Raw genomic sequence first — 42,250 nt, 5'->3', positions numbered from 1 at the left:
TGTGGCGTTTCGTTTCATTGTCAAGGTCGCTCTTTATTCAGACCCCTAGATTCACCCGGTGATACGGGCGGTTCCCTCCGTCATTGCCGTGGGAACAACTTCAACAAACAACTTCGTGTCGCAAATTCGCAGTTAATGTGAGCTAAAACCCAATTTCATTTTCATTTTATCTGAGCTGAAAAATGAGATAAATGCGAGCCCACGAGATTTCAAACGCGAGCCGTTACAACTAGCGAGTGTGCTGGCAGCGGTAGAGAAAGAAAAGCCGGGTACAATAAAAGTCTACGAGGAGAAAAAGAAAGCATTCTGTGAACAATCACCAGATGCGTGTAAGCAAGCCAGTGATATGGTTAGTTTCGGTACTGACTTCATACCGGTTGCTGGGGACATTAAAAGTTTTGCTGAGGCGCAGAGTGCAATAGATTATTTTGCAGCGGCAGTAGGGATCATCCGGGGGCGGGTAAGGTCGCCGGTAAATCTATTAAAGCGGTAGAAAAAGCGCTGGCTAAAGGTGATGTAACAGAAGCTTCCAGGTTGATAAATTAAAGGTTAAGTGGGTTGATGAAAATACAAACATGAGTCAACGGGCTAAAGGTTACAATGATTCTGCTTCAGGTGCTCGTTCAAATATTGAAACTAAAAAAGGCAGGCTCCCAGTATTGATAGAATAGATGCTTATGGAAAAAACAAACCTTGTACAGTGCACGAATGCCATCCAGCGCCTGTCTTGCCGTCGGATTGTTGTTGGCCTGGTATTGTTCAAAGAACTTGCGACGGGCGTGGGCCCAGTACCCCGCTTCGGTGATGTCAGCCCGGGCATGCAGCGCGTTGCAACCGGCATAATAATCCGTCACCAATGTGCCGCCTGCACACTCTGTGCATCCCGGCTACTGCGGCCGGGATGCAGCTCATAATACACCCCCGCAGGCGAGGTATCGGGGCCAGTGACATACGTCCACAGATCTGCTAAATTTTAGGGCTGACAAGTTATAGAAGGATTACTTACCTATTAGTTCGTAAAGTCAATGAGAGGTGCATTAATTGCCTGAGGTTTTCTCTGTTCGTACCCCAGGCATGATTGTAGAAGAAGCTCTTTAAGTTAATAAAAATTTTTCAGGTATGTAACGATTAAAGTTATTGATTCGACAATATTCTTCTAATTGAAGACTGGAGTTAATACTTATTTTATGATATATCTTTGTCATATGATTTTCAATTTCACTAAAATCAAGATTTAATATTGTTCCAATCTGATGCCTTGTGTATTTCTGTAAGAAAAGAAAAATAATATCCCATTCACGTTCAGTAAAAAAATCTGTCGGTGGTTGGAGTAAAATGGATGAGGGAAATTTATTATGATATTGATACAGACAGGTTAATGAATAGTCTTTCGCCTTCCAACAATGATATATAACGCCTATACAATTTCCGTCCTCATGATAAAAAGGCATCTTTTCACAGAAATAAGATGATAGAATTTTGTCTTTACCAAATACATGCGTTTCAAGTGAACATACTCTTTGCTCTTTTTGCATAACTTTTTGATCATGATCAATATATTCCTTTGCAAATTCAGCGCCATTCCAAGGAAGCTCATGATCATAAAGTCCACTGTAATCAAATAATTCTGAGAAATTTTTGATAGAACTTAACGCTTTATTACCATAAATAAAACATGAAGAACTATCTTTTACTCCCCAAGGCTCATTACTTAATTCCATTGTGTTGATAATTTGAGATGATAATACGGCGAAGTTCTTCATATTTTAAAAAATCCTTTATAATTTAATAGCTAAGGAAGAATTTTGCTTACTGGATGCACAAATCTTTCTGGTACATAGAGATCATAATCATTCGTGCGGCAATATTCTTCTAATTGGTAACTAGAGTTAATGCCAATCCGTAAGATATGGGTTTCAACAATGACAAAAATTTATCGTTCCCGAATATATGTGTTTCAAGCGAACATACTCTTTCTTCGTTCTTCATCACACTTTGATCGTGAATAACGTATTCTTTTGCAAACTCAGCTCCGCCCCAGTGGAGTTCATCGTCATACCGCCCTTCGTAATCAAATGAGCTGTCAAAATTTTGAAAAGCTTTACACGCTTGATTACCAAAAATCCAGCACGAATTTTTATCCTTTATTCCCCAAGGTTCATTACTTTGCTGCATAGTATTAATAACTTGAGGGGAAATACTTAATTTGCTAGCATAGTTCATAATGAAATCCTATTGTAAAGTTAAGTTAGTAATTTCGGTTTATAACTCTTTACTGCCAATAGTGATAAAACGTTCTGGAATATAAAGATGATAGTTATTTTTCTTACAGAAATCAGATAATTCTGTATGTAGTGGTAAATTAAATTTCTGGTAAATTGACTGAATATGATCAACAACATCTTCTGTGCTCACCATTAATTCTTTACCGATACTCTCTTCATCTTGTGAGCGTAGGGTCAAAAAAAGCACTTCCCACTCGGTTTGCGTCAATATATTATTAGGCGGTATAAATTCCAAGGTTGATGGTGATGTTCTCTCATAATAGTAAGAAACAGAAAAATCTTGAGTTTTATACATATGAAAGAAGGTCCCAATGCAATCATTATTCTCATCAAAAAGGGGAAATTTATCACAAATATAGGTTTGTTTGACGTGACTTTCTCCAAACTGATATGTTTCAAGTGAAGTTACGCGTTGCATAGTTTGAATAGCTTTTTGCTCCTGACGGTGGAATTCTTCTGCATATTCAGCAATAGGTGAGGGCAGTTCACCTATAGAACGTCCTATAATATCGAAATCTTCAGGAAGGTTGATAAGTTGATAAAAAGCAGCGTTAGCATAAATAAGTTTTGACTGGCAATCTTTAGCACCCCACGGTTCATTGCTTCTTTTCCACATATTAATCAATTGTGGAGTGATATTTGGCATCTTTCTTTTATTTGTCATAAAAACATCCTTAATTTATCATAGAATTTTTAAATAACTATACAATAGAACATAATAATTTACTCGTCAAAAACCACAGTTATGTTATTTGACATGAAATGCATTTTATGTTCTTAATAATATTTTATTTAATTGACAGTATGTTATTGTGATAATTTCATTGTGAAATAATTATTTCAATTATCAATTGTTATTAACCTAAATACCGATTGATTAGGGGTCCGCTTGGAAAACGGAAAATATCCCACGCTAAGACTGTTTTTTATACAAATCGATATCAACAGTGCGTAATGGCCGGTATTTTCCTACCCCCAGTTTGACATTATTACGCCAGACATAATCTCCACTCAGATTGATATGCTCCCATCCTAGAGGCGAAAGATGTGATACCAGGTGCTCATTAATCGAAATTCCTTTTCGCTTCAGAGAATCAATCGCTCTTTCTATATATACCGTATTCCACAGTGCGATCGCTGATGTCAGTAACGTCAGCCCGCTGGCGCGATAACTTTGATTCTCCAGCCCACGATCCCTGATTTCACCTAGTCTGTGCATAAAAACGGCACGGGAAAGCGCATTACGGGCTTCGCCTTTATTCAAACCCGCCTGTACGCGTCGGCGCAGACTGGGGTCGCGAAACCAATCCAGCATAAACAATGTTCGCTCAATGCGACCAATCTCTCTCAGCGCTTTGGCCAGTCCGTTCTGCTTCGGATAGCTGGCTAACTTTTTCATCATCAGGGATGCTGTGACTGTCCCCTGTTTAATCGAGCTTGCCAGACGCAAGATTTCATTCCAGTGTGATTCTATATCTTTGATGTTCAGTCTGGTTGTGGATATCAGTGACTGAAGCCCTGGATATTGTTCTGCTTTTCCGGGAATAAACAGCCTCTTGTCATGGAGATCTCGGATCCTTGGTGCAAAAGCAAATCCCTGCAAATACATCAGCGCAAAAACATGTTCAGTGAAACCTGCCGTGTCAGTGTAATGTTCTCTAATTTCCAGGTCGCTTTCGTGATACAGCAGGCCATCAAGCACGTGAGTTGAGTCTCGTACTCGGCTGATTACTTTGGTGTAGAACGGACTGTATTGGTCTGATATATGGGTATAAATTTGCACTCCCGGCTCCTGACCATATTTAAGATTGACCTGCCCCGCATAACGTCCATGGCTGCCGACCCGAAAGTTCTGCCCGTCTGACGACGATGTTGTCCCATCGCCCCAGAAAGCGGCCAGAGGTCGCGTTTTCTGAATATTGACCAGCTCGGCCAGTGCAGATGAATAAGTTTCATCCCTGATGTACCATGCCTGGATACCTTCGAGTGATGATTTTGTTGCTCCAGGGCAGGACTCGGCCATTTTTGTCAGCCCCAGATTGATCCCATCAGCCAGAATGGTGGTCAGCAATAGCTTTTTATCTTTTGGTCTGACGTTATTATTTTTGAGATGCGTAAAGTGATGAGTAAAACCGGTCCAACTGTCTACTTCTTCCAGTATCTCTGTAATTTTCGGATGAGGAAGCATCCCGTAAACTAGATCGGCAAAAGGTGAGGCCTCGGAAGGAACACTGTTCTCTAATGGCGTGATTTTCACACCTTTATCGGATATTTCAACATCGGGCAACTCACCGGACAGTGCCATTGCATTCACTTTCTCTAAACGCGATGCCAGAAGAGTGAGCCGAGCCTGAAGGTATGATTGGCAGTCGGTCTGAACGGCCAATTGTAACTGATTATCGTGTCGGAATTTTTCAAACTCAGTTGCCGGAATGAGATAATCATCAAAATTTCTGTAGCGGCGAGATCCCTTTACCCAGATATCACCGGACCGCAATGCGCCTTTAAGCTCATTAAGGACGCAAAACTCATAGTATTTTCGGTCAATGCCCGATGGCGTCAGTACCAGTTTACGCCAGCTTTCAGGAATAAATCCAGTTGGTGCTGCTGCCGGAACTTTGCGAAGCTGTTTACGGTACATTTCCCTTATGGTATCCAAGGCATCACTGAGAGCCTGTGCAGCAGGCACCGCTATGAACTGTAATGCCAACAGCATACGCGGTGCATATTTTCGCAGCGTACTGTATTTTTCAGTGATCAGGTGAAGCGGGTCGAAATTATCCTTACGGGACAGAAACCGCGTTTCTTCCAGGCTATTAATGAATTCCTGCCAGGGAAGGGCATCTTCTATCGCCGCCCAGGGGTCTTCACCGGACTCTCTGGCCTGAAGCAGTGCCTGACCGACAGTAACATATTGCTTCAGCTTGTTTTGAATGAGTTTTCCAGTCAGCTGAAGCTTTTCGGCCTGAGTGCGTTTTGCCCGGCTGAACAGACTGCCAATAATGCGTTCGTGCAGCTCAATAATCTCGTCAGTCAATGTAGCCCGAGCTTCCTGAATAACACAAACCAGCGTGGCGTAACGTCTAGTATCGGCAAATTTTGTCAGGTCTCTGCTGCTCATTTTCCGGCCCTCACGTGCCAGTTTAAGCAGCCGGTTTTGGTGAACGGAAAGTGTAATACCTTCAGGTAATCCCAGCGCTGAGATAGCATTAAGCCGGTCTATATGTTGCAGGACGTTTTTACCGTTGATTTTACCCGGCGGCTGAAGCAGCCAGGCCAGACGGGAAGGTTGTTCCCCCTCAGATATAAGCAGGCTGTCCAATGCTAATTTATGTTTTTCTTCAAGCGATGCAGTGAGTGTGGAAAATACAGATCTGTCAGCGAGTGTGACAACCTCAGCAAGCGTTCGTTCTATCACCTCAACAGAGGGAAAAATAACATTATTGCTATGCAACCAGCTGAGCATTTCTTCGGCAAGCATAAATCCTTTATCTGTACGCATGGCATAGGAATGCAGATGTCGGATGCAATCTTTTTGTCGTGTTTGATTGAACGGAGATAATTTTAGGTAGCGATAAAGCTCGGTTAAGTGTTCCCAGCGGGTTTGTTCTCTCGATGCATATTCATGCCATAAATCAGACGAAACTTTAAGTTGGGAAGCTATTCTGGATACAACACCATTGTGAGGAGCATTGTTTTTGTCCGGCAGAAACCCGGGGCCACGTAGATAACAAAGTAATACAGCAAAGCCCAGGCGGTTTGCTGGCCGGCGGTGTTTATTAATGAGTGCAATATCATTTGCATTCAAAAAACACATTCTGGTCAGAATAATCTCATCATCCGGAATAACCAGTAAGCGATCCTGTTCTTCATTACTCAGTATCTGTCTCCGTGGCATAATGTTTAGCTCCCATATAGTTCCATGCGTTGTAGATTTACAGTGACCAAAATCGACCGGTTTCGTACACTGTCTAACAAATATGTACGAAAGTGAGTGAAATTAATTTCGGACATGCATTATAATGTGTACACTTATTTCGTACAGAAAATTTCATTATGTCACGAATTTTTGCCTATTGTCGGGTCTCTACTCTGGAGCAGACCACCGAAAATCAACGTCGGGAAATCGAAACCGCGGGTTTTAGCGTCAGATCCCAGCGAATAATCGAAGAACAAATCAGTGGCTCGGTAGCGGCCTGTGAACGTCCAGGTTTTAACCGGTTGCTTGACCGTCTGGAAAATGGTGATGTATTGATTGTCACAAAATTGGATCGTCTCGGTCGTAATGCGATGGATATCAGGAAAACAGTGGAGCAACTGGCCGAATTAGGCATTCGGGTGCATTGTTTGGCATTGGGTGGCGTTGATTTGACCAGTCCAGCAGGAAAAATGACGATGCAGGTGATTTCAGCGGTCGCTGAATTTGAACGTGATCTTTTACTCGAGCGCACTTATTCGGGGATAGCGAGAGCGAAGGATGCAGGAAAACGCTTTGGACGCCCACCGGTATTAAATGAAGAACAAAAACAGAGGGTACTCGAACGAATTCAGTCTGGTGTAAGCATAAGTGCAATTGCCAGGGAATTCAGAACCACACGGCAAACAATTCTGAGAGTTAAAGCAAAACAGCAAATACCTACTGTTTAAAAAATGGTCTTAGCGTGGGATATTTTCCGTTTTCCAAGCGGACCCCTATTATATTAAAAATGGTGAATCTTCCTCTTGGGTTGGAATAAATGGAGTCTTTTTTGTAAATAAATGTCATGTTTTTATGTTTTATTTAAATATTGTGTCATTTATCTTGTTGTATTGGTTTTTATATTTATTTGATATTTAAACTTTTGTGCAATTTGTTAAAAAAAAGACTTGATTTAGAGATGCTCCCATTCAGAGGATAAGATTATTCATTAATTGTCCGCGTTGTTAATGGCGCGATTCGCGCATGAATAGCCCGATTAATTATTTATATCCCGAACCTCTGACTGGAGAAATTGAAATTCACGGGCCTGTTAAGCCTGAAAGGGCAAAAATGGACTTCCCGGCAAAACAGGATCTTCCTTTACCAGGCCTGCCTAAACAACCCCTGTCGGCAGAGGAAGCTGCCCGCTTTGAACCGGTACGGTCAGCAGTGGCGCTGGAGCAGGCCATGAAAAACCAGATGGACTGGCTGACCGCCTGGCGTATCAACCGCTACGCTGCTCAGTGCGCCGTTTTTCCATGAAGCTCCCAACCGTGATGCGAACAAAGCCCACTACGAGCAGAGTCAGCAGGCGCAGGAAGCAAAGCAGCAGGCGGTGTTAAAGCAACGGAAAGCCCAGCGGACGGCTTTCGCTTTGAACGGTGGGCGGGGAGAGCCCCCGGTGTTAGTCCCGGGAATACCGGATTTTGACCCGGAAATCGCCCAGAAGCAGTTGCGGGAAGCGGCAGCGGAATTTAGCCGTGACTACCGGGGAGACCGGCGTGAGATACACAGTATGAAGCAATTTGTTGTCGATGACATTCTGGGCAACGCCCTTTATCTGTTGAGCAGTGATGATGAGGATAAGGAATATCAGCAAATGAAACGGGTGGGAGAGGCGTTGGTCAAACGGCTTTTCCGGTCTGTCCCGACGGGAAAAACGGGTCAGCCAGAATCCCCGGAGTCATTACTGGTGGCCCTGTATGACAATCAGGTGCATGATTCCCGTGCCTGGTTTATGTACTCGACGCTGGATACGCGTGAGCCGGAAGGCGGTTATTTCCGTTACCGGGTGATTTACTTCGGCAAGATGTGTAATAAATCCCTGTCGCTTTTAACGGTGGGCGGCAATGTGGTCGGGGCTGAGTCACCGGTTGGCAGTGACTTGTTTCTCTTCAAACGGAAAAAAGTCGGCAACATGGTGGCGGAGGCCATCGGCGAAGTTCACTCCACTCAGCTGGAAGTAAGTGCCCACGATTTATCCACCGGAGAATTGATCACCATGTTACCAGACGCGGAGCAGACGAAAGCGTTCACCCATAATGTGGGCGAGGTGATGAGTCAGCAGAGGCAGTTTATTGACGCGCGGCGATTGCAAATTGGCAAAGAGAAGCTCAAAGCGCGTTGGGCAGGGAGGACGCTGGAACCGTCTCCGCGAGGGGGACCTGAGAAATGAAGAATGCTGTCCGCCAATGGAATGGTGTTGATATGGTATGAGATTGAATAAGAAATACCTTATTTATTTTATTGGCTGTCGTGGTTATTTATGTCTTATGGCAGTGATATTTCCCTACCCTTTATTACCCTTTTCTAATCTAAGAAGGAAAAGAAAATGACAACTGAAATATTAAAAAATATGCAGACCCGTTGTGTTGGGTGTTATCTGATTGATATTCCCATGGCATTTGAAAACATCATCAATACTGGAATATTCATTGATAATGCAAGAGTAGAAACCAAGCGTTTGCATTTATCCACATTTGAACAGCGGATACAATTAAGAGAGCAGAAATTAAGGGCGACCAGAACTGCCGATCTGAAAGATCTGCCTTTTTTAAAAAAGGTTCATCATCTCCAGGGGAACTTATACGGTGTTATTTTTGACAGAAATAACAATGTCAGTGAACCCGGTTTTATTCGGGTATTAGAAGCTCATTTATATGATAATGGTGTTGCTTTTATCATAGAGATGAAATTTATAGAAATCTCAGATGACAAATACAATTATTCAAAAAAACTTTATATAAAATCTGGGATGACCGAAAGCCAATATAAAATGCTTTCTCAAACTTTGGACAAAATGCAAAGGCTTCTTCCCAGAATCAGTGGTAGAAAGGATAGAGAAATTCCGACAATGGCAGGAATCTGTATCCCTGATGGTTTTATTGCCAGTCATAATAATGATGATGAGAAAGTGAATATGACTTTTGTCTATCAGGGAAATGAGGATAACCATTTCACATTCGGTATTGAAATAATTAATGACCTTAAAGAAGGTTCTTTATTTGAACGTATTGGTGAAGCTGAAAGGGATTGGTTTGTTAATTGTGGTAGGGTAATAAGGAAGAGGGAAAGAGAAATAAACGGCATTCATGGAGAGGAGTTATTAGCCGTAGGTCTGCAACCTTTTGATAGTAATCCTCGGTATCGATTTGATTTTATTATCAATGACATGGTGGTGGATGAAGAAAAAACTTGTGTTGGTATTATGTTAATGAATTATCAGTTACCTTCAACGCCATATACTGAAGATGAGCTGATGATGTTGTGGGATGCAATAACGAAAACCTTTCGTAAAAGACCGAACGCTTTCGGATAGCGATATGTCTGGCATTATTTTTTTAGGTGGTGAGGCTAATGAGTGAGAAAAAACATTCTCGTTAATTTAACGAGCTATTTAGAAAGGTGATATCAGGCTACGGCTATTTTTTCTCTGATTATTTTATCTCCTTTCTTCTTATTTATTCTGAACCCGTAACGGTATTTTTTAATCACCGGACATTCGTTCAGTTTTACCAAATCTGGCGTAAATACTTCCCGGCGACGTTTTGCCTCCGGGGGAAGCGGTAGGGTATCTCAGTGCACGGTATCCGTCACGTACTCCCTTTTTCATCGGCAGGTAAAAACATTGCGGCCGGATATTACGCTATTTCTTATCAAATTAACTCAATGAATTATAAGGAATTTATTTTTATTATGAATAATATTGTGACTAAGGCTTTGCCGCTGCCTGACTGGTATCCGCAAGCTTTCTCTCATTTGGGGGCAGAAGAGTATGCCATTGTGTGCCAAATCTGGCAGCGCGAACCTGTGCTACGTAAACTGGCTGCTGAACTTGATAAATATCATCCACCGAAGGAGATGCGTTGCATTCCCAGTAGCTGTCATGAAGTCAGGTTTATGGGACTGATGGAATCTACACATCCAGAATACTATTGCCGACTCTGTCAGCATCACCACTCTTACTATGCTGGTACACCATTTCATCAACTTGATAATAATCAGCAGGCCCGTTTATACGCTGTTTTGGTAACGCTCTGGGGCTGCTGGCGTATTGAAGAGGCGATGTGGATAAGTGGTTGTTATTATAAGAAATCCTGGAGATGCTACTGCCAGAGGCTGAAGCCGGTTCTGATGCTGATTGGTAAACGCTCGGTGACACCGAATCCCCGTTATTTGCTGGGCTTCATGCCGGGCCAGCAAGGAATTCATTGCCCGGCATGCCGGTCATCACAGTTAAGCTACGTTGAAGAGATGCCTGCGGGTAATCCAATGGTCCACTGTGAAACGTGCCAGCACCAGTTTGTTATCTACCCGGAAGTTCCTAAGGGGATTGATCCGTTTGCCGAGAATACGCCGGATGATGAGGTACCGGTGCCTGATTGGTTCCAGCGATTATTTGCGCATACCACGCAAGCGCAATACCAGCATTTAAGATGTGTCTGGCAAAGAGAGCCGATACTGCGGGCGCTGGCTGATCGTCTGGATGAACAAAATCCGTCCTTGGGGGGAGTATATGAATGTCCCTGGTGTGGGAACCGGCGTTTGACAGCTTACGTTAGGGAGCATCAGCATGATGAATATTATTGCCGGGCCTGTGATAAGGCGTTTTCTGCCAGTGTCGGTTCGGTGTTTTATCGATTGCAGGAGAAATATTACTATCGTCTGTATTCCGTGTTGGTCATGCTGTGGACGCAGTGGCGGCCTGCGAAGGCTCTGGTAATTGGTAAACTCAGAAAGTTGGAAGTGTTTAACTACTATCGTAAACGGCTACAGCCGCTGTTTGATGAACTGGGTGATCAGCCTATTACACCGTATCCCCGATATATGTCAGGATTTAAGCCCGGAAGGCAGGGGGTTTGTTGCATTCATTGCCAATCTGCGAATTTGGATATCGCGGGGGTAGTCACCACCCCGGATAATCCAAATATCTGTTGTTTGGATTGTGGAAGTAAGTTTAGGTTGCATGTCTGGCGCTGGCAGTTTTTACCCGATGCACCGTAAAATGCTATTTGATCCCTTTTGTCAAAATGGGATCAATATATTGTTTCAGCGGTAGCCTTATTAATCAATTAAGGCTGCCGCTATCATTATCAGTAATTGAAAATTATGTGAATAGTTTGATAATAAGATTTTTAAGTCAATAAAAATTTTTCTGGTACATAATGATGAAAATTATTCGCCAGACAATATTCTTCCAATTGTTTACTGGAATTAATACCTATCTTGCTATATATTTTAGCCATATATGTTTCAACAGTATGATTAGTAATGTTCAATCTCTGTCCAATCTGTTTTCTGGTGTATTTTTGTAAAAAGAAGAAAATAATATCCCACTCAAGTTGAGTAAAAAGATCCGTTGGTGGTTGGAGTATAATGGATGATGGTAAATTTTTATGATATTGATGTAACTGGGACAATGAATATTCTTTGGCTTTCCATCCATGGAAAAGGATTCCGATACATTCGCTTTCATCATTATATAATGGGAGTTTTTCCTGAAAATAAGATGATAAAATTTTTTCTTTTCCGTATGCATGTGTTTCAAGTGAGCATATTCTTCCTTTTTTTGTCATTACATTTTTATCATGGGCAATGAATTCTTTTGCAAACTTAGCGCCATCCCAAGGAATTTCATCATCAAAAATCCCTTCATAATCAAATGAGTCGGAAAGGTTTTGGATGTTTTTAAACGCTTGATTACCATAAAGAAAGCATGAATTTTCATCTTTGATTCCCCACGGTTCGTTACTGATTTCCATTGTGTTAATAATCTGAGGTGATATCGTATAGCTTTTCATAGAAACTCCGTCATAATTTTAAATAAACATTCTGCTTTCTTCCTGTACAAATCTTTCTGGCATATAGAGATTATAATCATTAAGGCGACAATATTCTCCTAATTGATAACAGGAATTAATGCCAATCTTTTTATATATCCGTGCCATATGGATTTCAACAGTACGATAGGTGATATTTAATATTTGGTTCATCTGTTTACTGGTATATTTTTGTAAGGAGAGGAAAATAATATCCCATCCCGGTTGGGTAAACAAATCAGTCGGTGGTTGGAATATAATAGATGCAGGGAGTTTGCCATGGTATAGACGGGTTAATGAGAAATATTGAGCTTCCCATTCATGAAAAATAACTCCTATACACTCTTTTTTATCGTTATATATTGGATGTTTTTCACAAAAATGAGATACCAGAAATTTATCTTTTCTATACCAGTGTGTTTCAAGTGAACATACTCTTTGCCCTTTGGTCATGGCACTTTTATCATGATTTCTGAATTCTTTTGCAAACTCATAGCTATCCCAAGGAATTTCGTCATCAAAAAATCCTTCATAATCAAATGAATGTGGAAGATTTTGAATATACTTAAATGTCTGGTTGCCATAAATCCAGCATGAGTTTTGATCTTTTATTCCCCAAGATTCATTATTTTGCTGCATGGTATTGATCACTTGAGGTGAAATAACTAGCTTACTGGTTTTACTCATGATTCAGCCCTGTGATATCTAAATATTCAGGAAAATTGTGGTGTGATATTGCTGGGATTTTCTCTTATATTTGACATAGTAACTCCTGAGTCTTGATTTAAATTATCATCTGACATTTTTATTTGCCGATTACGCTTCAAATGAGCTGTTCTATAATAAAGGATAATAGCTTTATCGTCAAAAAACGTATATTTGTTAATTGATTTTTTACTATTTGATGATGCGATTTTCAATAGTAATTAATATAACTATATATATTGTTTTATATGAAAATTGTTTTAATTGTTTGTTAAAAAAATGGTCTGGGCCGTTGCTGTACTTGCTGTTGCATTTAATATTACTCATCTTCTTGCTGAGAAATATGTGTTATCAATAATAAATAATTGCAGATTATGTCAGAAATCACCAATATTCGCTTTGTTGTCAATTGATAAATTATTATTTTCCCTAATGCTTAATAGATATTTTACTAAACTTTTTTATTTACTCTGATTTGTAATTAAATAGTAAATATGGACAGTGTTCTGAAAAAACGAGAATTTTGAACACATTTTTAATGTGACCCAAAAGGTAAACGAAGCGAATCACCATGCTTTTCGCGGGAAGCCCCTTCCTTTCAGGTAGGGGAGGATGTCAAATCATTACACTTATCGCCAGTTTGGACGGGTATGCGACCAGCAGAGGCACGTGATCGTGTTCGCCCTCCATCCGAGCTGAAGGCATCCCGTCGTTGTTCTATCATTTGTCCGTAAGAGCCTGCGTCGGTACTTAATGCCCACAGAGGCCAGCGTAAATCCGTCATATCGACGGTTGCGGCCTGTGAAGTGGGAAGCATTACCCTTTAGGGCGGTGAGCAGTCACGATAATAAAAATCTTTCTGGTACATAATGATGAAAATTATTCGTCAGACAATATTCTTCCAATTGTTGACTGGAGTTAATACCTATCTTGCTATATATTCTGGTCATATATTCTTTAACAGTACAATAAGTAATATTTAATCTCTGTCCAATCTGTTTTCTGGTGTATTTCTGTAGAAAGAAAAAAATAATATCCCATTCACGTTGAGTAAAAAGATCCGTTGGTGGTTGAAATATAATAGATGCAGGTAGCTCATTATAATATTGATATAGATGGGTCAATGAATATTTTTTGGCTTCCCAACCGTGATACATAATTCCTATGCAGTTACCATCTTCATGATAAAAAGGCATTTTTTCACAAAAATAAGATGACAATATTTGCTCTTTTCCATATATATGTGTTTCAAGTGAGAATATTCTTCCTTTGTTTTCTATCACTTTTTTATCTTGATAAATGAATTCTTTTGCAAATTCAGCTCCAGCCCAAGGAAGTTCATGATCAAAACGCCCTCCGTAATCAAATGATTCCTTAACATTATGAATAAATTTTTTTGTTACAGAATTACCGTAAATAAAACATGAAGAACTATCTTTGATTCCCCATGGCTCATTGCTTAATTCCATTGTGTTAATAATTTGAGGTGATATTTCATAACTCTTCATAAAAACTCCGTGATGGTTTGAAATTTAAACAAATATTCTGCTTTCTGGCACATAGAGATCATAATCATTAGAACGGCAATATTCTTCCAGTTGATAACAGGAATTAACACCAATCTTTTTATATATCCGTGCCATATGGGTTTCAACTGTGCGGTAGGATATATTTAACATCTTGCCCATTTGTTTACTGGTATACTTGTGCAAGGAGAGAAATATATGATTTTTCTTCTTTCATTACTTTTTGAGTATGGTGAATATGTTCCTTTGCAAACTCAGCTCCATCACAAGGGAGTTCATCATCATAAAGCCTCTCAAAATCAAATGAGCCTGAGAAATTCTTGAGAGATTTTAATGCCTGATTTCCATAAATAAAGCATGAAGAACTATCTTTCACTCCCCTCGGCTCATTGCTTAATGCCATTGTGTTGATAATTTGAGGTGATATTGCATAGTTCTTCTTCATAAAAACGCCTTTATAATTTAAGATTTAAAGAAACATTCTGCTTTCTGGGTGCACAAATCTTTCTGGTACATAGAGATCATAATCATTGAGGCGACAATATTCTTCCAATTGATAACAGGAATTAACGCCAATTTTTCTGTATATCCGAGCTATATGGGTTTCAACTGTGCGATAGGAGATATCTAGCATCTTGCCCATTTGTTTACTGGTATACTTGTGTAAGGAGAGGAAAATAATATCCCATTCCCGTTGAGTAAATAAGTCAGTTGGTGGTTGGAATAGAATAGATGCCGGGAGTTTACCGTGATATAAACGGGTTAATGAGAAATCTTGGGCTTCCCATCCATGTAAAAGAACTCCGACACATTCTTTTTCATCATTATATAGTGGGTATTTTTCGATAAAATAGGATGACAGGAATGTATCTTTCCCATATATATGCGTCTCAAGTGAGCATATTCTTTTTTCTTTTTCCATTACGCTTTTATCGTGAATAATGTATTCTTGTGTAAACTCAGCCCCATCCCAGGGGAGCTCATCATCATATAATCCTTCATAATCAAATGAATTTGGAAGATTCTGAAGAATTTTCACCCCTGAATTACCAAAAATCCAGCATGAATTCCTATCTTTGATTCCCCAGGGTTCATTACTTTGCTGCATTGTATTAATCACTTGAAGTGAAATAGTGAGCTTATTGATTTTACTCATGACTAAATCCTATTGTACAGTTAATGATTAGTGGTTTAAATCTATAATTCCCTACTACCAATAGTGAAAAATCTTTCAGGAACATAAAGGTGATAGTTATTTTTCTTGCAGAAATCTTCTAATTCCATATGGAGTGGTAAATTAAATTTCTGATAAATCGACTGAATATGATTAATAACATCTTCTGTGCTGATCATTAATTCTTTACTGATGCTTTCTTCATCTTGTGAACGCAGGGTCAGAAAAAGAACTTCCCACTCGGTTTGCGTCAGTATGTTGTTAGGTGGTATAAATTGCAGGGTTGACGGAGATGTTTTTTCATAATAGTAAGAAACAGAAAAATCCTGGGTTTTGTACATATGCAAAATAATCCCGATGCAATCACCCTTTTCATCACAAAGGGGATATTTGTCACAAAGATAGGTTTGTTTAAGGTTATGCTCTCCAAGCAGATGGGTTTCTAGTGAAGTGACCCGTTGCATAGTTTGAATAGCTTTTTGATCCTGACGGTAGAATTCTTCTGCATATTCGGCGATAGGCGAGGGTAATTCACCGGCAGAAAGCCCGATAATATCAAAATCTTTAGGAAGGTTAAGTAGTTGATAAAAAGCAGAATTCGCATAAATAAATCTTGATTGCAGATCTTTGGCTCCCCAAGGTTCATTACTTCTGTCCCACATTTGAGTTAATTGTGGTGTGATATTACTGGGGTTTTTTCTTATGTTTGACATAACAGCTCCTAAATCTTTATTTAAATTATTATTTGAAAATTTTGTTTGCCGATTACGCTTCAAGTGGGCTGTTATATAATAGAAGATAATAACTTTCTCGTCAAAAATCGTATATTTATTAATTGATTTTTTACTATTTAATGATGTGATTTTAAATAAGTGGAAATATAACTTCATTTATTATTTTATACGAAAATTGTTTTATGGCTTGCCGAAGAAATGGTCCGAGGCTGTGGCTGTGCTCGCTGTTGCACCTGATATCTGGCGTCTTTTAGCGATAAAGCGTGTGTTATCAATGGTAAAAAAGTGCAGATTGTGTCCGAAGTCATCTGTAGCCTCTTTAAGTTGTTAATGGATAAATAATTATTTGTCCTAATGCTTGATAGCCATTTTACTAATCTGTTTTATTTACCATTATCTGTAATAAAGAGCAATTATTAACCGTGTTCTGAGGAAAATGATAGTTTTTGAACACATTTCTAATGTAACTCGAAGAGTGAGATAAGCAAATTACTCCTCTTGTATTAAGTGTATATTTGGGGGTTTATATGCTATCTGTTTTTACTGTTCATTTAAAAGCATGGTTTACAGCAATTATTTTTATTTAAATAAGTAGTAAATACTTAATAGTGAGCCTAATATTAAGTTTTGCAATATAGCTGCACTTTGTACACCAATTGGTTGTACTGACTCAGCATGAGTCATGCTACTCAATTAAAGGATTACTTTAAAAGGTTCATTGAAGTATTTAATACGATTCCAACTTGTGTAAGAATAACTAAACTCCTGTACCTAGATGTAACATTTCAAACAACAATCATCTCTCTTTCTATATCGGAGAATTTGCTGTGCTTTGCGGGGTTTAACGTTTTAGCACAGCTATTTTTTTAGTATTCCGCACCCAGTGCGGGCCCAGGGGAAAAGCTGTAACAACATAAAAACATTGGTCTGATAAATAGGAAGCGGATATGAGCGCGGATATGAGCATAGTACCTTGTATAACCAAACTGAGGAAGGAAACAGGAATGATCGAAAGACACGACTGGCATAAAGCTGATATTATTGCGGCGCTGAAAAAACGAGGAACATCGTTGGCGGCAGTTTCAAGAGAAGCAGGGCTTGCATCATCTACTTTATCGAATGTTTTACATCGCCCATGGCCCAAGGGTGAGCGGATTATTGCCACCATTTTGAATTGTGAGCCATCTGAAATATGGCCAAGCAGATATTCTAAGTAAATTATTATTTGTAAAAATTTACTTGGACTTCTCATAACAAAGTTAATGAGAAGGGAATTCAATGTCTGAGGTACGAGCAGAATTTTTCACGAATGAAAGTTCTCTTTGTACATCAGGCATGATTTTGATAGGCAGGTTTTTTGCATATATTGAATAAAGTGCGGTGGTATTTTGCAAGGATGAAAATTTATTTATCTTTAAACAAAGAATACAGTCGGATTAAGTGTGATCTGGTAACATGCTGCACTTATCCGACTCTTCGCCATTATTGGGTACTGATATAATATTGTGTCTTTATTTTACGGTGTTAACTGAGTTAAACCGGAGATCACCTTTTCAAGATACTGACGAGGGCAACCCAAGTTTATCCGAATTATCCGTCAGCGGCTGCGTTACAGGGATAACAAAAATTAGTCTATTTTTTGTATAAAAATATAACATCTTGTTTTTGTTATTATCTTATTTAATCAACCCCCAATTTAGTTGTTTGGTTGATTATCAACACTAAGTATGTAGTAATAAATTTATGAAGTTACATAAAGCTGATGTTCGGTTATTGCCATTGCAAGACTGTATTCAATATCTGCCGTCTGAATTTGGCGCAATGTTTCCTGTTTAGGCCGGTAAGGTAACAGATATTCCTGACACTGTGGAAAAGTAAGACATTGCGGTATCGGGCAAAGCGTTGTGGTTTTTTCATTAATTATGATGACACTATCAATAATATCCGGCCAATACCGCTGCATCTTTATTCCCCCGACGATTGCAGTCGGAGCCAACGGAAATAATAGTGATATATTTGTATAATTATCATAAACGTATGCATTTTCCCACTGATGTGTATCTTCAAGTTGATATTCATTAAGTTTTCGGCTTTGTGCATGAGTTAATAAATTCAATAACCAGGGGTGTACACCAGGTTGCTGTCTGGCAAGTGTCTGCATCAATAAGATCAATATATCCAGTGGGAGATAAAGGGTTCTGCCGGCAAGAGAAAACCCCGATAACTGTTCCTGAAAGGCCTGCAAAATAATATATGAGAGAGCCAGATTATCGGCATATTGCGCTAATTGTATGCCCTGCCCAAGAATAGGGGGATAATACTGTTTATCTGATAATAAAGGCGGTTGGCTGGCAATAATATAATGTTTTTTCTTTTTATTACGACTGAATATGGATTGTTTTATTAATACTCCTTCCTCATTGAGATACCACCAAGAATAAGGTCGCCAGCCAAGATCACTAAAATTTATGTGAGTCAGCACAACCCGGAGATGAAAAACTTCATGGTCTTCCTTTTGTTTGTCAGTAACGAATTTGCTGACACCCGCGCGTGGAAAAAAGATATTAGGACTGGCATGGGGTAAAGTGACAAATATTTTCTTTGCACAAAGAAAACGTTGCAATGTTATCTCATTCCAACCTAATAAAGACCATATTTTGTGTGATAATGTATCCGGCAGGGTTGGAAAAAGCAGAGATTTTTGATTATTTATCTGTGAAATAACTAACCGACGATAAATTATATTATTCATGTTTTTTTATTCCTTTATCAAGTAAATCTCTCTGAGATAAATACCATTGCAAAGAAAATAATAATAAGATACCAACCACCAGGTAATAAGTGGTTTTCAGGGAAAAGAGTGATAATAATGCCCCAGCACCTAATGAAAATGTTATCTTAGACAATGAAGCAATGGATGTTCTTAGCATAATAAATTTGCCGACATCCTGTTTTTCAGGTACCTGATTACATTTCACTTGAATACATATAATGTGACAGGTAATAAACAGTGTTGCACAAAATAACAATGCAGCTACCAGATATTTATTCTCTGTTCCAGCCATTAATACAATTATGATTGCACTGATTAACAGCGCATGATTAAGAATAAATTTTTCTCCGACTATTTTTCGCGACAGAAGTAACCCAGAGATAAACCCCGCTATCATACAACTAATATTGAGTGATGCGTAAAAATTCGCCCCTGATTCAGTAAGAGTATCAGCTAGTGGTGGTAAAGAGGTATTAATAAATTGAAATGCACCACTGGAAGGAATGGAAAATAATAATATTTTTCTTAATTCCTGTCGGTTAAATACATGAACGAGATACGTTTTATCCAGTAGTTGTTTCTGTTTTTTATCGGTATGAACTATTGTTGGTATCACTGATAGAGTAAAAGAAGTAAAAAAGCCGGTCACTATTGTACTGACGGCATAAAAAAAACCAGCAATAAATAAGCCTGAATTACCGGCATCCAATGTGAGAAATACCCCTCCCAATGCCGCCCCCGATGTTTGCGAAATCTGAATATTTGATGCCGAAATTTGCAACATTTTACTGCCATCCTCCGATGTAAAATTATCCCGGACAATACGGTTTATCGACGTTTTATTGAACATCTTCACTAGAGATAAAATACTTTGTACAGTTATAACTGCCAGCATGAGTAGTGTAGGTTGTGTTGCTGAAAATAAAAAAAACAGCGGCAGGCAGAATGCTGACAGAGTGAGGATGCCATTACTGACAGTGAGTTGCCGGGCAGGGTTTTTAGTATCAGCAAATGAAAGAAGAAAAAAACCCATAATTGCGGACGGAAGGTACCCTGCTATTATCGTGAAACTGACAGCTAACGGACTGTGTGTGATTTGGAAAACCAACCAGAGAATAATCACACTTTGCATCCCTTCAGCTAAGGCAGAAAAAGCCGTATAGGTTTGGAACCCTATAAATTTTTTCCGCAATAACTGTTGATTCTTCATTGTACTTCTCGCTTAACATGCGTTGATGGGGAAGATTCTGACAATTGATTAATCAAATTATGAAATTCAGCCAGACTTTGACATGAGGCGAATGCCAAATAGCGAAAGTCGTGAGCACCAGTACGTGTCATTTTATGGCGTGTTTTTTCTAATTCCGATACAGCAACAACATTTGGTAAATGTAATAAATCTGATGCGCTGTGCCCCTCTGGATAAACACCAATAACCCCAGAATAACCGTGATAATCCTGTGATGGTATATTATTAATTGGGCGCAGTAACCAACTCAACAACCAATTGTGAATAATCATCATCACGGGTTACATACCGGCAATAAGCATGAGGGACAAGGTGTGTCAGCTTCTGTTTCTGTAAATATTTATCCCGAAAATATAAAGTATTACGATAATCTTTAGGGCCAGGTAATTGCAACATATCGCATAATACCGCCGCCGTAAATACACCGTCTTCGTTGCCTGTAACAATACCTATAACTGTATGTAAGGAAACGTTTAATACACACCGCAGAACTTCTTGTGCATCTTCCAGATTTTTAACTCTATAGTACTTCGTGCCATTAAGGGCAGGTTTAACTCTTTCCACTATATGAATAATCTGATATCCCTGACGGGCTAAAGCTGTCGCAATACCTTCACGATATCCTAATACAATACTGCCTCTTGGTAAATGATATTGAGTAATTTGCTGGCAATTCCCCGGCACCTGAATGCCGGTAATACAGATAAATAACTGAACGTTAAATTATTGTCTTCTTGCTCAACTAATACAGCCGCAACAACCTGATTATCATATTTAGCCATTCTCCAATAAATTAGCTTCTCCATAATACTGACAGGCGTTTCATTTAGTGCTGTCGGCATAAAATCAGTCACAAATGGCAGATAAACGTCTTGCAAGAGTGCCAATATTCCCTTGATATCTTCCTCAGTCGGTATAGAGAAGCTGATCGTTATTTCTGACATTATTCGTTTCCAGAATTAACCTGCTTAACAACCATAAACAGTTGGCTTTCATATAAAATTGCCAATTTCCCCTCAAATTGATATTTATCCACCAGCATTTTTAATCTTCCGATAAATAACTCACCGTGGGCAGCTAAAGCGCGTTGCACTTGAGTCGATGAACGACTCATCCCGATAAATGCTTCGTCGGGAATAGTCATACTCCAGTGGGTATTGAGTGTAATATGGAGGGCATTTTCATGCAGGAATGCAGTATTCAATTCCTGCGCATAATCAAAATCCCGATAGTGACGGCGATAGTTAGGGCTTAATTCTTCCAGCAGATTTTCATACTCATTAAGAAATTCACTATGCCGGTAATCTCGGTTATTTTGCAGGACCGCTATGATGCCATTATCTGCCAGACTGTTTCTGACCAGATTTAATACTGTTGCCCGAGCCATCCATTGAAAAGATTGTGCTGCCATGATCAGGTCAGGATTACCCACATTGGCGAGATGCTGTTCAGCACTGCCATGTAACCAACTGACCCATGGCAGTTTCTGTTTACCGGTGTCGATCATATCCTGCGAAATATCAATGGCAGTGTAGTGGTGTTGTTGACCAAGCAGATTTGCCAGCCCTTCGAGAGCAATGCCGGTTCCAGCACCAATATCGACAACAGACAGTGCCCTGTCTTTAGGTAGCCAGTGGCAAATTTCACGGAAAAGTGCCTGCGGGTAACGAGGGCGGTAGCGATCATAACTTTTAGCCAAACCATCAAATTTTTCTTTATGCTGTGTCATATGATCCTCTGCTCCTTCTCTTTGGGTGATGGGTTTTCGGGCAATTGATTAAAAATGTAATTGAGTCGTCCACCTGCGCGGACAACCGCCAACATTTGTTCGGATGGTGGATAAAAATCCGCTAATGACGTTTCAGCGATAAAACGGCCTTCGTTAATTAAGCATTCAACAGTTAATCCTTCACGAAAACCTTCAATGTCAGCTTCAATCGCTAACAAGCCAAGATTCCATGCGTTGCGGAAAAAAATCCGCCCGAAAGCGGGAGCAACAACCATAGGTATACCTACTGCTAATAAAGTATTCACCGCCTGTTCCCTTGAACTGCCAATACCAAAAATACCATTACAGACAATGATATCTCCCGTAATCATCCTGACACGTTGATTTTTGATGGGATCCCTTTTTGCAAAATCGTTTTTTTGATCAATCATGCCATTCAAGCTCCGTAATCAGCGGCACCCTGCCATGTAATGCCACATTTGCTGCAACTAAAGGCGATGAGAGATAAATTTCCGCTTCAGCATTGCCCATACGCCCTTGAAAATTCCGGTTCATCGTTGAAAGAACTCGTTCCCCTTTAGCGGGAATGGTACCTTGTGTGCCAACACAAGCCCTACACCCGGGAGAAGTCACCAGAGCACCCGCAGAAACAATTTTTTCAAGCAACTTGTTGGTAAGGGCCAATAAGAATTAAATGGCCTCTGGCGATAATGATTTTTTCGTATAACTGTTTAATTGTTAAAGACTCTGATCTGGCCATCTTTTCAATAATTGCCCGACGGCTTTGATTTCCATTAGAAACAGGAAGCTCTGGCAGAGGTTGATTAATATCGTAGCCTGATAAATCAATACCACCGAGCAAATCAGATAACATGCTGAGACCAAATTCAGGGTGAATAAGCGCCTGCAAGTCGTTAAATTTCTTTTTGGCACTCTCTTCATCAGCACCAATAAAAAAGCACAGCCCCGGCATAATTAAAATATTGTTATAGTGCCTTTTATATTGACTGAGCCGGGATTTTAAATCGCTATAAAATGCTTTTGCTAAATTCATATCAGGCTGTGCAGTGAAAACTAATTCAGCCGTTCTGGCTGCCAATTCTTTTCCCGGTTCTGAAGAACCAGCCTGTACAATAATGGGGTGCCCCTGAGGAGGATGGGAAATATTTAATGGCCCTTTTACGGAGAAATATTGCCCCTGAAAATTTAATTCATGGCATTTTGATGGATCATAAAAAATACCACTCTGCTTATCACGGGGCAGAGCATCATCATCCCAGCTATCCCATAATCCAGTCACAATGTCCCAGGATTCAGCCGCCTGGAGGTATCGTTCATCATGCTCAGGATGTTGAGCAAAACCGAAGTTTTTCGCTGCATGAGATTTAGACGAGGTCACCAGATTCCAGCCAGCGCGTCCACGGCTAATATGATCCAACGAAGCAAATTCACGGGCAATATTAAATGGATGTTTATAGGTGGTGGATGCGGTAGCAACCAGACCGATATGTTCAGTCACCATTGCCAATGCTGATAAAAGAGTCATAGGTTCGAATACGACTACTCGGCTACCATAACCCCGTTGATCATCCTGAAAAACTGAAGGTGTATCAGAAAGAAAAATTAAATCGAGTAAACCTTTTTCTGCTATACGAGCCATATTCAGATAATGCCCGATATCTTGTGCCGCTTGCGGATTAACATCAGGGTGACGCCATGCAGCCGGGTGATGCCCAGTACCATAAGTAAGATAAGCACCAAGCACGAGTTGTTTCTGGTTACTTTCCATTATATTTTCCTTTATAATACTTGTCGTCTTTTAATTTTCCTATTTTCTGGCAGCAGTCACTGTTTTTATAAACACACGGTTATCTATGCTCCCGGGAATGCGCTCTTTTGCCACCACGATGCAACTCGAAATCCATAGGTTATATATGTGAGAATATATTTTCTTGATAGAAAAATATTAAAACTCAGGCATCAAGATGCATAAGGAATAAGATTGATGACTTTTTTTATACTTATGCAATCTTTCTCTACTTCTGCAGAACGCCCATACTTTAATATTTCGTGAGATACATGTTCCATTGCTTTATAAGCCGTTCTGAGCATATGGTTGGCATAAATAATAATATTAAAACCTGCTTCGCTCAGATCATTATGATAAGTTGCTGAATAAGTCGTTGGTACGCATATCAGTGGTAATCATCACAAAATAAAACAGGGGTTCAGATAATATTAACCCGGCGGCGATCTACATCGTCACAAACCCAGAGTTTATGCGGTTTTCAGCGGTAAGAGGGGTTAACCCTCTGTTATAGCATGTGGCCTAATTCATCAATAGCGCATCAGGCGAAATCAGCGCCGGACAAACGCAAATCAACGTTCACGATACGCTGAACAATATTGGATTGATTGACGGCGGCCTGATTTTAATCAGCATGACCGTATCGATAGCAGGGCGGCCATTATTGTGGCAATACAACGGGGCAACGAGTTCGCGGGTGAATTCAAAATCCAGGGCGGCATCAACTTGACGAACCAGATGATTTTTGAGCACCAGTTCATCAAGTGAGAGGGTTTCCAGTGAGAAAGTCTGGAGAGGGGGGACTTAACATGGCGGCAAGCTCTGTCTGGTGAACGGAATTTAATTAAAGTAAAGTGCTGGGTAAAAAACCAGCACTTTGTCAATAATCTGTTTAGTCTATGGTGTTAACTGAGTTAAACCGGAGATCACCTTTTCAAGATACTGACGAGGGCAACCCAAGTTTATCCGAATAAACCCTTTTCCCCTATCGCCAAAATTCCGTCCCATTGAAACGGCTATTTTCGCTTTCTGTAGCAAGGCCAGCTGGAGAGCATCATCATCCAGACCTAAAGTGCGACAATCCAACCAAGCCAGGTATGTGCCTTCTGCTTTGGTCATTCGGCACCAAGGGACAGTATGCGCTATAGCTTGCTCCAACCAGCGACGGTTCTCAGCCAGGTGCTTTTGTAGCTCATCAAACCATAGACTTCCATGTTGATATGCTGCTGTGGCCGCAGTCATCGATAGCGAGTTAAATACATCTAATCCGTGGGCGTTTAATCGATCGTTAAAGGCACGTCGAAAACCGGGATCTGGAATGAGAAAGTTCGATATACGAAGTGATGAGAGTCCAAATGTTTTACTTGCTGAGGTAGCGGCAATGATGTTGCTATGCCATTCGTTCCCCAGATGCAGTACTGAGGTGAATGTTTTCCCAGGTAAAATCAAATCAGCCCAAATTTCATCAGAAATTACCGTTGCACCGTACTTTTTACAGAGCGTCAATAACCGGGTCAACTCGTCGCGATCCCAGCATCGGCCAGTAGGATTGTGTGGGTTACATAACAGGAGCAAAGGCGGTCTGTGTTGCTCCAATATCTGCTCTAAATGATCATAGTCAATTTTATAACCGTCCAGACTTTCAAGGAGTGGATTTTCAATAACCACTCTGTCGTTCATGGTGATGATTTTAGCGAATGAGCCATAATAGGGACCTTGTACCACGACGCCTTCACCCGGTTTACTGAGCATCTGGATCAGCAAAGCCAGCCCGGGTATGACACCTTCTATTGAAGTGAACCAATCCCGGCATAAGGTTAACTGATGACGTTTTGAAAACCAGTCTATTGCTGCCTGGTAATAGTTATCGTCGCGTTCGCTATAACCGAAAATACCATGGTTGACTCGGGTGTGTAGTGCTTGCTGGATTTTTTCCGAACATTGGAAATCGAAATCAGAAATCCACATTGGCAGAAGATCAGTTTGGTTCAATTGCAGGTAACGATCCAAAAAGTCCCATTTAACAGAGCCCGTATTGTGGCGATCGATGATTTGATTGAAATCATGCGGTTTCATGTTGGCTTTCCTTATTCTTCAGGGAATGTTCCGGTGCGACTCTTGCAATACCGAAACCAGTAAAGCCATAAATGAGTGCAAAAAAGACGGCGGCGTAGCACTGGATAGCCCAGGGCAGCAGCTCAAGCGTACTGACACCCAGAGTCGTCGCCATGTAAATGCCTGCGGCAGTCCATGGGATGAGTGGCTCAATGACGGTACAGGCATCTTCTATTGTCCGTGACAGATTTTTATTATCCAGGCCCATGCGGCGATAGGCACCTTTAAAGAGTTCTGCCGGGATGAGGAGAGCCAGTTTTCCATCACAGGTGGCACCGGTCACAAGGATGGTTGTGGCTACGGTTGCCGCGATAAGTTGCCCGGTTGTGTGAACAGCTTGCAGAAGCCGGTTAATGATGAGGGTCAGGGCACCTGTGAGCGCCAAAGCACCGGCAAACGAGAAGGCACAAAATACCAGCAGGATGGTGCTCATCATTGAGAACATGCCACCGCGATTGAGCAGACGTGGGACGTCGCTAACGACTCCAGTGATGTTGTGCCCCTGCTCAGAGAACATTGAGAGATTGAAGCCATCTATCAACGCATTAAGGCCCTGTTTAAGTGTAAATCCCTGAAGACCTATGCCGATCGCAATAGCCAATGCACATGCAGCCAACATAACGGGTATCACCGGACGTTTTGTTATTGCACCCCACAAAACCAGTATCGGTGGCAAAATCAGTAATAAATTGAAGTGATACAGGCTTTCAAGAGATTGAATGATGTCTGTGACTTTTTCAGGTGTTGCGATGTTACCTACTGAGCTTGTATGACCAGCGATAAGATAAACAGTCGCCGCTAAAATAAAGCTTGGGATAGTGGTATACATCAGGTGTTGGATATGGCTGTAAAGGTCGGTGTCGGCGACGATGGCGGCGAAATTAGTTGAATCAGATAAAGGTGAAATTTTATCGCCGAAATATGCACCTGAAACAACCGCACCTGCGGCGGCAGCCAAAGGTACATCAAGACCTGCCGCGACCCCCATTAGGGCAATACCCACGGTTCCGGCTGCACCCCACGATGTACCGGTGCAGACTGAGATAATGCTCGTGATAAAGAAGGCAGCAATGAGTATATATTGCGGGCTAATCAGTTTTAATCCCCAGTAAACCATATAAGGTATGGTTCCGCTGATCATCCAGGTTCCGATTAGTCCCCCTACGCAAATCAGTATCATGATCACCGGCATTGCTTTGGCTAGCTTTGCCACAATGGAATCAATAATGTCATTCCAGCGGTAGCCTTGCCAATACGCAAAGGCAGCCGCTATTCCTGCTGATACGAGTAATAAGGGCTCAATGCGCAGTCCCAGTTGACCATAGCCAATAACCAGAAGTAGGAGCATTGCTACGATCGGTAGCATAGCTAGTCCCAGATTAAGCTTTTTTTTGTCATCCATTTAAAATCCCTGTTTCGGATATGTTATTGAGAAAGAATAATAAATTTTTTTCGAATGGAATGTGAGAGGTGTGACTTGTCCATGTAATCGGTTTCATGAAGTGTGAAAATGCGATCTGTGTATCGTTTTTTACGCTTGTTTTGTATGTGATGCTTTTCTTCATCCTATGGAAAAAACAGAATCTCTGATTACGAGTTCGGCTGAGAACATATTCATTTGTGGGGCCGGTTCTTCCTGGGCATTGAGCTGTAATGCCAGGTTAGCAGCCCGCCGTGCCATCCTTTCTATTGGGTAGTGTACAGTCGTTAAAGAGGGATAGAGATATCGTGCCGGGACAATATCATCAAACCCAACGATCGACAGTTGTTCCGGTAAGTTGATTTTTCGTTGATGAAGGGCTCGCATCATGCCGGCAGCCATAACATCGTTGAATGTCACTGCGGCAGTAAAGTTGATGCCGCTGTCCAAGAGCTTTTCTGCTGCCTGTTCTCCGCCTTTTTCGTCAAATGGAGCGCTGATAACCCAATTGCCAGGTACGGTGATACCCGCATGAGTCATTGCAGAATAATATCCCTCCAGGCGGAGTTTTCTATCATCAATAGGCAGGTCTGTCGTTATACAGGCGATTTTTCGATGACCATTTTGGATAAGGTAGTGGGTAGCAGCCTGTGAAGCGCTAACATTATCTAACCAGATGCATCGGTTGGCGATTGCAGGAAAATATCGATTAACAATCACTAATGCTGGCGTATGCGCTGCATAACGTAATATATCTGTATCACTCATTCGAGTGGTATGTGCCACTATCGCTTCGCACCCTTGATTGATTAAAAAATCTAAGGCGGATTTTTCGAGTTCAGCTTGATGCCCACCACTACACACCATCAGTTTTACCCCTTTTTTCCGGGCAATTTCTTCAACTCCGCGTGCTAAACGGGAAAAAAAAGGATCAGCTAAGTTACCGGTGAGTAAACCCAACATATCCCCACATCTTTTTGCCAGGGCAAGTGCAGCAGAATTTCGGTGGTAGTTGAATTCACGCATTGCTTTCTCTACACGTTCACGGGTACCTGGTTCGACGTAAGCTGTGTTATTGATGACCCGGCTTACGGTAGCCACGGATACTCCCGCTTGATGTGCTACGTCTTTCATTGTAGCCATATTCCTTTCCTCAGCAGTTTATGTAATCAATGACAAATGTGAAACGGGGATCATAGCCTAATTTATTCAGATTATCATGAAAGGATTTATATACCTTATTGTGACCGAATAATATGAATCGGACTTATTTGAATAATCTTGCATGAATGGTTTAGTTATAATGGGCATGTATTGAAGGCTACCCGTTCTCCCTGTCACTTAATCAGGGAGAGCCGATTAAATGACAGGGTGTATAGGAGCGCAGGTATCATCTTTTATAGCAAAAAATGGCCTGTAGCTTGAAGGTATTTGGGGGGGACATAGAGATCATAATTATTTTCTTTGCAAAATAACCTCAATTCAGTCATTGATCCAATTGATAATTTATCATAGATGATTTTAAAATATTTTTCTAAGCTACGGCATGAAATCTTCATTTCATTGGCGATAAATCTATTGCTGACACCACGGCAGAATAAAAAAATTATTATCCATTCTTTCGCTGTCAATATATTATTAGGGGGTCTGAGTCTAACAGAGGTAGATGAGTCATTTTTAATGTAATTGTATAGCGAAAAATGGCTTATGTCTTTAGTGTGACCAATTATCCCTATGCATTGATTATTTTCATCCATTAACGGATATTTGTCACAAGAATAGGATTTAAGTTTTTGACCATTGTCTGGCAGATAAGCCCCAATAGATGATACTTTCTGCATAGACTGTAAAACCTTACGGTCATGTTCTTCAAAAAGGTGAGCAAAGTTATTAAACAGTGTAGGTAATTCTTTATCAGTATATCCTGTAACATTAAAGTTTTCTGGTAATTTGTTTACTTTAATAAATACTGGATTTGCATACATAAAACGGAATTCTTTATCTTTTACAAACCATGATTCATGACTTTTATCCCACATATTTGTTAACTGAGGGGTAATTTGGCTCATATGTGACCTTAAAAAATATAAATAAAAAAATATTCTAGTAATGAACAAAGACAGTGATTCGTTCTATGGTGAGCTACCTAATAATCAGAAGTAATCGCATTGCTACGATTGTCACTATATTTTAGTGCCAGATTAGTTATACCATTTTATTTAAACTCCAGTTTTGTATAAGTTATTACAATAAGATAATGAATTTGTTTCGAATGGAATGTGAGATGTGTTATCGGTTTCATGTAATCGGTTTCATGAAGTGTGAAAATGTGATCCACGCATCAATTTTTGATCTTGTTTTATCTACGATGCTCTTTTTTATCTGGACCAGCATAGAGTCTGACAGCCATAACCGGATGGAGACATAGTATAAGTTAGTTAATCCAATGCCGTTATCAGAATAACCCATTCTAGTTAGTTATTTTGTATTTATTGGTCGTATTTATTTAGATAAGACTATTAGATGTATTTTGTTGTTTTCTTACGGCAGATGTTTTATTCCAGATAAGTAAGTTAAATTCCCCTGTATTCTTGATGTAAAAATGTTAGTAATTTGTTCTTATTGATTTGATTTGTGGAAAAATTATTTAATAATTTAAATTAAAGCAGTTAGTTACGTTTGGTTTTTGTTATGGTTTATTTTTATTGTCTTATTTGCATTTTGAACATCAATGTGGGGATATAGGGCAATATATGGGGGGTAAACAGACTTTCTTGTGTGTAAATATTGATTTTGAGTTTTTGCTCTATATTATTTTATTCCACTTATTCATTTAATCGTATTTATAGATATATAAGCTCATTATGCCTCTGAGCTTAATATTTTTGTTTTCTTGTATACTTTGTTGTCTTTGTGAATAAATTTCTTTTTATGGACGAAATATGTTTAAAAAATTTGAATAAACCATCTCTGATATCAGTTATAACGAGGTTTTTTTCTCTTTTATTTCATTGTTTAGAAAAATAATAGCCCGAAAAATGACTGAAAACAGCAATCAGCCTGGATTAGAACAGATTATATAAAAGAATATCTGATTGATTGCTGTCATTGTTTTTTCCGTGGAAAGGTCAGAGAGGTTGTATCGTTCACGGGACATTAGATTCTTAAAACAACTGCTATATCCGCCAGATGCAGTGGTTTTCTATTTAACCTCAACTAAATTAAGGGATTGTTTATGGGGAAATCATCAAACCGCAGTACAGAATATTTCTTTACCGGGAAATATCAAGATGATGATGATGGTAATAATATTGTCGCTATTGGGGTAGGGGGAGTTATTTATGCTAAAGGAGGAAATGATCATATTACTGTTGGTTCGCTAGGGGCAACAATCTATGCCAGTTCTGGCGATAAGGCTGTGGATGGTGGTGCCGGATATTTAAAAATAGTGAGTATGGACGGTGATCTGGATGTACATGGTGCCGCAGGTTACGCAAGTATTGATAAAAACGGCAATGGCAATATTTCATTTGCTGGCGCGGCGGGTGGTGTTTCTATGGATCACCGAGGAAGCCGCGGTAATTTAAATTTCTCCGGGGCCGCTGCTTATAACAACCTGAGTCGTAAAGGACAGTCCGGTGATGTGACGTTTAAAGGGGTCGGCGGTTATAACGAGTTATGGCACGAAACTAATCAGGGTAATGTAAGCTTTAGTGGCGCAGGAGCGGGTAATAAAATTGATCGTACCTGGTATGGCGGTTATGAGAAAAGCCACGGTGATGTGACATTCGCTGGCGGGGGTGCCGCAAATAGCATCAGCTCACGGGTTGAAAGCGGTAATATTGATTTCACAGGTGCAGGGATTGATAACCACATTATTCGTAAAGGGAGAGAAGGTGATATTATCTTGCATGGAGCAGGAGCATCAAACCGCATTGAACGCTTGCGAGGAAGTAAAGATGAATATAAACAGACTCGCGGTAATATCGAATTTGAAGGTGCAGGTGGTTATAACAAAATTTATTCTGATATAGCTCATGGTAATATCAGTTTCTCCGGTGCCGGTGGTTACAATGAAATATCAAGAATAGGTGAAGATAGCGATTCGCATAATAAAGCTCTGGAATACACTAAAGCTAGAGAAATTGTATTAACAACGGCGAAGATGGGAGTCAAGAAACCCCAGCAAGTGACAGGCATTAAATCAACTACTGAGCTTAATACTTATCTCTTTGCATTTGCTGATGAAAAGTATACTAAGATCAGTAAAGTTCAGCTGAGAAATGATCCTGAAACCGATAAACTTAGTTATTACGCCACTTCATGGCGTAAAAATGGTAATCAACTCAAAGATCTTGCTACGAAAAACATCTCTTCAGAGAATGGATTTGATTATATAAGCAATGATAATGATTATCGTCTTTTCAATTTAATCTTTGAACATTATCAACCCGTTACTATTCAACATACTGTTGAAGAAGATTTGCAGGAAAATCGATGGGTGACTTATGCCAGCGGAACCACCGCTAAAGCAGAAGATATCACGCTGATTGATGCAAAAATGCATGGGCGTGCAATCCATTCTGATGGTTTGGTATTGGATGTTTCAGCGGTGAAATCGAATCGTCGATCAAATGCTTATGTCTATGCCAAATATGTCGAGTCATATACCAAAGTGGTCATGGTAGAGTTGAAAAATGATCCTAAAACCGGAGAGCTGAAATATTATGCCAGTGCGTGGTACAAAACAGGCGACCATACCCGTGATTTGGCCAATGAAGATTTTTCACTCGCAAATGGTTATAGCTCGATGGCGGTGGGGGGATATTCACTAACTGACCTTAAATATAAAGTCGATACTGTAAGCCGTGTCTCTGAGCATTTAGAATATATTGAAGAAAGTAGTCATCAGGTATTGGTGAAATCATCTTCGGATATCGGTGATAGCACCGGTGATGTTAAGTTTAACGGTATGGGTGGCGGGAACGTTATTAAATCCAGTGTGATATATGGCAATGTTAATTTTAAAGGCGCAGGGGCTGCGAACGTTATTTTGCATAGTTCGAAATTCGGTAATACGAACTTTGATGGCGCTGGTGTTGCCAACGTCATTGTGAAAAATGGTGAACAGGGTGATTTGGTTTTTCGTGGCGCAGGTCTGGCAAATGTCCTTGTTCACCAAAGTCAGAATGGAAACATGGATGTTAACGCCGGTGGTGCTGCAAACGTTCTGGTTCGTGTCGGTGATGGGCGGTATCTGGCACATCTTCTGGCGATTGGCAATATTTCTATCCACAAAGGTAACGGTGAAAGTCAGGTTACCATGCTGGGGGGATATAACACCCATACTCAAATAGGTAATGTAAGTAATGGCAGCGCGAATTGGGTAGGTGCTGGCGGTTTTAATGTCATGACCCAAGAAGGTAAAGGGGATATCTCCTCAGTACTTTTGGGCGGCGCTAATGTGTTGACCAAGCTTGGCGGAGGTAATTTGGTTTCCGGTATGCTTGGGGGGGCTAACATTATCACGCATATCAGTAGTGATAGTACAATCTCAAACACCACAGCAATTGCGTTGGGTGGTGCCAATATCCTCACCAAAAAGGGAAAAGGTGATGTCATTGCGGTGATGGGCGGTGGTGCGAATGTTCTTACTCACATTGGTAACGGTAGTACGCAGGGTGTGATGTTGGGTGGTGCCAATATCCTGACCAAAGTAGGCAATGGTGACACTACTGGCATTATGCTTGGGATTGGTAATGTGCTGACTCATGTCGGTGGCGGTCAGACACTGGGTGTCATGGGGGCAGCAGGTAACATCTTTACTAAAGTTGGGGATGGAACTGCAATTGCGGCCATGATTGGTGTTGGCAATATCTTTACTCATGTTGGCAAGGGTGATGCATGGGGATTGATGGGTGGTCTGGGTAATGTCTTTACCAAAGTAGGGGATGGCAAGGCGCTGGCACTGATGGTAGCCGCCGGCAATGTGTTTACCCATATTGGGAATGGGATGAGTGTTGCCCTGATGCTGGCTAAAGGCAATGTCGCCACCAAAGTGGGTAATGGCATGACATTGGCAGCCATGATAGGTGAGGCCAATGTGATGACCCATGTTGGTGATGGTCAAACATTTGCCGCGATGATCGGGCAAGCCAATATCCTGACGAAAGTGGGTAATGATTTGACTGTCGGCTTAATGGTGGGTAATGCCAATATCTATACTCACGATGGTGGTGGGACAAGTATTGGTTTGTTTGCCGGTGAGTTGAATGTGATGACCAGAGTAGGTGATGGTACAACGCTGGCGGCAATGTTTGGTCAGGCTAATATCATGACGCATTCTGGCGACGGTTTAACTGGGGTGCTGGCACTGGGTGAGGCGAATATCGTCACTAAAGTGGGTGATGGTTTTATGGGGGTTGTGGCAGCAGCTGAGGCTAATGTAGTCACTCATATGGGGACATCAACGACGGCGGCCGTGCTATTAGGTAAAGGTAATATTCTGACGAAAGTGGGTAAAGGTACGACGGTCGGCCTGCTTATTTCTGATGTGGGTAACGTCATGACACACGTTGGTGATGGTACAACTGTTGGTTTCGCTACAGGTAAAGCCAATATCATTACCAAAGTGGGGAATGGCACCGGTATTAACGCTGTCTGGGGGGAGGCTAATATCCTGACTCATGTTGGTAATGGCGACCGTTACAATTTCGCGAAAGGTAAAGCCAATATCATTACCAAAGTGGGAGGAATGCGAGAAGTCACGGTAGTCCAGGGAGATGCCAACATTATCACCCATGTGGGTAACGGTGATGATTACACGGGAGCCTGGGGCAAAGCTAATATCATTACTAAGGTAGGCGACGGGAATAATGTGGTACTTGCCAAAGCTGATGCCAATGTTGTGACTCAAGTCGGTAACGGTGACAGCTTTAATGCCTTGTGGAGTAAAGGCAATATTGTCACCAAAGTGGGTGATGGTATGCAGGTTACCGCAGCAAAGGGTAAAGCCAATATCACCACCACTGTGGGGAATGGTTTAAGCGTGACTGCGACGCATGGCGAACTTAATGTGAATACCAAAGTGGGTGACGGCGTTTCAGTCAACGCGGCATGGGGTGAATATAACGTCAATACCAAAGTCGGCAATGGTCTCAATGTTGCGATCATGAAAGGCAAAGGCAATGCCAATATTCATATTGGTGATGGTTTGGGGATTAATGCCTCTTATGCACGCAATAATGTGGCGATTAAAATTGGTAATGGTGATTTTTACAGCCTGGCTGTTGCGTCAAGTAATACTGAAAGCAACAAATTAGCTTCTTTCTTTGACAATATCAAACAGACGGTATTGGGTGTGGGAGGCAGTCAGGCGATTAATTATTTGGTGCAGGGTGATGAAGCTAACACGTCTGGAACACATAAAGGCAGAGGCGCGATCAATTTAACCGAAGTTTCTGCCATTGATGGCTTCCAGATGGATAAAATTAATGAAATAAGTTCGGATTTGAAGAGCAACTTAAGTGGCACAATAACCCCGGTGGAGACGCCTGATACCGAGGTTATCCAAAATGCTTTGCAGATAGATCAGGATAAGGCATCACCACAAGCTGATGCGGTTATCAGGCATGCGAAGCAGGATAAAGCCGCGCAAAATGCGTTAAGCGATAAAGAAAAAGCTGAGATGAATCGTCAGCTCCTGGAACAAGAGAAAGATAAACAGCTTAAAACAATTTCAAAATCACAGCTCCAACTAGAATCAACCAATCAAGATGCGCTGAATAAGAATGGGCAAGTACAGCGTGATGCAATAAGTGAAGAATCCAGGATAGTCACAAAAGAATTATTCTCCATGACTCAAGGTATGGATGCACTTAATAACTATGGAAATTATGATGGCAAATCAGGTGATGAGTGGCGTAATCGGTTTGCTGTTGGATATCTGGATAACACCCAGAACAAATTAAATGATGCCAAACTTACGGCACAGAAAAAATTAACTGATGCACAGCAACACCTTATTGATAAACGAGAAGTAGTAAAAACAGCAATTGAAAAATCAGAGGCAGGTTTAGAGAAAAGTTTCGATAATATAGATAATGCAGACAAAGATATTGCAGACGCTATGCAAAAAGCAGAGTTGAGAAAAGAAGAGGCGTTATTGCAGAAACAACGGGCCGAAAAAGCTGAAAGTGACGCCAATACCGCGTATGAAAAAGCGAAACAGCGTGGTGAAAGTGATAGTGCAGCGGCGAAAAATAAAGCGGCACAGGCGCAGAATAATGCAAAAGGCGCGAAACAGGCTGATGATGCTAAACCGGATCGTACCGGTGCGACTGGCAGTGGTTTATCTGGAAAAGCTTATACATCAATTGAGGTGGCGAAATCGAAGAGTCATATCAATCCTGCATCGAAAACTGAATCTGACGGTTGGATCAGTGAAGATCTTGCACTAACAAAAGAAGATTTGGCCGCCTTGAATAACGCGCAACAGGCAGTCAATCGGCTACAGCTCAACAAGGGCATCCGTTCAGGAAATACGGGGGCTTCGATTATTTCAATGTTTGCCGAGAAATCATCTGATAGCATTGTGGAGTCAACCTCAAATGAACCTAAAGAATTAACCAGAAAAGCACCGACGATTTCAGGTATTGATCTGCAAGGATTAGGGGGAGATAACCATAAATCTCGTTCTTCTGTACTTAAAGAATTAGAGCTTGTCTTACTGGATAAGAGAAACAAACGGTTTATTGATTCTACCAAAAGACATCTTGGTTCGATAAATACCGATCTGCCTAGTAAGACACTGGTGGCCGTACGTGAGGCTTTTAACAGTACCGTCGAATGGCCCGATGAACAGCATGTATTGCAGCTTGAGAAGGCGCTAGCTCATTGGCAACAGCATGATCCCAAAGAATTTGCTCAGCGCAGTAAGCTGGTGAAAAGCTTGCGTTTTGAGATGGGGGAGCTGGTTGCTCATATTCAGGCCCGGAGAGCTGAGTCAGCCGGGATTTTGGGTATCACTATACCACCTGAGCAGGTTACGCAGTTTGAACAGCAAGTATCGTTTGATGGGATTGGCCGTGTGGTAGGTCTGAAAAGTGATATCCCACAAGACGAGATTGATCGCATTACTCATTTGCAAATTAAGCCATTAACCCTGATTAACTCTGTAGCAGAACGGGATGCACCTAAGACCGAAAGTGAGAGCCTTATCGTTTTCGTCAGCCGGTTAGAACAGGCGGCTATCCCAGAAAGTAGGCCCCTGATTGAACGCGCCAGAGAACTTTGGCTTACCGGGCAAGTAACAAATGAAAAAACTAAAGAATTATTTAAGGATGCGGTTACCCAGTTGCAAACGCACCCTGAGTTGCACGCGCTGACTCAACAGCTGTTGGCTGATGTCAACAAAGAGAAGGCCACCGGACAATATATTGATAACCTATTTGGCCGTCATTTTGATTCTGAACTGGCTTATGAACTGGTGAAAACGGCATCACCGGAGGCGAAAGATACCGCTAAACAAACAGGTCACTTTTTGGTACAGGACTTTGAGAAGTGGATAAGTGGTTTTTATCCCGAAGGTGCTGAACGTGACCAGAAAATTGCCAGCAAGATGCAATCTTTTGCCAAGTCTATTGATAAGGATTTTCGCCCTTGGTTCAGTAGGGTGCCTGAGGTAACGACATTCCTGGACGATCCGACTTTTGCCAATTTCAAGACCATGATGACTAAGGTTGATGATGGTTTTTCTGTGATTAAGGTGCCGTTTCTGGCGGTAAAAATGGCGATTACACCGGGAATGGGGATGGATAGTGCTGACTGGAAGAGAAAAGGGGATATTTTCTATCAGAATGTGATCACTAAAGCCCGTTCAACCAGTACTGAGCTGACTACCGGGACTGATGTTACGCACAAAGTCGTTACCACGGAAAAGCAGACCAATGATTATGGCACGGCGTTACCTTACCAGCCGGCGAATAACAAACATGACGACTTTTTGTATGGCAGGAAGGTTGCAGCAGGTCGGATCTTGACCCCAGGGCGGGAAACTGCATTTGAGCGTAATGCGTTAGCGCAAGGTCAATCTGTGGTGACAGGTGCGTCTGGCTCGACCAATATCATGGTTCACCTCAATAACTATATTGCCAGCAACCGACCTACCTTCCCAACTGGGCAGAGCTATCTCAATACATTGGCGTTTTTGGTATTTGATGGTGGTCATTCTGTTAACGAAAGTCTGGCGGTTTACAAGGCATTACAGGCAACGGGTGATGAGCGTCAGCAGGTACTGAACAGCTATACCGCTAATTATAAGGATCTGGCAGATATTGCTGGGGAATCGGGTAAGGTATGGATAAATCAGGCGCTGGATAGTGCTTTTAAAGAAACACTGGAGTTTTCTCAAAAGTATGCGGTGGTAAAACCGCAAAACCGCCCTGCGCTGGAAGATTTAGACGGATTATCTGGCAAAAATAAAGGGGTAGAGCCGACTATTATTGACGATAGTCATCTGAATAAGAAAGTTGATGGCTGGCAAATGGTAGAGGTGACGCCACAGATTGATGGTCGCGAAACGCGTTTTGAGGGTCAGATCATTCTTCAGATGGAAGATGACCCGATAGCTGCCAGAGCAGCAGCTAATCTGGCGGGTAAACACCCGGATTCCAGTGTGGTTATTCAACTCGACTCTAACGGTAAATATCGTGTTGTTTATGGCGATCTGTCTAAATTATCAAACAAATTACGCTGGCAGGTTGTTGGTCATGGCCGTGATACGTCAGAGCAGAATAACATTCGTCTGAGTGGTTACAGTGCCGATGAATTGGCGACGAAATTAACGCAGTTTTATCAGAATGCTAAACTGGGCGAAAAGGCCATCAGCAAACCCGATCATATCAGTCTGGTGGGCTGTTCACTGATTAGTGATGATAAGCGGGATGGTTTTGCCCGCCGTTTTATTACAGCGTTGGACAAGCAAGGGATTCGTAGTGATGTTTCGGCTCGCCGTAGCGAAGTGGCGGTTGATACAACAGGCCGTAAATTTACCCGTGACGAAAATAACCAATGGGTTAACAATTTGCCTGATAACAAAATCGTATTGAGCTGGAATGCAGAGAATAAACTGAGCACTCATACAGAACAGGTTCGTCGTGGTATTGCTGAAAGCGATATCAACTTCTCTAAAGTAGGTTACACAGAGGCTGATTCAGTTACCAAAGGGGCGATTGCCGATAACACTGAGGTTTTTATTAAGCCACAGAAGCGTGAAAAGGTTAACACCAGCGATAACTCGCATCGTCAGCTCAGTTACTCCGGTAATATCCAGGTGAATGTTGGTGATGGAGAGTTTACCGCACTGAATTGGGGAACATCGAACGTCGGTATTAAAGTGGGAACCGGTGGTTTTAAATCACTGGCTTTCGGTGACAACAATGTGATGGTTCACATTGGTCATGGTGATAGCAAACATAGCGTGAATATCGGCGACTATCAGGCGCTTGAAGGGGTGCAGATGTTTATCGGTAATCGTAACGTCAGCTTCAACCAGGGGCGCAGTAATGACCTGATTGTGATGATGGATAAATCCATCCCAACGCCACCACTGGTTAATCCATTTGATGGTGCTGCACGTATTTCTGGCGTACTGCAAAACATTGCCCATTCCGGTGAACAGCAAGACTGGTTAGCGGTACAAGATCAGCAATGGACATTGGTTGGTGCGGAGAAATTTGTTCAGGATATGTCTGGCTTGGACCAAACCAGTAGTGTGGATTACAAGACACTGGTTGATCTGGATTCTCAGCATGAACGCAGTAGCCGTGGCCTGAAAAGTGATACTGAAGCCGCGTTGAATAAGAAATTCAACCAGTGGTTAAGCCGTAATAGCAATAATGCTGATATGGGCAAAATGAGCCGTGCAGATAAATTCCGTCAAGCCAATGAGAAACTGGCCTTTAACTTTGCGGTCGGTGGTCAGGGTGCGGATATACAGGTGACAACCGGTAACTGGAACTTGATGTTCGGTGACAATATCCACTCTATTCTGGATACCAACCTGGGTTCCCTGTTTGGTTTGATGACCCAGCAGTATTCAGCAACGGGTATGGCGAAAACAACTTTTACCTACAACCCGCAGGATTTACCACGTCAGCTTAAAAACAAGCTGCTTGGTCGATTGGCGGAAGTGGGGGCAGATACCACCTTAGCAGATATCTTTGGTGTGGATTACACCGCGGATGGCCGGATTGTTTCCCGCACAGGCGAGCCTGTGGATGGCGTGGCTATTCTGAAAGAGATGTTGGAAGTAATAAGGGAATTTAGTGGTGATCAATTGGAAGCTTTCACCAACCCAGAGAAATTGCTGGATAGTTTGGAAGCTGGCATCAATATGGGAAAAGATGGAGTCAGGACATTTGCAGAAGATCATGGTTTGAAAGAGAAAGCGCCTGATGAAAATCAGGAACGAGGAGCTGTGATTAGCATCAACGAAAATAGTGTTCAAGCTAATGGCAAAGTAGAAAGTGCATTTGGTTTTAATTCGCTGAATTTACCTAACCTGTTTGCGACGATGTTCAGCAAACATAAACAAGAAGAGATGAAATCGTTAGTCACCAATTTGAAAAAGAACCTGACAGCTGATTTGCTCAATATGCAAGAGAAAACCTTTGATTTCCTGCGTAACAGTGGTCATCTGCAAGGAGATGGCGATATTCATATGTCGTTGGGTAATTATAACTTCAACTGGGGCGGTGATGGTAAAGATCTCGGTGCCTATCTGGGCGATAACAACAACTTTTGGGGTGGTCGTGGTGATGATGTTTATTACTCATTAGGGACATCCAACATCTTTGCCGGTGGTGAAGGGAATGACATGGGCGTCCTGATGGGACGTGAAAACTGGATGTTTGGCGGTAAGGGTGATGATACCGCAGTAGTGGCCGGACGCATTAACCAGGTCTTTATGGGTGAAGGTAATGATCAAGCGTTTGTCTTTGGTGAAGGTGGCCTTATTGATGCGGGTAACGGGCAGGATTATGTTGTCACTTCCGGTAACTACAACCGGGTAGATACCGGATCAGGTCAGGACTATGCTGTGACCATTGGCAATAACAACCGGGTTGATTTAGGCGAAGGCAATGACTTTGCCAGAGTATTTGGTAATGACAACCGGATCGACGGTTATTCCGGCAATGATACGATTAAACTGATGGGCTACCATGCGGTGATTAACGGTGGAGAAGGTGATGATCACCTGATAGCGGCGGCTATTTCGAAGTTCAGTCAGTTTGACGGCGGTGAGGGGCAGGATCTGCTGGTACTGGGCGGTTATCAAAACAGCTTCCAAGGTGGAGCGGGTGTAGACAGTTTTGTGGTTAGCACTGAGGTGATTGATAACCGGGTTAACGATATCAGCGCAGAGGATATGATCCTATTCAACGGCGTTGACTGGAAAAACCTGTGGTTCCAGCGCAGCGGATACGATTTGGTGCTGTCGGTGAATCGTCCTGCTCAGGATAAAACCGCGCAGAGTATATTTGAATCAGTAGGGGCAGTCACCTTTCATGATTATTTTAATGGTCATCGCGCAAAATTAGTGGCTCAAATGGGTAATAAGGATGCATCAGGAGAGCGTGAATTTACTGCACTGTCAGATAATGCAGTTGATTCTTTGATTCAGGCTATGAGCAGTTTTGCCCCGACAGCGGGGGATAATGGTTTCATTGAGAATCTGGATAGTAAGGCGAACGTCGCTATTGCAATGGCGTGGACAGATACCACCATCGGCAAGGGGAAGTTTGCCTGATTAACGCTTTATAATAAAAGTAAAAAGTAAGAAAAAAGTTGTAAATAAGAATAAAAATGGCTCACAGAACAGGTGGGCCATTTTTTGACGTGGTTGTTGTTATTTCCGCTGTTCAGTCCGCTCAGTTTTTTGCTTAATATTCCTTCAATATAAAAGAAAGTATGCTACTATTCGCCGATGAAGAGAAAAAAACACCAACGCCACATGACGCTGTTTTTAAACAGTTTTTAAGTCATATTGATACTGCCAGAAAGTTTATATCGTTATCGTCATTTAGTGGAGAATGCGTTCGCCAGATTTAAACATTTTCGTGCAATAGCCACAAGATACGATAAGCTTGAACGGAATTACACCAGTATGTTGGCTCTGGCATTTATCATTGTCTGGTTGCCAATGTGGGCTGAATGAATGATGACCTTAAAACATCAACAGACCCTATACATTCAATGAGTGTAATTGTGGTGTTTGTCACAAATGTTGATTGAGTATTTTTTTGCAATCTGATGTAAATCTGAAAAATACGTTTCCTCATAAATTGAGTTGTTGATGGCATCTTATTAACAAATGCTTTTTAATTTAAGAAATAATCTGTTTTCTCCTGTAATTAGTGGTTGAAAACCATATTGTTCATAGAAATTTTGTGCTTCTTCAAGGGCATCGACTATAATCGCATAAATCGCAATGTCTGTTATGGCTAGCGTGCGTTTAATTGCATCAGCTAGTAACATCCTACCTATTCCATACCGTTGCGCTTCTTGGCTAACAGCCAGTTTGCCCAGTAGCGCAGCTGGTACAGGTCTGTGAGGTAATTTTTTAGTAAGATGTAATGGTAGATCACTTAGATCGATTGATAAGGATGAAAGCGTGTAATAACCTACAATTTTATTTGGTTCTATTGCATTTGTTGCTACAAATACTTGGCTGATCCTACGCTTTACATCTTGCTTGGCTTGTTTTTGAATATATTCATTTAATGAGTCAATTCCACAATAAAAATTTGCTCTGTCATGGTTTTTGCCTAGGGGCTGTTGACGTTTTGAGAGGAATTACGGAACAGCATGATGATGGGGTATAATTGCTTTCGCCAAAAAACGACTCTACCTCACCATCATGCCAAGAACTATGTTAACAGATGAAGTATGGAAT

General features: G+C 41.3%; 32 protein-coding genes and 6 pseudogenes. 10 read left to right on the top strand and 28 right to left on the bottom strand.

From position 1 onward, the window contains the following. The first annotated feature begins 238 nt into the window (after window positions 1-238). Entirely contained in the window at window positions 239-493 is a 255-nt protein-coding gene (locus tag C5470_RS22975; RefSeq protein ID WP_242688134.1) for a DUF4765 family protein, read from the top strand. A 196-nt stretch (window positions 494-689) separates the two neighbouring features. Here C5470_RS22975 and C5470_RS18655 read toward each other — a convergent pair. From C5470_RS18655 to C5470_RS18635, 5 genes and pseudogenes are all read right to left on the bottom strand, one after another. Continuing rightward, window positions 690-967 (bottom strand): annotated as a pseudogene (locus tag C5470_RS18655) (IS66 family transposase); the annotation flags it as partial. Between the two features lie 127 nt (window positions 968-1,094). Beyond that, the gene (locus tag C5470_RS18650) at window positions 1,095-1,763 is read right to left on the bottom strand and encodes a PAS domain-containing protein (RefSeq protein WP_166291194.1); all 669 of its coding nucleotides are present in this window, start codon (window positions 1,761-1,763) and stop codon (window positions 1,095-1,097) included. A 29-nt stretch (window positions 1,764-1,792) separates the two neighbouring features. Beyond that, window positions 1,793-2,223 (bottom strand): annotated as a pseudogene (locus C5470_RS18645) (hypothetical protein). A 39-nt stretch (window positions 2,224-2,262) separates the two neighbouring features. Next, a complete protein-coding gene (locus tag C5470_RS18640; protein ID WP_166291192.1) occupies window positions 2,263-2,949 on the bottom strand; it encodes a PAS domain-containing protein in 687 nt (228 codons plus the stop codon). Between the two features lie 249 nt (window positions 2,950-3,198). After that, a complete protein-coding gene (locus tag C5470_RS18635) occupies window positions 3,199-6,183 on the bottom strand; it encodes a Tn3 family transposase (RefSeq protein WP_166291190.1) in 2,985 nt (994 codons plus the stop codon). Window positions 6,184-6,341: 158 nt separating this feature from the next. Between C5470_RS18635 and C5470_RS18630 the strand changes: the two genes are divergently transcribed. The 5 genes from C5470_RS18630 (at window position 6,342) to C5470_RS18615 (ending at window position 11,247) form a co-directional block, all read left to right on the top strand. Then, window positions 6,342-6,932, top strand: a complete 591-nt coding sequence (locus C5470_RS18630; protein ID WP_166291188.1) for a recombinase family protein — start codon at window positions 6,342-6,344, stop codon at window positions 6,930-6,932. Between the two features lie 295 nt (window positions 6,933-7,227). Then, the gene (locus C5470_RS22970) at window positions 7,228-7,506 is read left to right on the top strand and encodes a hypothetical protein (protein WP_242688132.1); all 279 of its coding nucleotides are present in this window, start codon (window positions 7,228-7,230) and stop codon (window positions 7,504-7,506) included. Next, complete coding sequence (locus C5470_RS18625; protein ID WP_422631088.1) at window positions 7,481-8,419, top strand: T6SS phospholipase effector Tle1-like catalytic domain-containing protein; 939 nt, start codon at window positions 7,481-7,483, stop codon at window positions 8,417-8,419. Before C5470_RS22970 ends, C5470_RS18625 begins: the two co-directional genes overlap by 26 nt. A 156-nt stretch (window positions 8,420-8,575) precedes the next feature. Then, window positions 8,576-9,562, top strand: a complete 987-nt coding sequence (locus C5470_RS18620) for a T6SS immunity protein Tli4 family protein (RefSeq protein ID WP_166291186.1) — start codon at window positions 8,576-8,578, stop codon at window positions 9,560-9,562. Window positions 9,563-9,939: 377 nt separating this feature from the next. After that, window positions 9,940-11,247 (top strand): hypothetical protein, encoded by a 1,308-nt coding sequence (locus C5470_RS18615; protein ID WP_166291184.1) that lies wholly within the window; start codon window positions 9,940-9,942, stop codon window positions 11,245-11,247. Window positions 11,248-11,378: 131 nt separating this feature from the next. Here the strand turns inward: C5470_RS18615 and C5470_RS18610 are convergent, their stop codons facing one another. The 8 genes and pseudogenes from C5470_RS18610 to C5470_RS18585 form a co-directional block, all read right to left on the bottom strand. Then, window positions 11,379-12,044, bottom strand: coding sequence for a helix-turn-helix transcriptional regulator (locus C5470_RS18610; RefSeq protein ID WP_166291182.1), 666 nt, complete (start codon window positions 12,042-12,044; stop codon window positions 11,379-11,381). 18 nt (window positions 12,045-12,062) lie between these two features. Then, window positions 12,063-12,749 (bottom strand): helix-turn-helix transcriptional regulator, encoded by a 687-nt coding sequence (locus C5470_RS18605; RefSeq protein WP_166291180.1) that lies wholly within the window; start codon window positions 12,747-12,749, stop codon window positions 12,063-12,065. A gap of 636 nt (window positions 12,750-13,385) precedes the next feature. Then, window positions 13,386-13,519: pseudogene (locus C5470_RS23815) on the bottom strand (transposase); the annotation flags it as partial. Between the two features lie 87 nt (window positions 13,520-13,606). Further along, on the bottom strand, window positions 13,607-14,275 hold the full coding sequence (locus C5470_RS18600) for a PAS and helix-turn-helix domain-containing protein (RefSeq protein ID WP_166291178.1): 669 nt from the start codon (window positions 14,273-14,275) through the stop codon (window positions 13,607-13,609). A gap of 24 nt (window positions 14,276-14,299) precedes the next feature. Beyond that, window positions 14,300-14,446 carry a helix-turn-helix transcriptional regulator gene (locus C5470_RS23810; RefSeq protein WP_422631087.1) on the bottom strand — a complete coding sequence of 49 codons (147 nt, stop codon included), beginning with the start codon at window positions 14,444-14,446 and terminating at the stop codon, window positions 14,300-14,302. 13 nt (window positions 14,447-14,459) lie between these two features. Then, window positions 14,460-14,738 carry a hypothetical protein gene (locus tag C5470_RS23805; RefSeq protein ID WP_422631085.1) on the bottom strand — a complete coding sequence of 93 codons (279 nt, stop codon included), beginning with the start codon at window positions 14,736-14,738 and terminating at the stop codon, window positions 14,460-14,462. 24 nt (window positions 14,739-14,762) lie between these two features. Further along, window positions 14,763-15,449, bottom strand: coding sequence for a helix-turn-helix transcriptional regulator (locus C5470_RS18590; RefSeq protein WP_166291176.1), 687 nt, complete (start codon window positions 15,447-15,449; stop codon window positions 14,763-14,765). Between the two features lie 41 nt (window positions 15,450-15,490). Continuing rightward, window positions 15,491-16,180, bottom strand: coding sequence for a PAS domain-containing protein (locus C5470_RS18585; protein ID WP_166291198.1), 690 nt, complete (start codon window positions 16,178-16,180; stop codon window positions 15,491-15,493). A 968-nt stretch (window positions 16,181-17,148) separates the two neighbouring features. On the opposite strand from C5470_RS18585, the gene C5470_RS18580 reads away from it, so the two are divergent. Beyond that, a complete protein-coding gene (locus C5470_RS18580; RefSeq protein ID WP_278249203.1) occupies window positions 17,149-17,418 on the top strand; it encodes a helix-turn-helix domain-containing protein in 270 nt (89 codons plus the stop codon). 524 nt (window positions 17,419-17,942) lie between these two features. On the opposite strand, the gene C5470_RS18575 is transcribed toward C5470_RS18580, so the two are convergent. The 14 genes and pseudogenes from C5470_RS18575 to C5470_RS18510 all read right to left on the bottom strand — a co-directional run bounded on the left by C5470_RS18575 (window position 17,943) and on the right by C5470_RS18510 (window position 29,363). After that, entirely contained in the window at window positions 17,943-18,953 is a 1,011-nt protein-coding gene (locus tag C5470_RS18575; protein WP_166291174.1) for a hypothetical protein, read from the bottom strand. Next, entirely contained in the window at window positions 18,946-20,184 is a 1,239-nt protein-coding gene (locus C5470_RS18570) for an MFS transporter (RefSeq protein ID WP_166291172.1), read from the bottom strand. Before C5470_RS18570 ends, C5470_RS18575 begins: the two co-directional genes overlap by 8 nt. Continuing rightward, window positions 20,181-20,498 carry a hypothetical protein gene (locus tag C5470_RS18565; RefSeq protein WP_166291170.1) on the bottom strand — a complete coding sequence of 106 codons (318 nt, stop codon included), beginning with the start codon at window positions 20,496-20,498 and terminating at the stop codon, window positions 20,181-20,183. The genes C5470_RS18570 and C5470_RS18565 overlap by 4 nt, the downstream gene beginning before the upstream one ends. Further along, complete coding sequence (locus C5470_RS18560; protein ID WP_207627043.1) at window positions 20,449-20,907, bottom strand: ATP-grasp domain-containing protein; 459 nt, start codon at window positions 20,905-20,907, stop codon at window positions 20,449-20,451. The genes C5470_RS18565 and C5470_RS18560 overlap by 50 nt, the downstream gene beginning before the upstream one ends. After that, a complete protein-coding gene (locus tag C5470_RS18555) occupies window positions 20,847-21,167 on the bottom strand; it encodes a GNAT family N-acetyltransferase (protein ID WP_166291168.1) in 321 nt (106 codons plus the stop codon). Before C5470_RS18555 ends, C5470_RS18560 begins: the two co-directional genes overlap by 61 nt. Further along, window positions 21,167-21,952 carry a class I SAM-dependent methyltransferase gene (locus tag C5470_RS18550; protein WP_166291166.1) on the bottom strand — a complete coding sequence of 262 codons (786 nt, stop codon included), beginning with the start codon at window positions 21,950-21,952 and terminating at the stop codon, window positions 21,167-21,169. Before C5470_RS18550 ends, C5470_RS18555 begins: the two co-directional genes overlap by 1 nt. Further along, window positions 21,949-22,383 carry a 3-isopropylmalate dehydratase small subunit gene (locus C5470_RS18545; protein WP_166291164.1) on the bottom strand — a complete coding sequence of 145 codons (435 nt, stop codon included), beginning with the start codon at window positions 22,381-22,383 and terminating at the stop codon, window positions 21,949-21,951. Before C5470_RS18545 ends, C5470_RS18550 begins: the two co-directional genes overlap by 4 nt. Then, window positions 22,376-22,585, bottom strand: coding sequence for an aconitase family protein (locus C5470_RS18540; RefSeq protein ID WP_339916966.1), 210 nt, complete (start codon window positions 22,583-22,585; stop codon window positions 22,376-22,378). The genes C5470_RS18545 and C5470_RS18540 overlap by 8 nt, the downstream gene beginning before the upstream one ends. A 25-nt stretch (window positions 22,586-22,610) precedes the next feature. Next, window positions 22,611-23,741 (bottom strand): LLM class flavin-dependent oxidoreductase, encoded by a 1,131-nt coding sequence (locus tag C5470_RS18535; RefSeq protein ID WP_242688127.1) that lies wholly within the window; start codon window positions 23,739-23,741, stop codon window positions 22,611-22,613. A 639-nt stretch (window positions 23,742-24,380) separates the two neighbouring features. Next, window positions 24,381-24,539, bottom strand: a pseudogene (locus C5470_RS18530) (transposase); the annotation flags it as partial. Window positions 24,540-24,656: 117 nt separating this feature from the next. Continuing rightward, window positions 24,657-25,835, bottom strand: a complete 1,179-nt coding sequence (locus C5470_RS18525) for a MalY/PatB family protein (RefSeq protein WP_166291162.1) — start codon at window positions 25,833-25,835, stop codon at window positions 24,657-24,659. Next, the gene (gene nhaC, locus C5470_RS18520; protein ID WP_166291160.1) at window positions 25,822-27,276 is read right to left on the bottom strand and encodes a Na+/H+ antiporter NhaC; all 1,455 of its coding nucleotides are present in this window, start codon (window positions 27,274-27,276) and stop codon (window positions 25,822-25,824) included. Before nhaC ends, C5470_RS18525 begins: the two co-directional genes overlap by 14 nt. A gap of 159 nt (window positions 27,277-27,435) precedes the next feature. Continuing rightward, window positions 27,436-28,437, bottom strand: coding sequence for a LacI family DNA-binding transcriptional regulator (locus C5470_RS18515; RefSeq protein ID WP_166291158.1), 1,002 nt, complete (start codon window positions 28,435-28,437; stop codon window positions 27,436-27,438). A 254-nt stretch (window positions 28,438-28,691) separates the two neighbouring features. Further along, window positions 28,692-29,363 (bottom strand): helix-turn-helix transcriptional regulator, encoded by a 672-nt coding sequence (locus tag C5470_RS18510; protein WP_166291156.1) that lies wholly within the window; start codon window positions 29,361-29,363, stop codon window positions 28,692-28,694. 1,166 nt (window positions 29,364-30,529) lie between these two features. Between C5470_RS18510 and rtxA the strand changes: the two genes are divergently transcribed. From rtxA to C5470_RS18495, 3 genes and pseudogenes are all read left to right on the top strand, one after another. Beyond that, entirely contained in the window at window positions 30,530-41,104 is a 10,575-nt protein-coding gene (rtxA, locus tag C5470_RS18505) for an MARTX multifunctional-autoprocessing repeats-in-toxin holotoxin RtxA (RefSeq protein ID WP_166291154.1), read from the top strand. A 161-nt stretch (window positions 41,105-41,265) separates the two neighbouring features. After that, window positions 41,266-41,370: pseudogene (locus C5470_RS18500) on the top strand (Rpn family recombination-promoting nuclease/putative transposase); the annotation flags it as partial. Next, window positions 41,360-41,512 (top strand): annotated as a pseudogene (locus C5470_RS18495) (transposase); the annotation flags it as partial. The pseudogenes C5470_RS18500 and C5470_RS18495, both read left to right, overlap by 11 nt. A 149-nt stretch (window positions 41,513-41,661) precedes the next feature. On the opposite strand, the gene C5470_RS18490 reads toward C5470_RS18495, so the two are convergent. Further along, window positions 41,662-42,030, bottom strand: coding sequence for a GNAT family N-acetyltransferase (locus tag C5470_RS18490; protein WP_422631086.1), 369 nt, complete (start codon window positions 42,028-42,030; stop codon window positions 41,662-41,664). Between the last annotated feature and the right edge of the window lie 220 nt (window positions 42,031-42,250).

Source organism: Photorhabdus stackebrandtii, from assembly GCF_011189495.1.
GTDB classification, from domain to species: domain Bacteria; phylum Pseudomonadota; class Gammaproteobacteria; order Enterobacterales; family Enterobacteriaceae; genus Photorhabdus; species Photorhabdus khanii.
Note: the sequence above shows the minus strand (reverse complement) of the source record. Positions and strands in the feature narration are given on the sequence as shown.

Bases quoted from the DNA above. Each gene is read 5' to 3' on its own strand.
- C5470_RS18620 (WP_166291186.1), top strand. From the start codon at position 8,576: ATGACAACTGAAATATTAAAAAATATGCAGACCCGTTGTGTTGGGTGT.
- C5470_RS18525 (WP_166291162.1), bottom strand. From the start codon at position 25,835: ATGAAACCGCATGATTTCAATCAAATCATCGATCGCCACAATACGGGC.
- rtxA (WP_166291154.1), top strand. From the start codon at position 30,530: ATGGGGAAATCATCAAACCGCAGTACAGAATATTTCTTTACCGGGAAA.
- C5470_RS18640 (WP_166291192.1), bottom strand. From the start codon at position 2,949: ATGACAAATAAAAGAAAGATGCCAAATATCACTCCACAATTGATTAAT.
- C5470_RS18590 (WP_166291176.1), bottom strand. From the start codon at position 15,449: ATGAGTAAAATCAATAAGCTCACTATTTCACTTCAAGTGATTAATACA.
- C5470_RS18635 (WP_166291190.1), bottom strand. From the start codon at position 6,183: ATGCCACGGAGACAGATACTGAGTAATGAAGAACAGGATCGCTTACTG.
- C5470_RS18535 (WP_242688127.1), bottom strand. From the start codon at position 23,741: ATGGAAAGTAACCAGAAACAACTCGTGCTTGGTGCTTATCTTACTTAT.
- C5470_RS18615 (WP_166291184.1), top strand. From the start codon at position 9,940: ATGAATAATATTGTGACTAAGGCTTTGCCGCTGCCTGACTGGTATCCG.
- C5470_RS23810 (WP_422631087.1), bottom strand. From the start codon at position 14,446: ATGTTAAATATATCCTACCGCACAGTTGAAACCCATATGGCACGGATA.
- C5470_RS18580 (WP_278249203.1), top strand. From the start codon at position 17,149: ATGAGCGCGGATATGAGCATAGTACCTTGTATAACCAAACTGAGGAAG.
- C5470_RS22970 (WP_242688132.1), top strand. From the start codon at position 7,228: ATGAATAGCCCGATTAATTATTTATATCCCGAACCTCTGACTGGAGAA.
- C5470_RS18650 (WP_166291194.1), bottom strand. From the start codon at position 1,763: ATGAAGAACTTCGCCGTATTATCATCTCAAATTATCAACACAATGGAA.
- C5470_RS18565 (WP_166291170.1), bottom strand. From the start codon at position 20,498: ATGATGATTATTCACAATTGGTTGTTGAGTTGGTTACTGCGCCCAATT.
- C5470_RS23805 (WP_422631085.1), bottom strand. From the start codon at position 14,738: ATGAAGAAGAACTATGCAATATCACCTCAAATTATCAACACAATGGCA.
- C5470_RS18610 (WP_166291182.1), bottom strand. From the start codon at position 12,044: ATGAAAAGCTATACGATATCACCTCAGATTATTAACACAATGGAAATC.
- C5470_RS18600 (WP_166291178.1), bottom strand. From the start codon at position 14,275: ATGAAGAGTTATGAAATATCACCTCAAATTATTAACACAATGGAATTA.
- C5470_RS18575 (WP_166291174.1), bottom strand. From the start codon at position 18,953: ATGAATAATATAATTTATCGTCGGTTAGTTATTTCACAGATAAATAAT.
- C5470_RS18545 (WP_166291164.1), bottom strand. From the start codon at position 22,383: ATGATTGATCAAAAAAACGATTTTGCAAAAAGGGATCCCATCAAAAAT.
- C5470_RS18605 (WP_166291180.1), bottom strand. From the start codon at position 12,749: ATGAGTAAAACCAGTAAGCTAGTTATTTCACCTCAAGTGATCAATACC.
- C5470_RS18570 (WP_166291172.1), bottom strand. From the start codon at position 20,184: ATGAAGAATCAACAGTTATTGCGGAAAAAATTTATAGGGTTCCAAACC.
- C5470_RS18585 (WP_166291198.1), bottom strand. From the start codon at position 16,180: ATGTCAAACATAAGAAAAAACCCCAGTAATATCACACCACAATTAACT.
- C5470_RS18515 (WP_166291158.1), bottom strand. From the start codon at position 28,437: ATGGCTACAATGAAAGACGTAGCACATCAAGCGGGAGTATCCGTGGCT.
- C5470_RS18550 (WP_166291166.1), bottom strand. From the start codon at position 21,952: ATGACACAGCATAAAGAAAAATTTGATGGTTTGGCTAAAAGTTATGAT.
- nhaC (WP_166291160.1), bottom strand. From the start codon at position 27,276: ATGGATGACAAAAAAAAGCTTAATCTGGGACTAGCTATGCTACCGATC.
- C5470_RS18555 (WP_166291168.1), bottom strand. From the start codon at position 21,167: ATGTCAGAAATAACGATCAGCTTCTCTATACCGACTGAGGAAGATATC.
- C5470_RS18510 (WP_166291156.1), bottom strand. From the start codon at position 29,363: ATGAGCCAAATTACCCCTCAGTTAACAAATATGTGGGATAAAAGTCAT.
- C5470_RS18630 (WP_166291188.1), top strand. From the start codon at position 6,342: ATGTCACGAATTTTTGCCTATTGTCGGGTCTCTACTCTGGAGCAGACC.